General features: G+C 45.9%; 44 protein-coding genes and 1 tRNA gene (1 of these 45 cut by a window edge). 26 read left to right on the forward strand and 19 right to left on the reverse strand.

Annotated elements, in window-relative coordinates; genetic code table 11:
- Window positions 1-388: 388 nt before the first annotated feature.
- Window positions 389-1,009 carry an HAD family hydrolase gene (locus AC1DCV_RS16645; protein WP_477024188.1) on the reverse strand — a complete coding sequence of 207 codons (621 nt, stop codon included), beginning with the start codon at window positions 1,007-1,009 and terminating at the stop codon, window positions 389-391.
- 58 nt (window positions 1,010-1,067) lie between these two features.
- Between AC1DCV_RS16645 and AC1DCV_RS16650 the strand changes: the two genes are divergently transcribed.
- On the forward strand, window positions 1,068-1,532 hold the full coding sequence (locus AC1DCV_RS16650; protein ID WP_477024189.1) for a GNAT family N-acetyltransferase: 465 nt from the start codon (window positions 1,068-1,070) through the stop codon (window positions 1,530-1,532).
- 56 nt (window positions 1,533-1,588) lie between these two features.
- Here AC1DCV_RS16650 and AC1DCV_RS16655 read toward each other — a convergent pair whose 3' ends face one another.
- Window positions 1,589-2,107: a DUF4251 domain-containing protein gene (locus AC1DCV_RS16655; protein WP_477024190.1), complete on the reverse strand. Its 519-nt coding sequence runs from the start codon at window positions 2,105-2,107 to the stop codon at window positions 1,589-1,591.
- Window positions 2,108-2,238: 131 nt separating this feature from the next.
- Between AC1DCV_RS16655 and AC1DCV_RS16660 the strand changes: the two genes are divergently transcribed.
- Window positions 2,239-3,999, forward strand: a complete 1,761-nt coding sequence (locus tag AC1DCV_RS16660; protein WP_477024191.1) for an ABC transporter ATP-binding protein — start codon at window positions 2,239-2,241, stop codon at window positions 3,997-3,999.
- A 91-nt stretch (window positions 4,000-4,090) separates the two neighbouring features.
- Here the strand turns inward: AC1DCV_RS16660 and AC1DCV_RS16665 are convergent, their stop codons facing one another.
- Window positions 4,091-7,588, reverse strand: coding sequence for an SGNH/GDSL hydrolase family protein (locus AC1DCV_RS16665; protein ID WP_477024192.1), 3,498 nt, complete (start codon window positions 7,586-7,588; stop codon window positions 4,091-4,093).
- Between the two features lie 398 nt (window positions 7,589-7,986).
- On the opposite strand from AC1DCV_RS16665, the gene AC1DCV_RS16670 reads away from it, so the two are divergent.
- The 5 genes from AC1DCV_RS16670 to AC1DCV_RS16690 all read left to right on the forward strand — a co-directional run bounded on the left by AC1DCV_RS16670 (window position 7,987) and on the right by AC1DCV_RS16690 (window position 13,386).
- Window positions 7,987-8,823 (forward strand): hypothetical protein, encoded by an 837-nt coding sequence (locus AC1DCV_RS16670; RefSeq protein ID WP_477024193.1) that lies wholly within the window; start codon window positions 7,987-7,989, stop codon window positions 8,821-8,823.
- A gap of 92 nt (window positions 8,824-8,915) precedes the next feature.
- Window positions 8,916-9,815, forward strand: a complete 900-nt coding sequence (locus tag AC1DCV_RS16675) for an NAD(P)/FAD-dependent oxidoreductase (RefSeq protein ID WP_477024194.1) — start codon at window positions 8,916-8,918, stop codon at window positions 9,813-9,815.
- Window positions 9,816-9,910: 95 nt separating this feature from the next.
- Complete coding sequence (locus AC1DCV_RS16680; RefSeq protein ID WP_441576158.1) at window positions 9,911-10,222, forward strand: hypothetical protein; 312 nt, start codon at window positions 9,911-9,913, stop codon at window positions 10,220-10,222.
- 114 nt (window positions 10,223-10,336) lie between these two features.
- Complete coding sequence (locus AC1DCV_RS16685) at window positions 10,337-11,788, forward strand: M48 family metalloprotease (protein WP_477024195.1); 1,452 nt, start codon at window positions 10,337-10,339, stop codon at window positions 11,786-11,788.
- A gap of 32 nt (window positions 11,789-11,820) precedes the next feature.
- Window positions 11,821-13,386 carry a DUF6770 family protein gene (locus tag AC1DCV_RS16690; protein WP_477024196.1) on the forward strand — a complete coding sequence of 522 codons (1,566 nt, stop codon included), beginning with the start codon at window positions 11,821-11,823 and terminating at the stop codon, window positions 13,384-13,386.
- An 88-nt stretch (window positions 13,387-13,474) separates the two neighbouring features.
- On the opposite strand, the gene AC1DCV_RS16695 is transcribed toward AC1DCV_RS16690, so the two are convergent.
- The 5 genes from AC1DCV_RS16695 to AC1DCV_RS16715 form a co-directional block, all read right to left on the reverse strand.
- A complete protein-coding gene (locus AC1DCV_RS16695; protein ID WP_477024197.1) occupies window positions 13,475-14,548 on the reverse strand; it encodes an alkaline phosphatase in 1,074 nt (357 codons plus the stop codon).
- A 42-nt stretch (window positions 14,549-14,590) separates the two neighbouring features.
- A complete protein-coding gene (locus AC1DCV_RS16700) occupies window positions 14,591-16,084 on the reverse strand; it encodes a RagB/SusD family nutrient uptake outer membrane protein (RefSeq protein WP_477024198.1) in 1,494 nt (497 codons plus the stop codon).
- Window positions 16,085-16,111: 27 nt separating this feature from the next.
- Window positions 16,112-19,441: a TonB-dependent receptor gene (locus AC1DCV_RS16705; protein ID WP_477024199.1), complete on the reverse strand. Its 3,330-nt coding sequence runs from the start codon at window positions 19,439-19,441 to the stop codon at window positions 16,112-16,114.
- A 167-nt stretch (window positions 19,442-19,608) separates the two neighbouring features.
- Complete coding sequence (locus AC1DCV_RS16710; protein WP_477024200.1) at window positions 19,609-20,592, reverse strand: FecR family protein; 984 nt, start codon at window positions 20,590-20,592, stop codon at window positions 19,609-19,611.
- An 83-nt stretch (window positions 20,593-20,675) separates the two neighbouring features.
- Window positions 20,676-21,305 carry an RNA polymerase sigma factor gene (locus AC1DCV_RS16715; RefSeq protein WP_477024201.1) on the reverse strand — a complete coding sequence of 210 codons (630 nt, stop codon included), beginning with the start codon at window positions 21,303-21,305 and terminating at the stop codon, window positions 20,676-20,678.
- 339 nt (window positions 21,306-21,644) lie between these two features.
- Between AC1DCV_RS16715 and AC1DCV_RS16720 the strand changes: the two genes are divergently transcribed.
- Complete coding sequence (locus AC1DCV_RS16720) at window positions 21,645-22,049, forward strand: contact-dependent growth inhibition system immunity protein (RefSeq protein ID WP_441576150.1); 405 nt, start codon at window positions 21,645-21,647, stop codon at window positions 22,047-22,049.
- A 127-nt stretch (window positions 22,050-22,176) separates the two neighbouring features.
- On the opposite strand, the gene AC1DCV_RS16725 is transcribed toward AC1DCV_RS16720, so the two are convergent.
- Window positions 22,177-22,431 (reverse strand): hypothetical protein, encoded by a 255-nt coding sequence (locus AC1DCV_RS16725; RefSeq protein ID WP_477024202.1) that lies wholly within the window; start codon window positions 22,429-22,431, stop codon window positions 22,177-22,179.
- A gap of 65 nt (window positions 22,432-22,496) precedes the next feature.
- On the reverse strand, window positions 22,497-23,615 hold the full coding sequence (gene dinB, locus AC1DCV_RS16730) for a DNA polymerase IV (protein ID WP_477024203.1): 1,119 nt from the start codon (window positions 23,613-23,615) through the stop codon (window positions 22,497-22,499).
- Window positions 23,616-23,726: 111 nt separating this feature from the next.
- Here dinB and AC1DCV_RS16735 point away from each other — a divergent pair, with 111 nt between their 5' ends.
- Window positions 23,727-24,311, forward strand: coding sequence for a pentapeptide repeat-containing protein (locus AC1DCV_RS16735; protein WP_477024204.1), 585 nt, complete (start codon window positions 23,727-23,729; stop codon window positions 24,309-24,311).
- 52 nt (window positions 24,312-24,363) lie between these two features.
- On the opposite strand, the gene lacZ is transcribed toward AC1DCV_RS16735, so the two are convergent.
- Window positions 24,364-27,528, reverse strand: a complete 3,165-nt coding sequence (gene lacZ, locus AC1DCV_RS16740) for a beta-galactosidase, LacZ type (RefSeq protein WP_477024205.1) — start codon at window positions 27,526-27,528, stop codon at window positions 24,364-24,366.
- A gap of 350 nt (window positions 27,529-27,878) precedes the next feature.
- Between lacZ and AC1DCV_RS16745 the strand changes: the two genes are divergently transcribed.
- From AC1DCV_RS16745 to AC1DCV_RS16765, 5 genes are all read left to right on the forward strand, one after another.
- Window positions 27,879-28,760 carry a helix-turn-helix domain-containing protein gene (locus AC1DCV_RS16745; protein WP_477024206.1) on the forward strand — a complete coding sequence of 294 codons (882 nt, stop codon included), beginning with the start codon at window positions 27,879-27,881 and terminating at the stop codon, window positions 28,758-28,760.
- An 88-nt stretch (window positions 28,761-28,848) separates the two neighbouring features.
- The gene (locus AC1DCV_RS16750; RefSeq protein WP_477024207.1) at window positions 28,849-31,575 is read left to right on the forward strand and encodes a DUF1553 domain-containing protein; all 2,727 of its coding nucleotides are present in this window, start codon (window positions 28,849-28,851) and stop codon (window positions 31,573-31,575) included.
- A gap of 5 nt (window positions 31,576-31,580) precedes the next feature.
- Window positions 31,581-33,068, forward strand: a complete 1,488-nt coding sequence (locus tag AC1DCV_RS16755) for a DUF1501 domain-containing protein (RefSeq protein WP_477024208.1) — start codon at window positions 31,581-31,583, stop codon at window positions 33,066-33,068.
- A 26-nt stretch (window positions 33,069-33,094) separates the two neighbouring features.
- Window positions 33,095-34,003: a sugar phosphate isomerase/epimerase family protein gene (locus AC1DCV_RS16760; RefSeq protein WP_477024209.1), complete on the forward strand. Its 909-nt coding sequence runs from the start codon at window positions 33,095-33,097 to the stop codon at window positions 34,001-34,003.
- A complete protein-coding gene (locus tag AC1DCV_RS16765; RefSeq protein ID WP_477024210.1) occupies window positions 34,000-35,445 on the forward strand; it encodes a c-type cytochrome domain-containing protein in 1,446 nt (481 codons plus the stop codon). The genes AC1DCV_RS16760 and AC1DCV_RS16765 overlap by 4 nt, the downstream gene beginning before the upstream one ends.
- Window positions 35,446-35,496: 51 nt before the next feature.
- On the opposite strand, the gene AC1DCV_RS16770 is transcribed toward AC1DCV_RS16765, so the two are convergent.
- Window positions 35,497-36,507 (reverse strand): helix-turn-helix transcriptional regulator, encoded by a 1,011-nt coding sequence (locus AC1DCV_RS16770; RefSeq protein ID WP_477024211.1) that lies wholly within the window; start codon window positions 36,505-36,507, stop codon window positions 35,497-35,499.
- 247 nt (window positions 36,508-36,754) lie between these two features.
- On the opposite strand from AC1DCV_RS16770, the gene AC1DCV_RS16775 reads away from it, so the two are divergent.
- From AC1DCV_RS16775 to AC1DCV_RS16785, 3 genes are all read left to right on the forward strand, one after another.
- Window positions 36,755-36,872 (forward strand) — tRNA-OTHER (locus AC1DCV_RS16775).
- Between the two features lie 81 nt (window positions 36,873-36,953).
- A complete protein-coding gene (locus AC1DCV_RS16780) occupies window positions 36,954-39,176 on the forward strand; it encodes a TerD family protein (protein ID WP_477024212.1) in 2,223 nt (740 codons plus the stop codon).
- 128 nt (window positions 39,177-39,304) lie between these two features.
- A complete protein-coding gene (locus AC1DCV_RS16785) occupies window positions 39,305-40,459 on the forward strand; it encodes a BamA/TamA family outer membrane protein (protein ID WP_477024213.1) in 1,155 nt (384 codons plus the stop codon).
- Window positions 40,460-40,462: 3 nt separating this feature from the next.
- On the opposite strand, the gene xseB is transcribed toward AC1DCV_RS16785, so the two are convergent.
- Both xseB and xseA read right to left on the reverse strand, forming a co-directional pair.
- A complete protein-coding gene (xseB, locus tag AC1DCV_RS16790; protein WP_133810914.1) occupies window positions 40,463-40,678 on the reverse strand; it encodes an exodeoxyribonuclease VII small subunit in 216 nt (71 codons plus the stop codon).
- The gene (gene xseA / locus AC1DCV_RS16795) at window positions 40,656-42,095 is read right to left on the reverse strand and encodes an exodeoxyribonuclease VII large subunit (protein WP_477024214.1); all 1,440 of its coding nucleotides are present in this window, start codon (window positions 42,093-42,095) and stop codon (window positions 40,656-40,658) included. The genes xseB and xseA overlap by 23 nt, the downstream gene beginning before the upstream one ends.
- Window positions 42,096-42,271: 176 nt before the next feature.
- Here xseA and AC1DCV_RS16800 point away from each other — a divergent pair, with 176 nt between their 5' ends.
- The 5 genes from AC1DCV_RS16800 to AC1DCV_RS16820 all read left to right on the forward strand — a co-directional run bounded on the left by AC1DCV_RS16800 (window position 42,272) and on the right by AC1DCV_RS16820 (window position 50,504).
- Complete coding sequence (locus AC1DCV_RS16800; protein ID WP_477024215.1) at window positions 42,272-42,865, forward strand: RNA polymerase sigma-70 factor; 594 nt, start codon at window positions 42,272-42,274, stop codon at window positions 42,863-42,865.
- Between the two features lie 118 nt (window positions 42,866-42,983).
- Entirely contained in the window at window positions 42,984-44,045 is a 1,062-nt protein-coding gene (locus AC1DCV_RS16805; protein WP_477024216.1) for a FecR family protein, read from the forward strand.
- A gap of 196 nt (window positions 44,046-44,241) precedes the next feature.
- Window positions 44,242-47,772 carry a SusC/RagA family TonB-linked outer membrane protein gene (locus AC1DCV_RS16810; protein ID WP_477024217.1) on the forward strand — a complete coding sequence of 1,177 codons (3,531 nt, stop codon included), beginning with the start codon at window positions 44,242-44,244 and terminating at the stop codon, window positions 47,770-47,772.
- Between the two features lie 25 nt (window positions 47,773-47,797).
- A complete protein-coding gene (locus AC1DCV_RS16815; protein ID WP_477024218.1) occupies window positions 47,798-49,594 on the forward strand; it encodes a RagB/SusD family nutrient uptake outer membrane protein in 1,797 nt (598 codons plus the stop codon).
- Window positions 49,595-49,601: 7 nt separating this feature from the next.
- The gene (locus tag AC1DCV_RS16820) at window positions 49,602-50,504 is read left to right on the forward strand and encodes a metallophosphoesterase family protein (RefSeq protein WP_477024219.1); all 903 of its coding nucleotides are present in this window, start codon (window positions 49,602-49,604) and stop codon (window positions 50,502-50,504) included.
- A gap of 87 nt (window positions 50,505-50,591) precedes the next feature.
- On the opposite strand, the gene AC1DCV_RS16825 is transcribed toward AC1DCV_RS16820, so the two are convergent.
- The 3 genes from AC1DCV_RS16825 to lgt all read right to left on the reverse strand — a co-directional run bounded on the left by AC1DCV_RS16825 (window position 50,592) and on the right by lgt (window position 53,297).
- Window positions 50,592-51,443: a DUF4846 domain-containing protein gene (locus AC1DCV_RS16825; RefSeq protein WP_477024220.1), complete on the reverse strand. Its 852-nt coding sequence runs from the start codon at window positions 51,441-51,443 to the stop codon at window positions 50,592-50,594.
- Between the two features lie 74 nt (window positions 51,444-51,517).
- Window positions 51,518-52,465, reverse strand: coding sequence for a CobW family GTP-binding protein (locus AC1DCV_RS16830; protein ID WP_477024221.1), 948 nt, complete (start codon window positions 52,463-52,465; stop codon window positions 51,518-51,520).
- On the reverse strand, window positions 52,452-53,297 hold the full coding sequence (gene lgt, locus AC1DCV_RS16835) for a prolipoprotein diacylglyceryl transferase (RefSeq protein ID WP_477024222.1): 846 nt from the start codon (window positions 53,295-53,297) through the stop codon (window positions 52,452-52,454). Before lgt ends, AC1DCV_RS16830 begins: the two co-directional genes overlap by 14 nt.
- Window positions 53,298-53,390: 93 nt before the next feature.
- On the opposite strand from lgt, the gene AC1DCV_RS16840 reads away from it, so the two are divergent.
- Complete coding sequence (locus AC1DCV_RS16840) at window positions 53,391-54,233, forward strand: MBL fold metallo-hydrolase (RefSeq protein WP_477024223.1); 843 nt, start codon at window positions 53,391-53,393, stop codon at window positions 54,231-54,233.
- Here the strand turns inward: AC1DCV_RS16840 and AC1DCV_RS16845 are convergent.
- Window positions 54,154-54,720 (reverse strand): hypothetical protein, encoded by a 567-nt coding sequence (locus AC1DCV_RS16845; protein ID WP_477024224.1) that lies wholly within the window; start codon window positions 54,718-54,720, stop codon window positions 54,154-54,156. The two genes, AC1DCV_RS16840 and AC1DCV_RS16845, sit on opposite strands and share 80 nt — an antisense overlap.
- Before the next feature lie 93 nt (window positions 54,721-54,813).
- Here AC1DCV_RS16845 and AC1DCV_RS16850 point away from each other — a divergent pair, with 93 nt between their 5' ends.
- The 3 genes from AC1DCV_RS16850 to AC1DCV_RS16860 all read left to right on the forward strand — a co-directional run bounded on the left by AC1DCV_RS16850 (window position 54,814) and on the right by AC1DCV_RS16860 (window position 56,797).
- Window positions 54,814-55,278, forward strand: a complete 465-nt coding sequence (locus tag AC1DCV_RS16850; protein ID WP_477024225.1) for a PA2169 family four-helix-bundle protein — start codon at window positions 54,814-54,816, stop codon at window positions 55,276-55,278.
- 153 nt (window positions 55,279-55,431) lie between these two features.
- Window positions 55,432-56,040, forward strand: coding sequence for a Crp/Fnr family transcriptional regulator (locus tag AC1DCV_RS16855; protein ID WP_477024226.1), 609 nt, complete (start codon window positions 55,432-55,434; stop codon window positions 56,038-56,040).
- A 49-nt stretch (window positions 56,041-56,089) separates the two neighbouring features.
- Entirely contained in the window at window positions 56,090-56,797 is a 708-nt protein-coding gene (locus AC1DCV_RS16860; RefSeq protein WP_477024227.1) for an alpha/beta fold hydrolase, read from the forward strand.
- On the opposite strand, the gene AC1DCV_RS16865 is transcribed toward AC1DCV_RS16860, so the two are convergent.
- A protein-coding gene (locus AC1DCV_RS16865; RefSeq protein WP_477024228.1) for a DUF4349 domain-containing protein crosses the window boundary here: on the reverse strand, window positions 56,777-57,671 show its 3' portion. The gene runs 44 nt beyond the window's last position; the window shows 895 of its 939 coding nt (coding positions 45-939); its start codon lies beyond the right edge, outside the window — the gene reads right to left on this strand; its stop codon occupies window positions 56,777-56,779. The genes AC1DCV_RS16860 and AC1DCV_RS16865 overlap by 21 nt on opposite strands.

Genomic DNA, 57,671 nt, shown 5'->3' on the forward strand with positions numbered 1-57,671 from the left:
CTAAATGCATTTAGCCTTCTGGCCGGTGCATCATTTCTTTTATACAGGTAACCCCAATTGTTAATGAAATTTAAATTATCAACTACCGCTAAAACGTGGAACTGTGCTAAATTTGAATCATGCCAACAAAATAGAAATTAATTGTAACAAAGTAGGTAGCAAGGGTTAAAAAATTACACCAACGGTAAAAAAAGAGTACAAATTGACTATGCTTTTATTTTTTATAGATTTTAATATATTTTAAAAAGATGTAGCGAAATGTACATGAACCCTTTACCATTCATTTACATTTCGCTACATCTCTTATAAATAAAGTCATTCTCCGTCAATAATAAATGGTACATACGTCTGTAGTGGCCGCTCCCTGCGTAGTACCTTGCCTCCCCTGTTACAATGTTAGCCCGAAAGCTTCCAGCTTCCTGCGCGTGCTTTCATAATCAGTATGACAAATACCATTTATGCCCAATCCATTTGCCACATCTACAAACATGGACCGGTCTTCCAGGTACACCACTTCACCCGGTTTCACCTGCGCAATATCCAGCGCGATTTTATAGATATCGGCGTCCGGTTTACGGAAATGTACAAAGCAGGAAGAAATGTAGAAGTCTACGAAACTGCTGATATTAAAGTGCCGGATCCGGTGTTCATTCAGCTCCCGACCTTCATTATTAACGATAGCAATCTTCAGTTTATACTTTGCCTTCAGTTGTGTCACCATCTCCAGCATCTCCGGATATGGGGCCGACTGAGCAAACATAAATTCACGGAACTGCTGACGGGTAAAAGAGCGGTCTTCATAAAACACCACCCGGCTCAGGTATTCATCCAGGGTAAGTTTACCTTCCTCATACGTATCAAAGGTCAGGTGATGCCGTTCTTCCATCTCCAGCGCATCCAAACCATAAGTTTGAACAGCCAGCTTGCGGGCAGCTCTGTCCCAGCCATTGGTGAGTAGTACGCCTCCGATATCGAGGAATAAGGTGGTAATATTTGCATGGTTAGCCATCACGATAAAAATTTATTGCGTCACTAAAATAACGTTATCCTTGCATTAAAAGATCAATATGCAAATACGTCTGGCCACCCTGCAAGATATACCTTCCCTTAAAAACCTGTACCAGGGCACTATCACGCATATCAACAGCCGGCATTATAACCCGGAACAAATAAGTGCATGGGCAGCCACCGGGGAAAGAATTACTTCTCTCGAAAATAAAATACAGGAACAATACTTTTATGTAGCAGTTACCGCAGATAATGTAATTACAGGTTTTTCTTCCCTGGAAAATGATGGAGAGCTGGACATGATGTATGTGCACAAAGATTACCAGGGACAGGGTATTGCCAGGCTATTAATACAGCAGATCTATACAAAGGCAGCGGAACTGGGAGTATCAACACTGACAGCTTATGTGAGCATTACTGCCAGACCGTTCTTCGAAAAACAGGGATTTAAGGTGATCGCCACACAGCAGGTACAATTAGGAGAGGTAGCGTTAACGAATTATGAAATGGTAAAAACCATCTGATAAAAAGAAGAGCGAAGCCTCCCGGCTTCGCTCTTCTTTTTTAAACGGAAAATCCGCTATTTACTTTTCTTAACTTTTCTTTCTGTTATATAACCGTTAAAACTCATCGGGGACCTGTCATTACTGGTCACCTGCAAGGAAGCATAACCTTCGCTTGAAACGGTTAAGTTCATAGACTGCACGGATTTATTGTCTTTAGGCTTCACGGTAATAGACCATCCGTCTTTTTTACCCGGCTTGGCGGAATAATCGAAGGACTTGGTTTTAAAGTCCAGCGGCGATTTTGTGGAGCCATAATCGGCGGTATAAGCGCGGCCAAAAAACGGAAGATAACTCACAATAGAATCAGTGGACACGGTAACGTTATAATCTGGTGTGATGCTACGCATGCGGCCATTCATAGGGAAGGCATTCTGCGCCACAAATACATAATTCTGGGAATCGATCAGTGATTTAATCTGCGCTACCTTTTCTGCTTTTTTCTGTGCTTTTGTGTTCTGGGCAAAAAGACCGGTGGTGGTCATAACAGTCAACGTCAGGAGCATGAAAGTTTTTAAAACAAAGAACCTTTTCATATGGTAAGATTTTACGATTGAGGATATGCGAATATCGTACCATAACAGCGGGTTACTATTTTTGTTTACCTGCCGGCTGGCACTTTCCTGCTAAATAGTTTAATTTTAGGGCAGATGATTAAACCGGAGCCATGCCCAACCCTTATATTTCTCTACTGAAAACCGCCTGGAAGTATGCCCGGCACGAACGTAAAAAATACCTGCTGGTCTATGTATTGTTTTTCCTGGCCAATATCACCTTTTCGCTGAACCCGGTGTTATTTGGCTGGTTTATTGGCAAAATACAACAGGACTCCGCCCAGCTACCTCGATATGCCTTCCTCTATGCGGGTGCCTATTTTGCCTTAAAGCTCGTGGAATGGTGCCTCCATGGCCCCGCCAGGATCATGGAACGACAGCTGGCCTTTAACCTGAGCCGCAATTTCCTGCGTGAGCGTTACCACCAGGCTCTTCACCTTCCCGTAAAATGGCACCAGGATAACCACAGTGGTTCGGTTATTAACCGCATACGTAAAGCGTACGAATCCCTGAAAGAATTTTTCGAGCGCGGATTTATGTACCTGCATGCCGTATGTAAACTGGTTTTTTCTATGATCGCCATGTTATACTTTTCTCCTTTGTATGGTAGCATAGGTATTGTGATGGGGGTACTGTGCATGTGGCTATTGCTCCGGTTTGACCGCCCGTTCATCAAAACGCTGAATGAGATGAATGAGCGGGAGCATGTGGTATCAGCTACGTTGTTCGACAGTCTTTCCAATATCATGACGGTTATTACCCTGCGACTGGAAAAGAGCATGGAAAACGGGTTACTGGCAAAAGTGCAGCGCATCTGGCCCMCTTTCAGAAAGAATACACTGATCAACGAATGGAAATGGTTTGTGGCCGAAATGGTGATTGCACTGATTTATTGCGTCATTGCCATCGGTTATATTTTCCAACACTGGGTACCCGGTGAAGTATTCCAGGTAGCCGGACTGGTGATGTTGCTGGGTTATGTAAACCAATTCACCAGCGTATTCCAGGATGCGGCGTGGCAGTATACCGATGTAGTACAATTCAATACAGCAGTAGAAACCGCCACTAATATCAGCGACGCCTATACGTTGCACCATCGCCCGGATGCTGCACCTGAATTACCAGCCAACTGGCAGAAGATCACCATCAGTGACCTTAATTTTTCACACCTGGCAGCATATGACGATGCGCATGCGCCCCAGAGTTTACATGAACTGCATATCTTAATAGAAAAAGGAAAAAAGGTAGCATTGATTGGAGAAAGCGGTAGTGGAAAAAGTACGCTGCTGGCCATCTTACGTGGACTGTACGAACCGGAACAAAGCACGGTGTTACAGGTAGACGGAGGTCCGTTGCCGTTAGCCACCCTGAATGAAAGCGTTACACTGTTTCCACAGGAGCCGGAAATATTTGAGAATACCATCGAGTATAATGTCACACTGGGCCTACCATTTTCACAGGAAGAAGTGCTGTCGGTATGTGAAAGCGCTCATTTTTCAGAGGTAGTGGACATGCTGCCGCAGGGCCTTGCTTCGGACATACGTGAGAAAGGCGTAAACCTTTCCGGCGGACAGAAACAACGACTGGCACTGGCACGTGGCATTCTGGCTGCACGCGACAGTGAAGTAATCCTGCTCGATGAACCCACCAGCAGCGTAGATCCGAAAACGGAGGCCATGATCTACGATAAGATGTTCGAAGCATTTGCTGACAAAGCGGTGATATCGGCCATGCACCGACTGCACCTGCTCCCGCAGTTCGATTACATCTATGTGTTAAACCGGGGAAGAGTGGTAGCAGAAGGAACGTTTCATTACCTGCGCAATAACAGCGAGGCGTTCCAGGAGCTGTGGAAGCACCAGGAAAATAAATAGTGCTGGCGCCCAATATACAAGGGTATTACATACACATTAAAAAACGTTCCGGCTGCATTTAACAACCGGAACGTTTTTTAATTTTATCCTTTTACAATTTCACCAGCTTAAAACGTTGTGTGCTATTGACGACTACAAAATAAATACCTGGTCTCAGCCGGCTTATATCCAGGCGATTACCCGTTGCTTTATCCTGCAGGTATACCAACGCACCTTGCGTAGTATACATCTCCACTTTATATACTTTTCCTCCCATACCCTGTAAAAGCACATAGTCGCCGGCAGGGTTAGGATATAGTCTGATGCCGGTTACAGCCACTTCTTCCGCTTTACTCATTTTCGGAGTCGGCAGCATATAACTATCCCGGGCAATGGCAGCGGGCATACAAAGGGAATCCGGGATGTCTGCGGCCACCACTCTATCGAACAGTATACTCTGCCCAAGCGAATTGAAATGCACATCATCTCCACTGTTGTAAGCAGGAACAATAAATCCGATACTGGTAGCGAGTCCATTATAAAAATCAATGGATTTATTCCCGAAGTAAGCAATAATTGTGTCTCTCATTTGCCGCAACCGGATGGCCGCATCATATCCCAGGTTACCGCGGGGCTGTGTGGTAGTTACCCACAGCGGAACATTGGACTGTGCCGCCAGTTGTTTCAATGCCAGGTAGTTGGCTGTTTGTTTTGCCAGCGGAAAGCCACGCGCTTCATCATTGGTGGGCATATTGATAATGATGGCATCCGGATTCAGGGAAAGAGCCCTGGTAATATTATGCTGTACATCTACATAAAAAGTATTACCTAATGAAGTATAAGGTGGTGTACCATCCGGCATAATGTGTTGCGTAGTGTATCCTCCAATAGCCAGGTTAATCACCGTATCTGCGGCGTTGTGACTGGCTTTCAGATAACGTGCAAAACGGAATGTCCAGGCGCTGTCGCGGGTCGGCAAACCATCACCATATGCCGTCGAGGATCCCAATACAACAATACGCAGTGGGTTACCACAATTAGGAGAAATGTTATCTGCTTTGCCTTTTACCGCCGCACTATAGAAGTGCCTGTTGCCGGTTGCGATCATGTTCAGTCGGTAGAAATAAAACTGATTAACTGTTACCGTATTGTCGGTAAATGCATAATGCTGCAGTATAGTGGAATTACCTGACGCTCCCACATTTCCGGTGGCGGTCCATGTAAGGGAGTCTGTACTGCGTTCTACCGTAAACGTTAGCGTATTACTTTCCTGCAGCGTACTCCAGTCCAGTTTTATTTTACCTGGCAAACTGGTCAGCGCAAAAGCTGACAGGCGAAATGGCGTGTAGTAGAGCGTGTCAGGAATGCCTTTCACACCTGCACTATAAGTATGCGCATCTGAAGAATCCACCATGTTCAGCCGGTAATACTTTGGCCGTTTGGGATAAGTCGCATCCATAAGTGAATACGTCCTGTTAGCGGCACTGTTTCCTGCCGCTGTTACCTGAGTTAGCAGGCTCCAGTTCAGGGAATCGGTGCTTTGTTCTACCGCGAAATATTTGCTTTTTACTTCCCGGGCAGTCGTCCATTTCAGCTGTAGTGAGTCTTTCCATTGATTCACGGCAAATGAAGTCAATTGAAATGCAGCGGTAGAAGACGGCGCACAAAGCACTTGCGGGATTTGTTTGGCCACTACTCTGTCGAAGAGGATCTGTTGACCGGCGGAGTTGAAATGGAAACCATCGCCGGCACTATATGCAGCAGCTATCTGATTGGTAGCAGAAGTAAGGCCAGTCCAGAAGTCGATGGCCTTATCCCCGAAATAGAAGGTGATGCTGTCTTTCATTTGCTTCAGGTGACTGGCGCCGGCAGTACCAAGGTTATCCCGTGGCTGGGTGGTAGCTACCCATAATGGAATATTGGCCTGAGCCGCTACCTGCCTGAGCGAGAGGAAGTTAGCCAACTGCACAGATATAGGAAATCCGCGTCCTTCATCATCATTGGAGATGTTAATAATGATGGCATCGGGCAACAACCCAATAGCGCGGGTGATATTTTTATTTACATCTACCGAAAAAGTGGAGCCCAGCACGGTATAAGGCGGCGTGCCGGTGGCCTGTATATTTTGCGTGGTATAGCCACCCACCGCCAGATTGATAACCGTGTCGGCGGGGTTATGATTTGCTTTCAGGTACCTCGCGAAACGAAATGCCCAGGCGCTGTCGCGGCTGGGAAGTGCGTTACCCCAGGCAGTGGAAGAGCCCAGCACGACGATCCGCAACGGGTTACTGCAGTTGGCAGGAATATTTGCGGCCTGCCCTTTTAGAACTGTACTATAAGAATGCCTGCTCCCGGTAGCTTCCATATTGAGCCGGTAGAAATAAAGCTGGTTAGGGGTTGCCGTATTATCTGTATAGGTATAATTCCGTGGCGTAGTGGTATTACCCGCTGCTGTTACATTTCCGGTAGCCGTCCAGGTGAGCGAGTCTATACTACGTTCTACCGTAAACGTTAGTGTATTACTTTCCTGCAATGTGGTCCAGTCCAGTTTTATTTTACCAGGCAGACTATTCAGCATAAAACCCGACAGCCGGAACGGTGTGTAATACAGCGTATCAGGTATCCCTTTCAGGCCTGCACTATAGGTGTGACCATCCGCTGAATCCACCATATCCAACCGGTAATAGGTTGGCAGTTTGGGAAACGTTACATCCGTAAGGGTATAGGTCCTGTTTGCAGTACTGTTCCCGGCAGCCGTGACCTGGCTTAACAGGCTCCAGTTCAGGGAATCGGTGCTTCGTTCTACTCCGAAATATTTGCTTTTCACTTCCCGGGCAGTCGTCCATTTTAGCTGTAAGGAATCTTTCCATGGAGTGACAGCAAAAGATGTCAGTTGAAATAGCGGTGTGGAAGGCGTACAAAGCAACTGTGGAATTTGTTTGGCCACCACCCTGTCAAATAATATTTGTTGACCGGCGGAGTTGAAATGGAAACCATCACCGGCGCTATATGCAGTCGCTATCTGATTCGTCCCTGAGGTCAGGCCTGTCCAGAAGTCGATCGCCTTATCGCCGAAATAGGAGGTGATGCTATCTTTCATTTGCAGCAGGTGACCGGCGCCTGCAGTACCCAGATTATCGCGTGGTTGGGTGGTGGCAACCCATAGCGGAATGTTGGCCTGGGCGGCCACTTGTTTCAGTGCCAGGAAATTAGCTACCTGTACTGATAAAGGAAAGCCGCGTCCCTCATCATCATTGGAGATGTTGATAATAATGGCATCGGGCAGGAGCGCAATGGCACGGGTAATATTTTTATTTACATCTACCGTAAAAGTGGTACCCAACACAGTGTAAGGTGGTGTACCGGTGGCCTGTATATTTTGTGTGGTAAAGCCGCCCACTGCCAGGTTGATCACCGTATCGGCAGGGTGATGATTTGCTTTCAGATAACGTGCAAATCGGAACGTCCAGGCACTGTCGCGGCTGGGCACCCCATTGCCCCATGCGGTGGAAGAACCCAGCACAACGATGCGCAATGGGTTACTGCAATTTTGAGGATAACAATACTTAGCTGCAATTAGCAGTAAAGCTAACAGTACAAATTTTTTCATGGAAAAGGGATTAATTGATCCGGGTTAATTGATACTACTTGGGGTATCCGGTATAGGGACTGAATCTGATCGTTCACTCTTGGATCAAAGTAATATAAAAGTGCTGCAGAACTTGTGCAGTGCGGGATTTTCTTGCAACATGATAAAAAGGATGGTTCCAATTGCCTGTGCACTTCACGTATAACGCTCCTCTCCAGAGAATGGGCGGGCCTTATATATTAAAAATTATTACCTTTGAATGCAAACCATTATTGCACTAATTGATTTTGGAGAAAGATAATGAATGTCCAACAGCTGATATTGATGTCAACTTACTGGCTATCAACTATTCTTTTTCTCTTGTTTTCATCCTATGAACAGGTTCTCTCCCACCAGCTATTATACACTATGAAAACCATATGCAAAAAATTTCGCTGTACGACCTGAAGCGCAAAGTGAGAATCAGCCAGGAGCCGGATGAAATTATCACCGGGCTTGGATATAATCTCTCTTCCCTTACACGGAATGAGCGCTCCGAACTACTTTGCGATTTACTTGAAAACCAGGAAATATTTTTTGAGGCAGCAGAATTGCTGATTGAAGAAGGTGGCGCAGATATACACTATAAGAAAGAAGGGATTATTCCTATTATTTTTTGTGCTGTTGGAGCCAACAAGCCACAGGCAGTGCAATATGCCTTGAAGAAAGGTGCACGGCTGATTGTAGATAACGCCGATTATCTTTTTGCCATTGCATATATCTTCAAACATCACCGGCTGGCAGCGATTACGGATATGCTGCTGTTACTGATTGAACATAATATTCATTTTAATTTTGTGCTGGCCAGTCTGGATACGCCATTGCTACTCGCTACCAGGCATAATAATAACCGGGAAGTAGTGCAGTTTTTACTTTCGGAAGAAGTAAATAAATACGTGTATGACGAAGATGGGTTTACTGCTATTCATTATGTTCCGTTTGCCAAAGCTCCTAATTTATACAAGGATATGATCACTTGTATGGCAGATATACAGGTAAAGACAAAGTTTGCCACCAGTATGGAACCGGTGTTTGAGTGTGTGATCAAAGTAAGTGAACAGCAGACTTTTGAAGAATTCATTCACGAAGCACTGAATGCTTTCCTGGAAAACAGGCACCGCATGTACGATGATATTTTTGAAAAATATTATTATCGTCTTCATCTGATTGCGGAACACATCTCTCATATCCGCGCCAGTGCAGGCGATACCATGTAGCATGGCAAACTCAGTTTATCTTTGTGAGGAAAAATAAATGCAACTTTGTTGCAAAATAGTATATTTGCAGTTGACTTATATACAGACGACATATGCAATCATACGACATCATCATTACCGGAGGCAGCTACGCAGGGCTTTCTGCAGCCATGTCACTGGGCCGTTCGCTCAAACAGGTGCTGGTACTGGACAGCGGCGCACCCTGTAACCAACAAACACCACATTCCCACAATTTCCTGACACAGGATGGAGAAACACCCGCTGAGATTGCCCGTAAAGCAAGAGCACAGGTAGCACAATACTCAACGATACATTTTAAAAACGGGCTGGCCGTCAGCGCAGAAAAAACAACAGATGGATTTTTACTGACAACTGCTGCAGGAGAAACATTTGAGGCAAAACAATTATTATTTGCCACTGGCGTAAAAGATGAAATGCCTGCCATTAAAGGCTTTGCGGAATGCTGGGGCATATCCGTACTGCATTGTCCTTATTGCCATGGCTATGAAGTAAAGCAAACACCTACCGGTATACTCGCCAATGGCGAAATGGCTTTTGAATATGCCCGGCTGATCAGCAACTGGACCAACGACCTCACCCTGTTCACCAATGGCGCGGCCCAATTGTCGGAAGAACAACTGGCCAAGCTGGCTAAACATCGCATCGCCATTAATGATAAAGAGATCGCTGAAATAGTACAGGAACAGGGTCAGATAAAGCACCTGCTGTTTATAGATGGCACCATACATCCATTACGGGCGGTATACAGCCGGCCGGCTTTCAGGCAGCATTGTCCCATCCCGGAAGCCCTGGGGTGCAAGCTGACAGAAATGGGGCATCTGATAGTGGATTCTTTTCAGGCCACCAACATACCTGGTATCTATGCAGCCGGTGATGCCACCACGCCGATGCGGAGTGTAGCAGCAGCAGTAGCAGCCGGCACCATGGCCGGAGCTTCTATGAACAAAGAACTGATAACAGCCTCATTTTAACGCGGCGGGGATATTACGGCAAACTGTTGCATATATGGAAAGGTTTTGATATTTTAGACAAACAGACTATTTTATCATCACCTAAATTAACCAGAATGCTCACAACCCTCACTATTTTAGCCGTTGCATTTTTCCTCGCCCACGTTTACCTGCTGTTTACCTCATTTGGAAAAAACGGTTTTCAGAAACAAAAATACCTCTGGTCGCATATTACACTATGGATCACTGGTGGCCTGGCCTGTTTGATTGCCATCCTCTTTGCCGGCAAATCTGTTTCCAGCGTGATCGATGTTTTTGACACACCTGGCAAAGCAGCCATACTGCTCCTGATTGCACTGGCATTATCCGGTGCCGCACACAGCATCGTGAAATTATTAGTGCTGCCTAAATACCAGAAAACAGCCTGATTAACGTAAAAGCTTATACGAAAAGAGGGTGTCTCAACATTTCTTGAGGCACCCTCTTTTCTATTTCAGGTAATTCCTTATTACCTTTGCGCCGTAGTCATTATTAATACCTATATGTCAATTTACCGATCCCTAGCCGTAACAGCAGCCATACTGCTGAGTCACACTGTTGTAGCCCAAAGTCAGGCGCTGTATAATTATCAAGACCTTTCACACTTTTATTATCAACGTCAGAAAGATTCCCTGAAAAAAGCATGGAGTTGTCCATCTCTGTATAAAGAAAAAGAGACACAACGGAAGTACAAGGAAATTTGGGATGGCCGTACCGATTTCATTACTGATGCCATCGAAAATGATGGGTATGTGTATGAAAACGACATCTATAATTACCTTGATGGTGTGATCAGTCAGATTGTCCGCGCCAACCGGCAGCTGATTCCACAGAAGCCGTTTCTGATGATAGACCGTAGCACCTCCGTCAATGCATATGCCACCGGCAGCAGTATGATTGCCGTAAATATCGGGCTGCTTGCATTTGTAAAAAACCGCGAGGAACTGGCACTCGTGCTGGCCCATGAGCTGGCCCACAACATCATGATGCATCCTGAAAATGGTATGAAAAAACGGGCGGAATGGCTCACCTCTGATGAATACAAGCAATCGCTCAATGCCGTGCTGGATTCGAAGTTTGAGCGCTTAACCCGTTTGAAAAAAGTATACGAAGACTATTCCTTCGACAGGAGCAGGCATCAACGCTATCATGAAAGTGATGCAGACTCCCTGGCAGTTGTTTTACTTAAAAACAGTCATATTGAAATAGATCCTTCGTTCTTCCTTCGGCTCGACAGTGCAGATATTCAGTACCGTCAACCATTGAAAAAAAATGTTAAAGACTATTTCGCCGCCTACCACCTGAATGTGGAAGATAGCTGGCTGGTAAAACGTACCAAAGGCTTATCCGTTAAAAATTACAGCTTCAACAATAACACTGCCGGTCTCGCCGACTCACTCAAAACACATCCCGATTGCCAGGAAAGATATAACAAAACGAAAAGTCTGCAATCGGCCAACAGCGCTTTCACACCAGTACCGGCAGCATTGAAAGACAAGTCCATGAAAATGATGATCTGGAGCATCTATTGCAACGGAAATATGACCGCTTGTTTATACCGCGTATTGCTGGAAAAAGATAAGGGAAATACAGATCCCTGGTACGACTTTATGTTCAATAATGTAATGTCCGGATTATATTTTGCAGATAAAAAACTGAACCGCTTTAATGCCATCAATGTAAGGCCGAAAGAATACATCTCCAAAAACTATTACGAGCTGGAAACCATGTTCGAGCAAATGCCCAGACAAAAGCTGGAAGAATTTCATAATACTCTCCAACAGGCAGCATTCTGGAGCAACATGACACCGCCGGAACAGGGTTTCAAATCCCTTATGCAAACGCTGTTAACCGATGGCGAAGACAGTGATAAACAAAAGGCTGCCAAAGCTTTTACCACCAACTATCCCAGGAGTCTCTACTGTGAATTTGCAACACCGTTTTCGAAAAAATAGTACTGTAACATTTTATTCCATAAACAACCTACATGAAACATGTAATGCTGGCATTTACCTTATTGTTGTTAACAATAACCGGCTCGAATGCACAAACTAAAATTTTCAAAGAAGTGGGAGAAGAAATTTCTTCCAGCATGAAAACCATCAGCCAGGACGGAACCCTGGTTGGCTATCTCGTTTTTACTGAACTGGAACGCGCCGACAAAGATTCCTTTAACTACAGGATCAATATCATGGATGAAAACCTGAACGACATCGGTGTGGTTAATTTCAGGGAATTGAAACTGGATCTTCGTTCTGTAGCCTTTGAACAGGAGGTGCTTTGCTTGTCTTATATGAAAAGTAACCTGCTGGGACATGCCATCAAGAAAAGGAAAGCCATAAAGGAAGCTGTTTCCCATGGCTACATGGCGGTATTTACCCAGTTTATTGACCTTACCGGTAAAGTATTAAAAACCAATACCATCAAAGTAGGTGTGGATCTCGCTGACGAATACAGAAAAGGGCAGCTGGATATTGGCAATGGCGGCCTGAAAGAACCATTACGCGTAAGCAATGTCAGCGGAAGGGGATTTGCCTGCTTCTTCGGCGATAACCGCGGAAAATTCCTTTACATCTATGATATCACCGGTAAACAGATCTGGCAGAAGAAAATCGGTGGAGAAGAAGGAGACTACAATATGCTTGTCTCCGGCCAGGATGTATATTTCCTGTTAAAGAAAAAGGATGAAAAACAGGGAGGCGGATTCTACGTCTTTGGTTATGGTCTTCAGGACAGCACCTCCATTCCAAAATATTACCTGAAAGATAAAAAGGGTAACCCTTTGCATGTACAGTCATTTATGAATGATCCTGTAACCGGTAAACCTTTTGTTTCCGGTAAAATCATCAATCCCCGCAGGAACGGCCCCTTCCCAACACTCAAATCAATTGTCAAAGGAAATTACCTGGGCGTGTTTACCGTGAATATTGATGGCCGCAGAAAAGACAGTATTAAACCGGTATACAACTACTGGCGCGATCTGCAGAACCCTATAGCCAATTCAAAAGGCAGACTGAATGCAAATAAGTCCTTCCTCATGCCCGGACCTTCTTTTAAAGACTTCGCCGGCAACACCTATTTCACTGGTTCTGCCTTAAAACGGTCCATGAACGTAGGTCTGGTTGCTGCCGAGGTGGCTACCCTGCCGCTGATCATTGTTTCGCCTATGATGGTGGGCTTTTATGGCACCAGGAAATTCACCATCCGCGACGCCATACTGCTCAAACAAACACCGGATGGCACCTTATCGCTGGACAACACCATTCCGGTGAAGGCCAGTCGTGGTATGCCATGCAATTATTACCCACTGCTGTCCGATAATAAATCGTACTATACCGTTACTTCATCTGACGCGAAATCTACTTACCTGATCATTACAGATCCGAAAAATATCACCTTCTATAACGTAGACCAGAAGAAAGTACTGCGCACCATTTCCCGTAAAGATGGCAATATTGAAACATTTATTTTCCCTGCCAAAGAAGGACATGTGCTCGTATCTGAATACAATAGAAAAGAGAAAACCAAACGGTTCTCTATTGAATCGATCTGATAAACCGGGTTTCCATTATAAGAAAGAGGGTGTCTCCTTTGTTTGCAACAACAAGAAGACACCCTCTCTTCGTATAGTCATTTACGTACTACTTCTTCACAAAATGCAATGCCTGCATGAATCTGGCGAAGATGGTATTGTTATGATAAATCCCCGTAAAAGCGTCCGCACCTGGGCCATAGGCAAATACAGGTACCATCACACCGGTATGATCATCGGTTGAAAACTTACCACTGATCTTTCCGGTCTCCAAATCTCCCTCTGAAATAGTAAGACCGCCGGTTTCATGATCCGCGGTCACTACCACCAGCGTCTCCCCGTCTTTCTCCGCAAAATCCAGCACGGCGCCAATCGTACGATCAAAGTCTATCATCTCTTCAGTAACATATTGCAAATCATTTGCGTGGCCACCATCATCAATTTTGGAGCCTTCCACTACCAGGAAAAAACCTTTGTTGTTTTGTTTTAGCAGATCGATCGCAGTTTTGGTAGTTTGCATCAGCTGATCACCTCTTTGCGCCACCCGTTTTTCCTTTACTAATCCTACAAGCTTACCCTTTTTCACGGTGGTAATATCTTCTGTGGTGTATTTCACCTGGTAGCCCTTTTTACCGAATTCTTCCAGCAGGTTGCGTCCATCTTTGCGTTGATCAAAATGTTCTCTGCCAGCGCCGATCAATACATCTACATCCGACTTTACATAGTCTGCTGCAATTTCTGCCGACATTTCTCGCGATGGTTCATGGGTAGCAAAAGTAGCCGGGGTTGCATCCGTAATATCTGTGGTGACTACAATCCCGGTAGATAGTCCGTGCTGGTGTGCAATTTCTGTGATTGTTGGTTTGGCTCTGCGGGCAGTGTCTACACCAATTGCGCCATTATAGGTTTTTTCACCAATGGAAAAAGCAGTGGCGCCGGCCGCAGATTCTGTAATATAATCATTGGCAGAATTGGTCCGGGAAAAACCAATACACTTAAATCTTTCCAGGTTCAGCCAACCTTTGTTGGCGGTTAATCCGGCGTAGATCTGTGTGGTGCCCATCCCATCTCCTATCATGAAAATAACATTTTTGATTTTTTTAGGAGATGCAGACCTTGTTTGCGCGTGCAACGGCTGATACACCGCAGCCGCACAAACTACCAGGAGAATATATTTCTTCATGTTTTTTTTTATTGTGGTGAGATAAGATAACTGTTTCTATCATCAAAATCCAGGGTTTTGTTGAAGTACACCATGACTCAGGTTAATCTGCGATTGTGGAATAGGAAAGAGTTCGTGTATCCCTTCTTTGAACTCCGCACCTTTCTGATCGTTGTATTTTTTAGCATAGGCGTTCAGTACTTTGGCAGCTCTGTTAGTACGCACCAGGTCAAAGAAACGGAACACTTCAGTTGCATATTCCACGCGTTCTTCCTGCCAGATAGCTTGTCTTAATTTAACTTTATCGGTAGTCGTAATATCTGCCAGGATCTGTGCATTGCCTTCCCGCGCTCTTTCCCGTATGCTGTTCAGTGCCTTCAGGGCTTCCGTCGTATGTCCGTTCTCGTTAGCAGCCTCTGCATACCACAACAGGATGTGCCCGAGGCGGAATACGATCTGATCTTTAGCAGAACTTTTAGGCTGATCAGACATTTCATTTTTAAGGATCAGGTATTTCGTACACAGGTAACCGGTAGCGCTGGTACCTACAGCACCAATAGTACCATCGGGGAGGATGTCGCCGTTCTTATATACGGTGGCTTTTTTGCGTGGATCATTTGGTTCAAAGGCATCTACGAGGTCCTGGGTAGGATCGTCATATCCCCAGCCGTAAGATAAAGGGCCACGGGTTCTGCCATCGCCATCACCAGAACCGTTTTCATCATAGAAGCGCGCATCGTACTGGAAATTGATTTCAAAAATGGCTTCTGCGCCATATTCACCATCGATGGTGAAATTATGATAGTATACGGGATCCAGGCTATACTGATGTGCATCGATAATTTTCTTTGTCCAGGTTTCTGTTTCCACAAACTTGCCCTGCATCATATACGCTCTTGCAAGCAACGCCTGAGCAGCACCTTTGGTAGCACGGCCATAGTCGGTTTTTGCCTGCGTACTTTTTTCCGGCAGCACAGGTTCCGCTTCCAGCAAGTCTTTCACGATCTGATCATAAATAGCTTGTTTGGAATTACGTGGAATATTATAGTCCGGCAACGTTTCCTGTAACACCAGTGGCACACCACCAAAAATCTGTACCAGGTTGAAGTAATAGTAAGCCCGCAGAAATTTCCCTTCTCCCGAATAAATATCCCTGGTAGCCTGGTCCAAACCTTTTACGGCAGGTACTTTTTCTATGACCAGGTTAGCAGCGTGAATACCCTGGTATAAGGTAGACCATGCATTATCAAAAAACGGGTTGGTGGCGTTGGCCACAAAATATTCTACCTGTATCATATCCGGATTATCGCCGCCGTTGGCGCGCGTATCATCAGAACAAACATCTCCAAAAACCCATCTCACATAACCCGGGTAATTAGTACGGTAGTTGGATTGCAGGGCTTTGTAAGCCGCTATCAATCCTTGTCTGGCAGTAGCCGGAGTAGTAAAAAAAGTCGCCGTAGTTTGCTTGCCTTGCGGCTCTATTTCCAGCAATTTATTACAGGCAGAGAAAGTACCTGCCAATAGTATTAATAAAGTAGCGATGATGCGTTTCATATCTTTCGAAATTAACTGCTTAAAAAATTAAAAACTTACATTCAATCCAGCGGAAACCGTGCGGGGTCGCGGATAATAGGCACGGTCAATACCTACATCCAGCGGATCACCACCATTACCATCTCGCATACCTACCTCCGGATCAAAGCCATCATACTTTGTGATGGTGAGCAGGTTTTCACCGGCTACATATACCCTCACTTTGCTAAAGCCCCATTTGTGCAACAGCGTTTTCGGCAATGAATAACCTATCTGCAGATTATTCAACCGCAGGAAACTGCCACTCTCTATCCAGCGGTCAGAAGGGCGCATGTTATTGTTGGGATCGAGTACGTTTACACGCGGTTCCTTGTTGGAAGTACCTTCTCCGGTCCACGTCTTTGTTTTATCCGGCGCAAAGTAGTTGGAGATGCCGGAGCCATTGGTATTGTTTTTCCAGGCAGCATAAATCTGGTTACCACCGCGTCCATTAAGGGTAAAGGCCAGGTCTATGTTTTTATAATAGAAAGATGCAGAGAAGCCATACGTATGGGTGGCCCATGGATTACCAATATAGGTCTGGTCTTTATCATCAATAATATGATCGCCGTTCAGGTCTTTAAAACGTATATCGCCGGGAGCAGCGCCGGTTTGTTTGGCAGCATTATCAATCTCTTTCTGGTTCTGGAAAATACCGTCGGTCTGATAGCCATAAAAAGCGCCAATAGGATGTCCAACGGAAGTTTTGCTCACGTCTACCCCACTGGTGATTTCGCCGGCATAAAAGGCAGCGCCATCGTTGGTTAAGCTGGTCACTTCATTATGATTGATGGCGAAGTTGAAAGAGAGGTCGTAACCGAAATCATGTTTGCGGTTGCTGTGAAAACCTACCGTAAATTCAAATCCACGGTTCAACACGTCTCCTCCATTTACATACGGTGCTTCCGGTACGCCTACAGAGGCCAGGATAGGCAGTTGTACCAGGATGCCCGAAGTAACACGGTGGTAATAATCAGCTCCTACTGTAATGCGATTATTGAACAACGTTGCATCAATTCCCAGATCTGTTTCTTTGGTAGTTTCCCATTTGAGGTCCATGTTACCAATGCTGGAAGGTGTGGCGCCCAGGTAAATCAACTGTCCCTTGCCGGCGCCCAGCGGATACGGGATATTCACTTTCAGGGTGGATACGGTGGCGCTGGTAGACAGTGATCCTTCATTACCCAGGGTTCCCCATCCGCCACGGAGTTTCAGGTCATTGATGAATTTCACATCTTTCAAAAAAGGCTCATTGGATAATCTCCATCCCAGCGAGAAAGAAGGGAAAGTACCAAAGCGGTTGTTGGCGCCAAACTTGGAGGAACCATCGCGGCGTACATTAATCGTGGCGAGGTAGGTATTGTTATACGCATAGTTTACCCTGCCGAAGTAAGATAACATGCCCCACTTATCGCCGCCACCACCAATAGATTCACCGGAAGAAGCCAGCCCCAGGTATTGCAGGGAAGGCGACAACGTAGCATCTGCAGGCAGGTTTTGTCCGTAAGCACGGATATAGGTGTCATAGGAATACTGTGCGGTTACACCCAGCAATCCGTCTATATGATGACGACCAAAATTGCGGCTGTAGTTCAGCATATTTTCCCAGGCCCATTGCGTGCCGTTCGAAGCTTCTTCTTCCAGGCTGCTCACATCTTCTTTCTGGGAATTGCTGACAAAGTATACGGGTACGTAAGAGCGTTGACGGCCATTGCCTACCGTCACATTAAACTGCGATTTAAAATTTAATCCGGGAAGCAGGTCTGCCTGTCCATATACGGAAGCGGCCAGCTGCCATTGCTTTTCCAGGTGCTGGATATTTTCTACAGCGGCTACCGGGTTATACGTATTGGCAAAAGGAGATACACCATAACTGCCGTCTGCATTCTTTACAGGCACAGTGGGCGCCATCTGCACGGCAGTACTGATGATTCCCCTGGAATCGCTGTCGTAGTCAGATATGCTGTTACGTGTAGTATATGCATAGTTGAAATTTTCTCCGAATTTCAACCAGGATTTCAGCTGATGGGAAGAATTGAATGCCATACCCAGTTTGCTGTAGTCAGTGCCTATCACGGTTCCTTTCTGTTTCAGGTAGCTACCGCTCATGCGATATACCGAACCATCTTTTCCTCCGGACAAGGCCAGTTCATATTTACTGATAGGTGCATTTCTAAAAATTGCTTTCTGCCAGTCGGTGCCTTTACCATAGCTGTCGGGGTTGGCAAAAACCGGTGTTTGGCCGCCGGCCACCAGCGCGGCATTATAATACTTTGCATAGGTAGCTGCGTCTGTGAGGTCCAGTTTTTTATACACGCTTTGTATGCCGGTAAATGCATGTATGTCCGTTCTCATGTTACCAGCGCTACCTTTTTTGGTGGTAATCAGCACTACGCCGTTAGCACCGCGGGAGCCGTAGATAGCAGCAGCAGAAGCACTTTTCAGGATTTCTACCGACTGAATATCTTCCGGATCGAGGTTGTTGATATTCGCGAAAGGGTTACCATCTACCACATACAGCGGATCGCTGTTGTTGATGGTACCTACGCCACGTATGCGGATCATCATACCGGTACCCGGAGCGCCGGAATTATTGGAAACGCTTAATCCTGCTACCTTTCCTACCAGTGCCTGATCAAGACTCCCTACAGACCTGTTTTCCAGCTGATCACCGGATACAGATCCTATAGAACCGGTGATATCTTTTTTGGCCTGCGTACCGTAACCTACTACCAGCACTTCATTCAGTGCATTGAGGGAAGGCTTCATGATGATATGCAGTTCTTTGTTCTCCCCCTCTCCTACGCTCACTTTCAGCAGGCGTTGGGAAGTAAAGGAAATAAAACTGATTTCAACGGTATAGGTACCGGGTTCAATAGTCATGCTGAAAGTGCCGTCGTTGGCGCTGACCATGCTTTTATTCAGTTCCGGGATGCGGATACTGGCGCCGGGGAGTGGTTCATTTTTTTCATCTGTGATACGGCCGGCGATGGTGCCGGGTGTTTTCGGGATGACTATTTTCTCTTTACCGATGACCACCATATTATTGATGACTTCATAATCGTAGCCGGTGGCAGCCAGGAGTTTATGCAGTATTTCATCGAGGGCGGTTTGTTTGAAATCCGCGTCCCGGATGGTTTTCGTACTGAGTGCTGCTTTATCATAGGCAAACGATATTTTACTGGCGGCAGATAGTTCTGCCATGGCGGCTGCCAGCGTTTTATCCTTGAAATGGATCTGCAGCTTAATGTGGCTGAGTTCCTGGGCAGCGCCGGTAGCGGCCTGTAAACAGGCAGTGCCGGCCAGGATCATTCCTAAAAGAAGTGTTGAAATTCTCATAAGGTGTTTGCTTAACCCCGTAAGGTTTTTTTCCATAATTTTGAATCGTTTAAATGATGATAAACTCGTTTAAATGCAGGGATATTCATACACCTTCCCGGGAGCTGAATACCTTGCTGGTGAAGGGCGAAAGTTGTTTCAGCAACTTTCGCTTTTTTATTATTTGTTTAGTACATAGTAATGGTCTGCTCACTGATACGATAATGTGTATCTGTAATTCTGGAGATGGCCGGCATGATGGTGTTAATTTTATCTCCGGTCTTCAGCTGCAGTGAGAAACGGATCTGCCTGATCTCTTTTCGTTTGGTTTGCAGCGTGTAGCCAAAGTAGTTATACAATACCAGTGACAGTTCCTCAAAAGAGGCGCCGTCCAGGTTGATGACACCTTCCCTCCAGGTGTTGGCTATGGCCGCCGGGCGGTTACCGGTGGTAAATGTGCGTTTTGTTTTATCCCAGGTCAGTTGCTGATCGGCGTTCAGGGTAGTGAGGGCGCTGTCGCCAGACAGGATGCCAACCTTACCGGTAGCCACCTGGATATGGATATCGGGTAGCTGGGGCCAGGCATTAATATTAAAAGATGTCCCCAGTACAACGGTGCTGATTTTTTCTGTATGCACGATAAAGGGTTGAGCAGCTGTTTGTGCAATGTCGAAAAATGCTTCTCCTTCCAGTTGTACGGTTCTTGTTTTACTATCAAAGTGAGCCGGGTAATGCAGCGTACTGTTGGCATTCAGCCATACGGTGCTACCATCGGCAAGGGTTATTTTCAGTTGCTTGCCCACAGGGGTATGCGTACTGAGTAATTTTTCGGGAGCGGGTGTAGCCGGCTGGTGATCGCTGAAAAAAGAAATACTAAGGATAATCAGGACAAGAATAGCTGCCGCCGCGCTGAAGATCGCGCGATAACGGTTTATTGCCTTTACCGGGGTATATCGTGGCAGGTCGGGTACGTCCGCCGGCACCTGTTGATGGATACGGTTGAGCAGGCGGGCACGGACCTCTTCCCGGTGTACAGCATCTTTAAATGCGGGGCGCTGTCCATTACTTTCATCAAAGGAAGCATACCAGGCATCCAGCAGCCGGATATCTTCCGGGGAGCATTTGCCCTGTGCTTCTTTTTCTAATAGTTCCAGTAGTTGTTGTTTATTCACCGGTAGCTTTTAGAAACATACTCGAACAACGGGACACAATGTACCGGGTGTATTTCAAGCTTAACGTTGCGATAACATCAGGATCAGTGATGTCTTAACAATACGGCGGTAATGATCATGATTGCCTGGCTGCTTTTATCTTCTGCCAGGTTGTAATGGCGGAGGGCAAGCCGGATGCGCTTAATGGCCGCGCTGATCTGGTTTCTGACGGTTTGATCGGAAAGCGCCAGTTCTGTGGCAATTTCTTCGTTGGAGAGCATTTTTTTCCGGCTCAGGAGGAAAACGGTTTTCATTTTCTCCGGCATCTTGCTGATTTCGGTTTCAAGTAATGCTTCCAGTTCTTTTTTCATGAGTTGATCGTCCGGATGGGCGGTATAGCGAACGGCGGTTACTTCTGTGTTGGCCACATAGGCCTCTTGTACTAAACTTCTCCTGTAGCAGTCGATGATCTTTCCTTTCAGGGCGCGATGAAGCCAGGCCCTGATAGAGCCGTCTTTCTGGAGTACAGCCGGATTTTTCAGAAGTGACAAAAAAACGTCCTGTAAAATATCTTCTGCGTCCTGTGGAGTTGCCAGCCGGCGAAAGGCTACCTCATAAAGTTCCTGCCAGTATTGTTCATAAATCTCATCAAAATATGGGCGGCTTCTTTCCTTGTTATCAAGGCCGGCATTACGTTGTTCATCTGATGAGTGGTGGTCTGAATTGGAATACATCCTGCTGCTCTTAAGAAATTCAATTGGTTTCTGTAAATTGCACCTGCAAAACTCTGGCATGCAGCGTGAATTAGCGCCGGTTTACAATAATTTAATGTCAGAGTAAAATAATACAAAATGTTAAAAGGAGGAAAATTTTGTTTCTCCATCAACAATATTCATTATATTTATAGCTGTTGATCCTGGTTTCTTATAACCGCCGGCGCTGACCGGCTACCGCAACACCTGCATAAACTCCGCAGGAATCTGGCAGATGATCACCATCAAAAGAAAAAATTGCGCGTTGAAATCATCTTCATAATAATTATTTTATTAGCACGAAAAGAGAGACACATTTTTATGAATAAGAAAGATATCTGGAGATATAAATCTTTAGAGCAGTTGGAGAATAAGACTTGGGGAACGGCCACAGAACAAGATTCGGGAGTACTTCAGAAATGTCTAGCCTTAGTTAAAGTACCTGTAGTAAAATTATCTGCGAGTGAATTGCGGACGTTAATCGGACAATCATTTAATCCTACCTACCTGGTACCTTTAGCACTGGAAATATTAAAAACCGATGTACTGGTTACTGCCGGTATGTATCCCGGCGATCTGCTGAAGAACGTACTGGACGTACCTTCCACGTTTTGGGAAGAACATCCTGACCTTCACAAAAGCCTGATCGATATGATGCAGGACAGAAGTGAAGAAATAGAAACTGAAATCGACTTACCTGAGTTCTGGCGTAAAGCAGAAGCGTAATAAGAAAATTACGAATTACGAATTACGAATGTAGGAGGGAAAGCAATAATTTTTTTCTACGCTATTATCTGTATTTCATACCCATAATTCTTAATCCGTAATTCTTTCCTGGCGCATTTCTTTCAGCTTATTCACCAAAGCATCCCCACGCAGATTTTTGCAGTGATCTTCCCTTGAGGATCGGGCAGGAAATTTTGTGGAATGCCGTTAACGCCGTACAGGCGGGCAATGCTTCATTGCTCCATGCTTTAAGATCAGATACCTGTAGCCAGTTGATATGATCACTGGCCATGGCACTGAGCCGATAGTCCTTTTTGGAGTCCAGGGAAAAACCCGGGATAGTGATTTTTATGTCTATATACTCCCCATAAGCTTTTACCACATTGGGATTTTCTGCCTGCAGGGGCCGCAATTACGATCCCGGGAATCGGCTATTAAATGAAATCCTTATTCCTCAAAATCAAAAAGCGATAACTGTGCGGATTGATGGGGCTTTCCTTCGGGGATCGTTGGTTCATGAAAATTGGATAACGTGATGCCCAGCAGCCGTATGCGCTTATCTTCCGGGGAAGAAGCTGCCAGTAATTGTTTGGCAGTATCAACGATCGTATCAAAGTCACCTACCGGGAAAGGAAAAGATTGGTTACGGGTAATCTGTTTAAAATCGCTGTATTTTATTTTCAGCGTAATCGTACGGCCTTTGAGGTTATACCGTTGCAGCCGGTCGTATACTGTTTTCGCTATTTTTATTAGTTCAGCTTCCATGTCAGTAATCTCTGTCAGATCATATGGAAAAGTATCTTCTGCGCCCAATGATTTTGTTTCGCGGTGAGGTTGTACTTCCCGGTCGTCCAAACCACGCACAATGCGGTAGTAAAAACTACCCACTTTACCGAAATGCGTTTTCAGGTCCTGCTCCGACAATTTTTTCAGATCGGCTCCGGTAAAGAGCCCCATCCTTTTCATTTTATCGGCGGTAACTTTACCTACGCCATGAAATTTTTCCACCGCCAGTTGCTCCATAAACCCTTCAATCGTAGAAGGACCTATAAAAGTAAGTCCATCTGGTTTATTGAGGTCGGAAGCTATTTTCGCTACAAATTTATTGATAGATACCCCGGCAGAAGCCGTTAACTGCAGCTCATCGCGGATAGCCTGTTTGATCAGTTTTGCGATTTCGATAGCAGAGCCAATGTTTTGTTTGTCGGTAGTTACGTCCAGGTAAGCTTCATCGAGCGACAATGGTTCAATGAGATCTGTATAGCGGGAAAATATCTCCCGGATATGACGGGATACTTCCTTGTAGGCATCAAAACGGGGACGTACAAATATTAATTCGGGACAGAGTTGTTGTGCTCTTTTGGAGGGCATGGCAGAGCGTACACCAAATTTACGGGCTTCATAACTCGCAGTGGCTACTACCCCACCACGGCCCTCCGGCGAGCCACCCACTGCGATGGCTTTACCGCGGTAAAGCGGATTATCACGCTGCTCTACGGACGCATAAAATGCATCCATATCAATATGAATAATTTTTCGTTGTATGCTATTTACGCTGTTCTCCATTTCTACACCCGGAAGCGATGTAAAGATACAACGAAAAAATTTCCGGGATGCCGGTAAGAGGTATTTCTCCTGCCACCTTAATCCTTATCTTTATGCACTAAATTTTAGGCTGTGACAGATTATGATCAGGACATTTCACATGAACACAAAAAATTCGAAAACATCATCTGGGAAGGTAAAACAATTACCGGCAGAGAGTTTTATGAGTGTCAGTTTTATAAATGCAGCCTGAAGGAATGTATTTTTGTAGACTGCTCTTTTGAGAGATGTACTTTTGAAGATTGTGACTTGTCTCTCATACAGTTCAAGAAAACGGCTTTCAGCCGGGTCGTATTGCAGCATTCCAAAGCGATCGGCGTTGCCTGGCACAATGCCCGGGATCCGCTTACGGTAGACTTTCATCATAGCCGCATCAGCTACTGCAGTTTTTCAGGTAAAAACCTGAAGAAAGGCGTGTTTATTCATTGTCAGGCGGATGAAGTGGATTTTTCTGCCTGTAATTTATCGTTGGCTAATTTTACAGGAACGGATCTGGCAGGGGCACGTTTTGCCAACACCGATCTTACGCAGGCAAATTTCGTAGGGGCGCAACGATATGCGATTAATGTGCAGGAGAATAAAGTGAGGAAGGCAAAGTTTAGTTTGCCGGATGCGCTGGCATTGCTGGATGGATTGGGCGTGGAGATTGTGGAATAAAAAGCCCCGACCATATACTGCCGGGGCTCCTCCTCTGCTTTTTGCTTTCTTCTTATTTCAATGGCTTTATCCAATAACTATAAAACTGATCACTATACGGAATCCTGTATTCTTTCAGCGGCATAGACCCCCAGCTGTCAATTCCCTGCACGCCGGATTGCTGCATATCTATATGCATATAAATCGTGTTACGCGGCACCAGTTCACCGKAATGATATTGTTTTTTATCTGCTTCCGGATCCAGGTCATCCATGCTGTATGGCAGCGCGGAAAAGTTAAACAGTTTACCACCGGCATATTCAAATCTCAATCCTTTGCCCTTCTTATTGGTAAGATCTACCCAGCGAACATCAGACTTGTTGCCGCTTTCCTGCGGACGGGCATAAGGAAAGTACTGGCTGTCTACCGATTGTTGATAGATACCAACGAAAGAAGCTGTCTTTCTATCCCAATAGTTTTCCCATGGACCACGGCCATAGTAGCTGATCTGGCTGAGTTGTCTGCTTAGCTGCAAATCATTCCCTACACGCAGCAGCAACGGATATTTACCTTTGATGACGTTTAGCTGGTTCTCTACTCTTACCGCGCCATCGCCATATACATTGAACGTTTGGGTAACAGTTGCTTCCCCTTCCAGTAATTCCTTTTTGATAGTAACGATATAGCTACCTTCTGTTTTCAGGAGTGTAGCGCTTATCAGCTTTCCTTCAGCGGCCGCATTACGCCATTTGCGCAGGGAGTGATTAAAGCCTGCGCCAATATCATTGTCGGTAGGTGCACGCCAGAATGCTGGCTGAAGACTTCCTTCCAGCAACGATTCGCCCTGTAGTTCATAACTGTTTAAGGTACCTTTGTTCATATCAAAAGATAATGCAAAGCCGCTTCCTTTGATCTGTAAGGATCCAGGCGTTTCTATTGCTGTCAGCGCCGGCTGTTTACGTACTACGATGCCATCACTTTTCACGGTAGACCGCCATGTAAACTGCTCTGCTGCTATTTCGTAGCCGGCAGGAATAAATGGTTCTTTCTCTTTTAACTTATAGTGTACAGTAAGAAAATATTCCTTGTCAGTTTTCGCTTTAGATTTAAGCGGCAACGCGATACTTATCTGTTGTTGTGGTCCGACTTTAAGATCCTTGATGCTGCCACGTTCTATCGGTTTCCCATCTTCTAAAATTTCCCAGGTTAACTGATAGTTAGCCAGGTCCCGGAAGAAATAACCATTACGGATAGTAATAGAATCCCATCCATTAGATGTAGTGTGGATATGCTGATATACTTTCTTCACTTCTACTGCCATAGGCGTTAAACCGCGATGTGCAGTGACCACACCTTTTACGCAGAAATCATTGTCGCTGAAATCCTCGTTCACCGGGCCACTCAGCGGGAAATCACCGCCGTAGGCGAGGATGCGTTTACCATTTTTAACGGTATCAATGCCCTGATCTATCCACTCCCAGATGAAACCGCCCTGTAAGTAAGGATTGTTTTCAATAGCGGTCCAGTATTCCTGGAAGTTACCGAGACTGTTACCCATTATATGTGCATATTCGCTCATAATCATCGGGCGATCCGGATTGCGTTGCGAATATTTTACCAGGGAGCCGGGAGACGGATATTGTGGTACGATCATATCCGTGTTATAATCATGTTCTGCACGTTCGTATTGTACAGGTCGGGTGCTGTCCTTTGCTTTCAGCCAGTCATAGCCCTCATAGAAGTTACAGCCATTACCCGCTTCATTACCTAATGACCAGGTCACTACTGCTGCGTGGTTTTTATCTCTTTCGTACATCCGTTGTATTCTCTCCAGGTGTGGAACGCGCCATTGTTTGTCGTTGGCAAACGTATAGGCGAGATCGTAGTAACGTCCATGGGATTCAATGTTGGCTTCATCAATGACATAAAGACCATATTCATCGCACAATTGCATCCAGTAAGGATCAGGAGGATAGTGTGAATGACGTACCGCATTTACATTCAGCTGTTTCATCATTTCCATATCCTTGCGCATGTCGTCATGGGTAAGCGTATGGCCTTGCGTAGCATTATGCTCATGACGGTTCACGCCTTTCAGGAAAACACGTTTGCCATTGATGAGAAAATTGCGGTTGATGATTTCGATAGAGCGGAAGCCTACCCGCTGCGKAATTACTTCCAGTACCTGTCCGTTTTTATCTTTCAGGGTGATGTAAAGCGTGTACAGGTAAGGGACTTCGGCCGACCAGGTTTGCACTGCCGGTATTTCCTTATTGAAGGAAAGGGTGGATTTGTAGTTCCCTAATACTTTCTGTATACCACTGGTTTCTTCCTTGTAAATGCTTTTCCCGCTGGCATCCCGGAGCTCTACTGCCACCGAAAAGGTATCTGGTTTACTATGATTGGTATTTTTATCTATGCGATAATTATCTACCTCCATATCTATTTTAAAAATACCATTGGTATAGGATTTATCTAATGTAGAAGTGATCCTGAAATCGCGCACATCTATCTTTGGAGTAGCATACAGATATACTTCTCTTTCAATACCGGAGATGCGCCACATATCCTGGCATTCGAGGTATGAGCCATCACTCCAGCGGTATACCTGCAGTGCTACCAGGTTTTCGCCCGGTTTTACATATTTGGTGATGTCAAATTCTGCCGCCAGCTTACTATCTTCGCTATAGCCTACCTTCTGACCATTGACCCAGATAAAGAAAGCCGATTTCACCGCGCCGAGATGAATGAACACCTGTTTCCCGTCCCATTGCTGCGGGATATTGATTTTTTTACGGTAAGACCCMACCKGGTTGTTATCTTCCGGAATATCAAAAGGTGCATTCAGGTCTTCGCCCGTTTTAGCGCGGCCGGCAAATTCATAAGGCTGATTTACATAAATCGGCAGCCCGTAGCCATTCACTTCCCAGTTGGCCGGTACTTTAAAATTATCCCAGGCAGCATCATTAAAATCTACTTTATAGAAATCCACCGGGCGTTTCCGTGGATCCTGTACCCAATTGAATTTCCATTGGCCATTGAGAGACAGGAAGCAGGTAGATTTTTCTTTTTCGCGTTGCTCCGCCAGGGTGTTGCTTTCATAAGCAAATGCCGTAGCCCGCATTGGCATTCTGTTTACCGATACCACTTCGGGTGTTTGTAGTTCTGTAGGTAACTGTTGCGCCCACCCCTTCATACAAAAAGCGGTGAGGGCTACCAGGAGTAGTCTTTCTTTCATTGTTCAGTTAAAAGTTCAGTAACGTATAAAGAAAGGATTATTTTCTTAAAGAGATGGATAAATTTGATGAGTGCAAGATATCGGGTATGAGTGAGAAAAGGGATAGACATTTTATTATTAATAAAAATCTTTATTCATTTATATTAGCAATGCATCTTTGCTTCTGAGTAAAAGAAATGGACTTTATATAATTCAGGATAATATATTTTATAATAATGCTAATAAGCTTTATATCCCTCCGGAGAAAAAGCTGGAGCTTTGTGTTCACCTGGTATGGGAGAACACATCGATAATGCCGGTGAATAAAGAATAAATGGATTTTCTTACTTTGAGATAAAACCAGCTACGTTATGATCAGGAAGAAAGAAGGCTTTCAGGGCCAGCGTATGATAGTCATACCCCGCAATATCCTGAGTAAAAACTGTGCTAAAGAACCGGTGCTGACACCCCTGTACATTACCGATATCGGCTATTATCCAAAAGCCCTTTTCCATCACCGGAAACGGGCCCATGGTGCTGATCAGCATATATTAATTTACTGCATCGAAGGCAAAGGAAGCATTACCATAAAAAAAGAAACCTTCCTGATTCAGGCAGGCGACTGCTTCCTGCTACCCCGCAAGTGGGCGCACGAATACAGCGCGGATACCGAAGATCCATGGACTATTTACTGGGTCCATTTCCTGGGCAGCAGCGCCGCAGCGATCGTAGATACCGCCATCAAAGAGTGGAACGGCCATAAAATATTTCTGCCCCATTCCGAGGAAAGACTCGAACAGTTTGAAGGCATTTATCAGCAACTGCAACGGGGTTACCGACAGGAAAATCTCGTTTATTCCAACATGAACTTCTGGTCTTTTTTGTCGTCCTGCATATATCCCGGTATATCAAAACCCGGAAAAGCAAGACAGCATGATAATTCGATAGATCAGGTCATCGATTACATGAACAATCACCTTGATAAGATGCTCACCCTCCAACAAATGGCGAAAGCCGTAAACCTTTCACAGTCGCACTTTTCTTTCCTTTTTAAAAGTAATACCGGCTTCTCGCCCATAGAATATTTCAATCACCTGAAAGTACAGAAGGCTTGCCAGTACTTACTTTTCACGCCGTTACGCATTAAAGAAGTCGCCATGCAACTGGGTATGGGAGACCCTTATTATTTCTCCCGGATGTTTACCAAAATAATGGGCGTTTCGCCCAATCAGTACCGGGATAAGAAAGTTTAATCGTAAGATAATCCATCATAATCAGCGGATCATCTAGCAGCATTTTGTGGCAGCTAACCTATTTTTACAGAGTGTCAATCAATTGCTAATGCATCATTTCTCCACGTTGAGGGTAACAGTGGCCCTTACACTTACTGCCGGCGCAGGCATTATGTTTGCCGCCTGTCATTCCAACAAAAAAGTAGACTTCAGCACGGAAGTAAAACCGGTGCTGAACAAGCATTGTATCAGCTGCCATGGTGGGGTAAAACAAAACGGAGGATTTAGTGTACTGTTCCGGGAAGAAGCCCTGGGCATCACCAAATCCGGTAAACCGGCTATTGTTCCCGGACACCCTGAAAAAAGTGAGTTCATTCGCCGCCTTACCTGTAAAGACCCGAAAGAACGAATGCCCCAGAAAGGCCAGCCGCTCACCAATGCAGAAATAGACCTGCTCACCCGCTGGGTAAAAGAAGGCGCCGAATGGGGTGAACACTGGGCTTACATTCCACCCAAACAAGTACCCGTACCGGATATCACCATTGCCAATGGTAACAACATTGACCACTTCATACAGGAAAAGCTGAAAGCAGAAGGGCTCAAACCCGCTCCTGAAGCGGATAAAATGACCCTGCTGCGCCGGGTAAGCATGGACCTTACCGGCCTGCCACCTACCCCGGAAATGGCCAAACAGTTTGCCGACAGCAAAGATCCGAACGCATATGAAAAAATAGTCGATACCCTCCTGCAATCTCCTCATTACGGCGAAAGGTGGACGGCCATGTGGCTGGATCTCGCCCGCTATTCCGATACCAAAGGTTATGAAAGGGACGAAGGCAGGAGAATATGGCGATACCGCGACTGGCTCATAGATGCGTTCAACAACGATATGCCCTATGACAGTTTCACAATCAATCAACTGGCAGGCGACCTGCTCCCTCATCCTACCAACGATCAACTCATCGCCACAGCGTTTAACCGCAATACGATGACCAACGATGAAGGAGGTACGCAGGATGAAGAATTCCGAACCGCTGCGGTAATGGACCGGGTAAGTACTACCATGGAGGTATTCCAGGGCGTCACCATCGCCTGCGTACAGTGCCATGCCCACCCATACGACCCTTTCCACTTCGAAGATTATTATAAACTGCTGGCCTTCCTCAATAATACCCGCGATGAAGACACGCACATGGAACATCCTAAACTGCGTTTGTACGACAGCGTTAGTACCTCACAGGTGCTGGAAATCAGCAGTTGGGTCGCACAATACGGCAACAACACACAACAGCAGGATGTACAGGAATTCCTCAAAGTACTGGAACCTAAAGTACATGCCCATGACGCCGATCAATATATCAACGGCGCCCTGCTGGACACCAAATACATGGGCGTACGCCACAATGGTAGCTGCCGCCTCCCACATCAGCAACTGGATGGTAAAACACAGCTCTTCATGAACTACTGGACCGGCAGTAAGGGCGGCACCATGGAAATAAGACTCGATAGTCTCAAAGGCAAAACCCTGCTCACCCATCAACTGGCCACCACCAATGGAAGACTGGCCATCAGCATCCCATTGCCCGCTGTAACAGGCACACATGACCTCTTCCTGATATTCCGCAATGCGGCCATCAACCCGGCAGATGCCGTATGTGCAGTGGAATGGTTTGCCTTCCGCGGAGATATACCCGGCAAAGGAAAACCCGGCTACGATAAAATCAGCGCGGAAATGATGGCCCTGATCAATCAGAACCCGGACGATATTCCCGTGATGATAGAAAATCCGGCCGTTACCTCCCGCGTCACCCATGTGTTTGAACGTGGCAACTGGCTGGTAAAAGGAAAGGTTGTCACCCCGGATGTACCACATTCGCTCAATCCCTTTCCAAAAGATGCACCACGCAACCGCCTTGGACTGGCACAATGGATGACATCTACACAAAACCCACTCACCGCAAGGGTAATGGTCAACCGCTGCTGGGAACAAATCTTTGGTACGGGCATCGTAGAAACGCTGGAAGATTTCGGCTCCCAGGGCTTCTTACCTTCCCACCCGGAACTGCTCGACTACCTGGCCTATCGCTTTATGCACGATTATAAATGGCATGTAAAACCATTACTAAAAGAAATTGTACTATCAGCTGCATACAAACAAACATCTAACGCCACACCGGATTTACTGGAAAAAGATCCTGCTAACCGCCTGCTGGCGAGAGGCCCCCGATTCAGGCTTACTTCTGAAGAAGTAAGGGACCAGGCACTCAGGGTAAGCGGCCTTTTAAACCAGCAGCTACATGGACCGAGTATCATGCCTTTTCAACCAGACAACATCTGGCAAACCGTATACAACGGCGCCAGCTGGAATAAGGCTACTGATGGAAACCAATACCGTAGAGCGGTGTACGTTTATCAGAAACGCACCAGTCCCTACCCTTCCATGATTTCTTTTGACGGCAGCAGCCGGGAAGTTTGTCTGCAGCGCCGGATCCGCACCAACACGCCCTTGCAGGCACTGGTAACGCTGAATGATCCTGTTTATATGGAAACCTCCACTACCCTGGCGAAGCATATGCAGCAAAACGGCGGCAACGATATTACAGCGTGTATCCGTTGGGGTTATCAGACTGCGATGTATAAAACACTGCCCGATAATAAACTGAAAGTACTACAAACACTATATACGCAGGCGCTGCAGGAGTTCCGCAAGGACCCCAATGCTGCCATGAAACTGCTGCAAAGCAAAAACAGTGAACCGCAACAGGCCGAACTGGCTGCCCTCGCAGTAGTCGCCAATGCCATTATGAACCTGGATGAATTCCTAACTAAATCCTAAGCAGTATGACTAAACATGCAAGACTGATAAAGGAAGCCAATGATACTACGCTGCGTTATTTTACCCGGCGCCACTTTCTGAAGGATTGTGTTACAGGACTGGGTGCCGCTGCCATCGGCTCTTTCCTGGCCAGCTGTGGTACCAGCAGCAAAACACTGGTGGATCTCAGCGGCAACCCGATGACACCAAAATCACCTCATTTTCCCGGCAGGGCCAAAAGTGTGATCTATCTCCACATGGCAGGGGCACCTTCCCAACTGGAATTATTCGATTATAAACCTGCCCTGCAGAAACTACATAACCAACTATGCCCGGCTTCTTTTCTTGAAGGTAAAAAGTTTGCTTTCATCAGAGGCGTCCCTAAAATGCTCGGCCCGCAAGCTGTATTTAATCAGCATGGAGAATCGCGGGCGTGGATTTCCGATCACCTGCCACACTTCACTACCATGGCCGATGATGTGAGTTTCCTGAAAGCTGTGCAAACAGATCAGTTCAATCATGGTCCGGCACAGTTACTCATGCAAACCGGCAGCGCCAGACTGGGTCGCCCCAGTATAGGCTCCTGGGTAACGTACGGACTGGGTTCTGAAAACGACAACCTGCCCGGGTTTGTAGTACTGACTTCCGGCGGTAAAACACCGGATGCCGGTAAGAGTGTCTGGGGCAGCGGCTTTCTGCCTTCTGTGTACCAGGGCGTACAATGCAGGACCAAAGGAGAACCGGTACTGTTTCTTACCGATCCTGATGGCATGAGCAGAGACCTCCGCAAAGAATCCATCAATGCAATCAACGAAATAAATAAACAGGAATATACCGCCTTCGGCGATCCGGAAACATTGTCGCGCATTTCCCAGTACGAGCTGGCTTATAAAATGCAGATCTCCGTACCGGATGTGATGAACATCAACAAAGAACCTGATTACATCCACGAAATGTACGGTACTCAGCCAGGTAAAGAATCCTTTGCCAACAACTGTCTGCTGGCCCGCAAGCTGGTAGAAAAAGGTGTACGCTTTGTTCAATTGTATGACTGGGGCTGGGATACACATGGTACGGATGAAGGTGGGTCTATCGACTACGGCCTGCGTAACAAATGCCGGGAAATCGACCGTCCCATCACCGCACTGCTGCAGGATCTGAAGCAACGCGGATTATTAGACGAAACACTGGTGGTATGGGGCGGTGAATTTGGCCGTACTCCCATGCAGGAAAACAGAGATGGAAAAGACATGCCTTTCATGGGCCGTGATCACCACGTAGAAGCCTTCACCATGTGGATGGCCGGCGCTGGTATCAAAAAAGGATTTTCCTATGGAGAAACCGATGAAATAGGCTATTCTGCGGTGAAAGGCAAAGTGGCCATCAATGATATTCACGCAACGATCCTGCAACAGCTGGGATTCGATCATGAAAAACTCACTTACCAGTTCCAGGGACGTCCTTTCCGGTTAACAGATACCGGCGGAAAAGTAATTACACCCATATTAAGCTAAACATGGATCAACACAAACGAAACTTCTTGAAACAATCTGCTATACTGGCCTCTGCGTTATGTTTACCATCGCTGCCTAAGTTTGCCGCCGCCGCAGATGCACCTGCAAAGGAAGGCTTTAAGTTAATCATCTTAGCCACCAACTGGGGCTACAACGGTAGTATCGATGCTTTTTGCCGCGATGCAAAAAATGCCGGCTATGACGGTATGGAAATATGGTGGCCTACAGAAGCCGCAGCACAACAGGAACTATTTGCCGCGTTGGCCAAATACGAATTGCAGGTAGGATATTTATGCGCAGGCTACGACAGCGACTATACGAAACACGCGCAGCAATTTGAAACTGCACTGAAAGCAGCCACCAGCAATAGTAAAATCAAACCATTATATATTAATTGTCATTCCGGCAGGGACTATTTTTCTTTTGAGCAAAATAGTGCGCTGATAGATATGACCATTCGCATATCAAAGCAATCCGGCATACCGGTATATCATGAAACCCACCGTTCCCGGATGATGTTTGCAGCGCATGTAGCCCGGAAATTTATTGAAGCAAAGCCCGACCTGCGGTTAACGCTGGACATTTCACACTGGTGCAACGTACACGAATCATTGCTGCAGGACCAGGTGGCTACGGTAGCCAAAGCACTGGATCGCGCATCACATATACATGCACGTATTGGTCACCCGGAAGGCCCGCAGGTAAATGATCCCCGTGCCCCCGAGTGGGAAGGCGCCGTGAAAGCACATTTCGCGTGGTGGGACCAGGTAGTGCAAAAGCACCAGGCCGCCGGCAAACCGCTGACTTTCCTGACAGAATTTGGTCCGGCAGATTATCTGCCCACCCTGCCGTATACCCGTCAGCCGGTGGCTGATCAGTGGGATATCAATGTATATATGATGAAGCAGCTTAAACAACGTTATAGCAAACAATGAAATTACTGATTAGCACCGGCAGCTGGAGTATGTTTATAGGGCGCTCGCACCCTTTACTGGTCCATTTGCCCATAGGCATATTACTGATCGCTTGTATCCTGACATTGCTGGCCCGCCGGGAAAAATGGCGCCATCTTCAGTCTGCATTGCCCACCATATTGCTGGCTGCAGCCTTGTCTGCCATCGCCAGCTGTATTACCGGCTACCTGCTTTCACTGGATGGAGGATACGAAGAAAACCTATTACTAACACATAAATATCTGGGTATAGGCGTAGCCGTTATCAGCACCCTTCTGTACCTGTTGGAAAGAAAGAAAAACAAAGACCGCTTTCGTCGTTTGCAGGTACCGGCGGCACTGCTCATGATACTGCTGCTGAGTGCTGCAGGGCATTATGGCGGTAGTCTTACCCACGGTGATGACTACCTCACACAGGCCATGCCTGCCGGATTACGACAGCTCACCGGACTCAATAAATCCGTTGCTAACGTTACCGCGTATACGAATATTGGCGATGCCCGGTTGTACGAGGACCTGGTGAGACCTGTATTGGCGAATCGTTGTTATAGCTGTCATAATGAGCAGAAGCTGAAAGGCGGACTGCGACTGGAGTCAGTGGAACTGATCCGTAAAGGAGGTGAACATGGCCCGGTATTGAAAGACAGTATGCCGGAAGAAAGCGAATTATTCAAGCGACTGCTGTTACCGGAAGAAGATGACCACCGTATGCCACCAAGAGGCAAACCAGCGGTAACGCCGCAGGAGCTGGAGCTGTTGCATTGGTGGATCTCTCAGGGCGCACCTACCGGTAAAACGGTAAAGGAACTGCCCAAAACAACGCTGATGCTGGCGGTGCTGGATGGCATGCAACCTGCTACCCCATTGGATAAACAGGAGTTTATTCCGGAAGACAAAGTATCCCCTGTGAGTGCACAAAGCATTGCTGCCCTGGAGGCGAAAGGTGTAAAAGTATTGCGGGTAGCTGCTGCCAGCAATTATGTGAACGTAGATTGCATCAATGCAGCCGCTTTCAACGATCAGGATATGCAGTTGCTGTTGCCTCTGAAAGATCAGCTGGTATGGCTGAATCTGGGTGGCACCCGGGTAACGGACAGCGCGTTTCCGGTATTGGGAAAACTCCCGCACCTGGTGCGGCTGGACCTGAGAAATGTAGCCATAAAGGGAAAGGGAATGAATGCATTAAATGCCTGTACCAATTTGCGTTACCTCAATCTGGCAGGAACCGCTGTTACGGATGAGGGTTTATTGTCTCTCCAGAAAAATAAAAAACTACAACAGGTATATTTATATCAGGCAGGTGTTAAGCCGATGGCAGTTCAGCAATTGCGTCAGCATTTGCCTAAACTGAAGATAGATACTGGTGGCTATCGTTTGCCGCAATTGGTATCTGATACGATGATATATCATAAGATCAGCAGTTAGCTGTTAGCTATTGGCAGTTAGGCGAGCGATTGCAGGGAGCGACGGCAAGCCCTATTCATAGCTTTTTGCGGCCTGCACCAGTCTTTTAGCAATACGTGTGGCCAGGGATTTGGGAGACAATACTTTCATGTGTTCTCCAAATCCCATAATTTCTCTTTCCAGCTCAAAGTTCAGCACTACCTCAATGCTCACAATGGTACCCTTTTCGTTTTCCCTCAGCACCTGCTGGGAATGGTGCAGTGGCTTTGTCAGCACGTACGGCGCATGTTTCTTATCTATCTCCAGCACTACTTTATGTGCCACCTCTTTCTCTGACTTGGTGACGCCGATCAGGTTATCGAAGTATTCTTCGAAAGGAATGCCATCGTAGGCGATAAATTTCTCTTTAGGCAGTTCCTGCAGACTGATGATGCGGTCAAGCGCCATCGTTGTCAGCATGGTCGTGTGTTTGATGCGGGTGATGAGGAACCAGCGGTTGCGGTATTCTTTCAGCAGGTAAGGATAACAGATATGTTCCTTTGCTTCGCTCGCTTTAAAAGATTTGTATTCTATCAGTAATGCTTTGCGGTGCAGGGTAGCCTGATACAGTGGGTTGATATGTGCCAGGCCCAGCAACTGATGGTTATTCTCAAACTGAATACAGTTCAGGTGTGTGTCGGTTGATTTATAAAGATTATTTTCCAGCCGGGCAATCATATCGCTCATATCATCGAAGTAGCTGAAGCCATTAAATTGTTTCAGTACGGCTACTATTTCTTTCATCTTATCTACATCCCCTTCGTTAATAGGTGCATTGGTGATGCTATACGCCGGATCGCTGTAGGCATAGTACTTACGGTCCTTTACTTCTATGGGGGCATTATATCCCAGCTTATCACTGCGCATAAGCTGTATATCCGCCTGGATAGTTCGCTTGCTTACCCCCGAGCTGATGCCTTCTGCATTATATAATACATCTGCTACTTTATCTATCAGATCTTCCAGGGTCCACTTACGATAGCGGTTGCGTAAACAATCATCGATGGCTTTATACCGGATCAGGGCAAGTTTATTGATGGACATACACAGCTTTTATACAAAGAAAACAAAACACTACGCATTCTACCTGCGCACATATCATTCCCTAAAAAATAATTATCTCACAAATTAATGATTATCATCTATTTAAAATATTTTTTTAAATAAATTTTAAGTGCGCAAGTGTACTGCGCACCTACCCTTGCATCTTTGTGTCATCGGAAGCGGTCAAGAAAATGTTACTTCAACTCACTCCAAATGAAAAACATTTACGATTACCGCCGAAGATGGAAAAGCAGTAGCGCAATGGTAGCGCACCGTACTAGAAGTTTTAAAATTACCCACAGGTCAATTAAAACTTACTTCTGCAAGGGATGCGGGGGTTGCTGGTTCGAATCCAGCCTGCTTTACTATATCTAGGTCAATTGTTGCTTACTTCTCTTTTTTAGGTAAAGAGCAACAAAATTATCTGATTATTAATAACAATTATTATGAACACTTTATTACAGGTAGGTTTACGTCAGCAGGCAGTTTTTATTCCTGAAACAGCCATTCATTCCAATGAACATTATCTTACGCCTACTACCGGCTTGCTGGTAGCTAATCTCGCGAAGCTGGGCTTCGGCGTATCAGAATCATTACTGCATGCGCTGAATCAAACTACACCTGCCTATCAGGCTACCATACTGGAAACTTTCCGGGAAGTCATGGGCGTTAAAAAAAGCTGGTTGCCACTGATAAAAAACTGGGAAATCCCGGTCAATGTTACAATAGCGGATTATATAGTTACTTACTTCAACACGATATTTGAAGGGGAAGGTACCCGCCTTGGCTGCGGACATATTATTCCGGCACAAACCTTTCCGCTGGAAAGATATAACGGATGCCCTTTCTGCGGCACAGCCTTTGAGTCCGGCGCCATAGATAATTTTGGTCAGCATAGTAAAGTACGGGTGCTGGAACTGTGGTCTGAAACATCGGCCGCCGCCTACCTGCAGGACTTACTTGCTTCCAAAACGGCACTGGATGCTACCCAGATAGATAGCCTGAAAGCATTACTGTCTTTTCTCCCATTAAAGGAAGTAAAGATAGGAATGAAAGAAACCATGGTTGCCGTGGTGGATATATTAATCGCCAGAGAGGAGGCAGATAAAGCCACCGTATTATTTACTACGCCTACGGATATACTCCGTTACCTGTGGTATAAACAAACCGGCTTCCTGCAGTTAATTGCACCAAAAACAATTATAAACCGCCAAACAAAAAACAAGGTGCAATTCCACGTGGTGAAACCGGTTAAGAAAACATTTGCCATGGAAGCCCTGAAGCTGAAATACAGCCGTAAGGAAGGATTGATGGTAGCCAAATGGATGAATAACATCGACATGGACGCTGCTACCATGTGTGAAACGATGCACCCTAAACGCGGGATGTGGGTACGCTTCATCCGTGCACTGCGCCTCGCTGAGTTCAGCCAGCGTCCTGGATTTGAAAGATTACGGGTGGTGATGGATAAATTCTATCGCCAGGATTATACCGTATGGGCCGGACAGGTGAATCACTTCCGTTTACGCTACGATACAGAAAGTACGATGTACCTGTTGAAACAGCGTCCTGGCCTGTTTGCCCGCTCCCTGTTTGCCAACATGCTGTGGTTTGGACCAGCGCCAGTAACGGCTGCTTTTGCCACTATCATAGATAAAGTACCTGCCCGTTTGCTGTTTACTTTGCAGATGTACGCAGATTATTATTTTGATAAAACAATCACCCGTGCAGTGAAGCCATTGGGAGGTGTCAGCAAAAGCGTGCCTGCCAACCGACTGTTGTCCATGTACGATGATGCACAGCTGACTGCTATGCAGGATGCCGTAACAGAACTTTGCCTGCTGGCGATGACAAAACGTTTCGCCGCAGTGCCTACTACTGCCAAAAGCATCTATATCGCACCAGCGCTGTTTAAAATACCGCTCGCTATCGGCGATCGTAGTGAACAGATTCAGGACCTGCCTTCTGCGTTGATGGGTACCCGTTATAAAACAGATGGAAACAAAATCCTCCTGTTCATGCAATGGGGTACAGGGTTAGCCGCCCAGCACCTGGATATGGACCTGAGCTGCCGTATTGCATATGACGAATACTCAGATACCTGTTCTTTTGGAAGATTACAAACCACCGGATGTAAACATAGCGGAGATATCCGTTCTATTCCACACAAGGTGGGTACTGCAGAATATATTGAAATAGATATATCTGCACTGACAGAAGCCGGCGCCCGTTATGTGACCTTTACCTGTAACGCTTACAGCCAGGGTGCTATCACGCCTAACCTGGTGGTAGGATGGATGGATAGTAAATATCCAATGAAGGTGTCTCAAAAAAACGGTGTCGCTTACGATCCATCCTGTGTACAGCACATGGTGCGTATCACCAGCGGGATCACCAAGGGACTGGTATTCGGCGTACTGGATGTTGCTGCCAGAGAAATCATCTGGCTGGAAATGCCTTTCGGTGGACAAGTAGCACAACAACTGGACCTGCGTAATGTAAAAGCGATCCTGAAAAAACTGGATAGCAAGCTAAGCATCGGACAGTTGCTACTGGTAAAAGCAGCCGCACAGCAGTTGCAGGTCACCGATCAGCTGCCAGCAGATGAGACGTACACCGTTCAATGGGCCGGTAACACCGCCGCCGTGACACAATTATTTATTGATTAATTTGTTATCCCCCATAAAAACAATAGCAGCCGGGCATTTGCCCGAGCTGCTATTTGTATTAAAAGACTTTTTACGGCCCACTTCATCAATTTTCTAAAAATGGTGTTATATTCATTGCGTTGTCATATATGAATAAATACAGTCTACTACTTTTCCTGGTTGCGACCCCGGCTATACTGCAGGCCCAGCTCAAGGACAAGGCCGATACCACGGCCACTATATCCGCGCCCAGAGGATTCTTCGATAATATCATGTATTATCTGAGGCATACCAACGTAGAAAAAAAGAAGAAAAAGGTAGACCTCAGCTTTATCGGCGGCCCGGTGTATACACCGGAAACCAGCGTTGGCATCGCAGTAATGATGGCGGCACAATACAAAACAGATAAAAAAGATTCCCTGCTCCCCGTTTCCAATGCAGCTATTTACGCATCCACTGCGCTGACTGGGTTCTATGGAATCGGGATCAGTAATACCACCATTTTCCCGCACGATCGTTTCCGGCTTGCCCTGAAAGCATCCTTCAGCTCCCGCCCCAATAAGTACTGGGGCATTGGATATGAAGCAGGTAACAACAAAGATAATTACACTGAATTTGTACAACTCACCGAAAAAATGCTGGCCGATTTTGCTGTCAATTTAAACGGCAAATTGTTCGTGGGACTTTGTGCACAGATTCATAATGTACAATCCAGGAAGATAGATACTGCCGGGGGCAAACCCCTGATGCAGCCCGAAAAAATACTGGGCATAGGCGCTGGTCCCTTCATTGTATATGATACCCGCGACTTTATCCCCAATGCCTACAAAGGCATATATGTACGCCTGGGCTATCGCGTCTTTCCTTCTTTCTTTGGAAATAAGGCGGTTTTTTCGCAATATGACGTGCAATTCGACTGGTACAAAAAATTATGGAAAGGTGCCGTGCTGGCTACTGATCTGTATGGAGAAGAACGCGCCGGCGAAGTCCCCTGGAGTTTAATGGCGGAAGCCGGTGGCTCCAATCGTTTGAGGGGTTACTATGAAGGCCGCTTCCGTGACAAAAGCTACCTTGCCGGACAGATAGAACTACGCCAAAAGATCTACAACCGCAGTGGTATGGTAGCCTGGATAGGTGGCGGCAACGTATTTCACGAATTCAAGGAACTGGCACTCGATCAATCCCTTATCAGCTACGGCATCGGCTACCGCTGGGAATTTAAAAAACGCGTTAATATCCGCCTGGATTATGGTAGGGGCAAGGATCAATCAGGATTCTATTTCGGTATTAATGAGGTATTTTAAACATTACTTCTCCCCTCCTTTATTTCCTTCCATCTGTTTAATAATATTATTTACCTCCGCTTCGGTGGCGCGTAATTTCTGCTGACAGAATTCTATGAGAATAGCTGCCCGCTTTACCTTTTCGGCTAACAGATCTACGGAAACAGCTTCATTTTCTATTTCCTCCGCTATTTCCTGCAGTTCATTATAGGCAGTTTCATATGTCAGTTCCTGGCTCATGTGTAATATTTTTTGCTGTAATAGTAGCCTCCAGCGATGCATCGTGCAATACCACTTTGATATGGCTGCCCGGCTGAAGAGAAGTGGCATTACTGATGATCTGACCATCCTGGTAAACCATGGCAAATCCCCGTTTCAGGATATTGGCTGGACTCATCAGTTTAAATAAAGCTTCGTAATGACTAACCTGCCCACGTTTACTTTGTACGTACATCCGGCTGAAAGAACGAAAGTTAGCCACTATATTGTCCAGGTCATTGAGACGATTGGATACCATGATCCTTGGCCGCTGCAGCACTGCATTAGACGCGCCTATCAGCTCCCGGTGCCGGTGCAGCAGTATAGCGGACGAATGCTGCAGCACTACATTTTTGCAGCCATGCAGGTCTTCTTTATGATTCGCCAGCAAAGTTCTGCTTTGATTAATGATGGTGCTGTTCAGGGATGACAGTGCCTGGAAATGACTGGAAAACAGTTGCTGAGAGCGGATCAGGATGTTCTGTTGCATAGAGATCACCGCTTCTTCAAAATTCCTGTTATGCGCAATGATTAACTCTGCGGCCTTGGTAGGCGTTTTGGTAGCCGTATGCGCCATCATATCCGTGATGGTTTCATTCTTCTGGTGGCCAATACCAGTAATCACCGGAATGGGAAATTTAGCCACTGCCCTACCCAATATAAAAGTATCGAAAATAAGAAAGTCCGTTTGCGCACCGCCACCGCGTATGATTACCACCGCATCATACGGCACCTGGCTGTTATAAATATCTATCAGCCGTTGTTGTACCAGTTCCGCTTTTGTTTCGCCCTGCACAACGGTGAAGTAGTTGTCAATTTTAAAGGTATAGCCGAAATGGTTATGCTCCAGGGTATGCCTGAAATCCTGGTGGCCGGCGGAATTGCCGGAAGTAATCACTGCCAGCCGCTGTATTACAGACCGGAGAGGCAACTGGTTATTACGTGTAATATAGCGATCGCCCACTTTACGGACAAAATCCGCACATTCTGTGGTGAGCCGTAGCAGGGTTTGTTGCTTCTGCTGTTCCAGCAGTCCCACCGTGAAGCTGGTATCTATATCCAGCAGGGCGATCTGCAGGCCGTGTACCTGGTGATAGCTCACCGATACCCGGATCAATACGTGGATATCATTTTTAAACTGTTGTCCCGTTACAATCTCAAATTCTTTTATCCTCACAGCACCGTTGCCCCAGGCTACCGCAGATACTTTGGCCACGATGCCTCCCGCATTTTCATCTTTCTCTACCAGGTCAAAATAATGATAGCCTTTTTGCTGGTAGAAGGAATGATTGGTGACGTCAGCCACCACCCAGTAGGTTTGCTCAGCAAACACGCTGTGAAGCGCCTGCTGAATCTTGCTGGTGAGTGCGGAGAGCTTTATAGATGGAGATTCGTTCATTACTACCGGTAAAGATAAGTAAAACGTTTATTTCCTATGCGGAACGGAATATACCGGGAATCTAAAAAATGTATATTATATTGCTGCCAGTTGAACAATAAAAAAGGTCGCCGAACAACCAAATCCATAACAAACACTTAATAACAGACTTATTCCGTTTTATATATTTTTGCGCCATGAGAGAAAATGAGCAGATAAAATCGCTTTTTCAAAGGGTCTGCTATGATGATAGTATTCAGGCGTACAATGAACTATACATCGCGTTATGCACCCGGCTTATCCATTTTTCTGCATCCATTGTTTCCTCATTTCATCTGGCAGAAGAAATTGTGTCTGATGTATTTCTTTCATTATGGCAAAAGCGTAATGATTTACTGCATGTACATAACCCGGTAGTATACCTGTATGTAAGCACCAAAAATCTTTCTCTCAATACTCTCCAGCAGCAGAAAAGACACCAGCATCATTCGCTGGATGACTTAAACACCGATATGCTGTCCATTGCGCCGGAAGCAGAAAGCGGGATGGTATCTGCCGAAGTATCACAAAAAATAGAAAGAGCGATTCGTAGTCTGCCGGCCCGTTGCCAGCTGATATTCCGTTTAATCAAACAAGACCGTCTCAGCTACCGCGAAGTAGCGGAACTACTGAATATTTCCACTAAAACAGTGGACGCCCAATTGACGATCGCCGTCAAAAAAATATCCCAGGCCATCCGTTTTGACCTGTCGGATGAAACCGCCCAAACTTATCTCCGGCTGGATTCTTAACTTTTTTTAATTTTCTTTAGGGAACTTTCATGTGTTTATTTGTCCTTCTTATAGTAGCAAGGACAAATGTTACTATTCACCAAAAAAATGAGGTCCTCATTTGTCCTTAACTGAAACTATGGATCAGGAAAAATTGTACACGTTACTGGCCCGCGAACTGGCCGGCATACTTACGGAAGACGAAGCAGCTACCTTACAGCAGTTGCTGCAGCAGTATCCCGATGCCAGTTATATCCGGGAAGTATTTGCACAGAACTGGACACCCGCCGGCAAGCAATACAGCGGGCAACAGGTGCAACAGATGCTGGAAAAGCATCATTTGCGCATGCAGTCATTACCAGCTACTACCCCAGTGGAAGTACCGGTACAACGCTCCATGTGGAAACTTTACAGCGGCATTGCCGCCGGCATCCTCGTGATGCTCGCTATGGGCGGGTACTGGTGGTATGCTTCTTCCAAAACAAAAATACCTGCACCACTGGCACAAATGGTAACAGAAAAACGGATGCGCTCACAGGTGTTGTTGCCTGATGGCTCCCGGGTATGGCTGAATGCAGGCAGTAAACTGGACTATCCAAAACAATTTGCCGCACATGCACCCAGAGAAGTGACCCTGGAAGGAGAAGCTTTTTTTGTCATCACCGCAGATGCAGAAAGACCTTTCCGGGTACATACCAAAACCTTTCATATCCGGGTATTGGGTACCTCTTTTAATGTAAGGGCGTATCCACAGGAAGACAGTGCCGTTACTTCCCTGGTACAGGGGGCAGTAGAAGTGGTGCTTGAAAATGCTGATAACCAGGTAGTGTCACTCAAACCAAATGAAAAACTCACCGTGCCGGTGCAGATAGCCGCTCCTGTGGTAAATAATACCCTGACTGCACCCACACCGATAGTCATATATAAGAGTAAACTCAGCCCCGTACAGGACAGTATCCTTACGGAAACGGCCTGGGTTCAGAATAAACTGGCCTTTAAACACCTGCAATTGGAAAAAGTAGCCGCTATGCTGGAAGAATGGTATGGCGTTGAAATTGATTTTAAGGACAATAGTAAAAAACAACTTTATTTCAGCGGCGTATTTGAAACAGAAAGCCTTGAACAGGTACTGAACGCGCTGGAGACCACCTTATCGTTCACCTGGCATAAAGATGCTGTCGGTAAAATATGGATTCAGTAAAAGGTATGTTCACGAAATTATTGCTGACACACAAAACAACACAGTAAACAAACAGTAAACGAATCGTCTTAACACGTAAGCTTTAACCGAAAAAAAAACGGGAAATGTTCGCACCATTCCCCGTGTAAATATCGGTTAACAGCATTGTATTGGGTAAACTTTCCATCAACAATTAATTAACCAACAAAACAAATGTATGAAAAAAAGTACAGTGGACAATTGGCTTCCGCCTAAGCGGAAGTTGTATAAACTGTTGATTTTTATGAAGCTTTCTATGCTGCTGATCACCGTTGCCTGTTTACACGTAAGTGCAAAGGTGCATTCTCAATCCACCATCACCGTGAAGCTCAACCAGGTACAGCTGGAGAAAGCGCTCACATTACTGGAAAAAAACAGCCATTACAGGTTTGTTTACAATGATGACAACCTCCCGTCGAATCACAAAATATCGTTGGATGTGAAAGACTGGAGCATAGATATGGTATTGGATAAAATACTGGACAATACATCGTTGCATTTCAGGAAAATGTCCGACAACCTGATCGTAATTGCGCCCGCATCCGTGGTTAGCAAGGATAATGTGGTAAAAGGACACGTGGTAAACCCTACCGGTGAAGTGTTACCGGGTGTAAGCGTGCGTTTAAAGAATACCAGCATTGGAACTGTTACTAATGATAAAGGTGACTTTGAATTAAAAGTGCCTGAAAATGCCATACTCGTGGTGACCTACGTGGGCTTTGACCAGCAGGAAGTATCGCTCAACGGCCGGGAAACCCTCACCATTACCATGGAGCCATCCAGGAATTCTATGGAAGAAGTGATTGTGGTAGGTTATGGTACCCAGAAGAAAATAAATGTGACCGGTGCGATAGACCAGATTTCCGGAAAACAGCTGGCTGCAAGACCTATCGCCAACGTGATGCAGGGGTTGCAGGGCCTGAGCCCAGGGCTGAACATCAGTTACTCCGGTGGCCGCCCCGGACAGGTTCCCAATATTAATATCCGCGGTATCGCCACTATTGCAAGCTCCAACGGGATGGTAGCACCGTTGATTATTATAGATGGTATCACCGCCTCCACGGATGATATGATGCGACTCAATCCAACAGACATTGCGTCTATCTCCGTTTTGCGCGATGCCGCCTCGGCAGCCATCTACGGTGCCAGGGCTTCTTTCGGCGTGATCCTGATTACCACCAAACAGGGTGCAACCGGAGGCAAACAATCTGTGAGCTACAGCAACTACTTTGCGATGGCCCGCCGGACAACAATGCCGGAACCGGTAACAGATCCTTATATTTATTCCCGCGTACTCGAAACAGCTACCAATAATACGCCCTGGGATTATGTCAATTTCTCTGATGAATATTATAAATGGGCCAAAGAAAGATCTGACAATCCTTCCCTGCCTGATACCCGGATTGATCCAAGCGACCCTACAAAATGGGCGTATATGGGTAGTAATAACTGGAATAATTACTTCTTCAGCCGAAATAATTTCTCCCAGAATCACAGTATCACGCTGAGCGGTAGCGGAGAAACAGCTAAGAAAGTACCGATCAGTTATCTGCTGTCTGCCGATTACACCAAAGAAAACGGTTTAAATAAACTGGCAAAAGATGATTGGGGACGTACAGGCATGCGCGCCAAAATTAATGTTAAACCGGTCAGCTGGCTACAGATAGACAATAACCTGAGCGTCTATCAAACAAAAGCCGATGCCCCTTCCTATAATATTACAGATGTATATTACCTGCAACCCACACAGGTGGCAGTAAACCCTGACGGTACCTGGGCTAATACCGGAGCTGGCCGCCTGGCTGCCCAGCTGGTTGATGGCGGACGCAATACCACCACCCGTTTCGGATTTCAGGATGTGATCAGAGGGGTAGCTTCCTTCCTCAACAACGACCTGCAGATTACTGGTGATGCAAGTTTCAAAAGGGAATTATGGAAATACCACGTAGATCAGAACTATTATAAAATTGGTTATGGCCCCAAAGACATCCGTCAGGAAGGTGGCAGTGCTGTAACCGAAAACAACGCTTACATCAGGCAGGATGTTTTTGACTTCTACACCAATTACCATAAAGCCATCGCAAAAAATCACACCATTACCTTGTTGGCTGGGTTTACCCAGGAAAGCTTTGAAGCACAGACAATCAATGCCAATAAAAAAGATATCATATCTCCGGCGCTGCCCTATTTGTCGCTTACAAGCGGTGTCGCCTCCGTGAGTGGTAACTATGATTCCTATGCTATCAGAAGTCTTTTCGGGAGAATTAATTACACTTTCAAGGATCGTTATATCATTGAAGCTAACGGCCGGTATGATGCCTCGTCCCGCTTTCCACCAACCAACCGGGTGGGGTTATTCCCTTCTGTATCTGCCGCCTGGGTAGCCAGTGAGGAAAAGTTCATTAAATCAGTTCCCGCGATATCAGTCCTTAAATTCAGAGGCTCTTATGGCAGTTTAGGTAACCAGAATGTTTCCAACTTCGGGTATCAATTTAATCTACCGACTGGCAAGTCTCCTTACCTGATAGACGGTAATATCAATCAAACGGTGGTCACCGGAGCCCCTGCCCTGAAAGTGGATCCATCTACCTACACCTGGGAAATGGTAACTACCACCAACGTGGGTACAGATTTCGGTATCCTGGACAACAAATTCCAGGGATCATTTGACTACTTTGTACGTAATACAACCGGCATGCTCGCTCCTGGTCAGGAATTACCCGGGGTATTAGGCTCCGCTGCACCTCAGAAAAATGCGGCAGACTTATCTACCCGTGGATGGGAACTGATGCTGGCTTATCGCACTAATTTCAATGTAGCTTCCAAGCCACTGAACTTTGGATTGAAGGTTACCTTATCTGACGATAAAACTAAAATCACCCGCTATAAGAATGACCAAAGATTATTCAGCAGCAAATTCTACGAAGGTCAAACCATGGGTGAAATATGGGGTTTAACCAGCGACGGTTATTTCAAGAATAAAGACGACGTAAAAAAGCTGGATGAATCTGGCATCGTCCCATGGGGTGCTCTGGAAGTAGTAGAAGGATGGCCTAAATACAAAGACCTTGATGGAAATGGTAAAATAGAGCAGGGTATTTCTGCCAAAGATCCAAAAGACCTGAAAGTAATAGGTAACACGAGCCCCCATTACCGTTATGGTATTAACCTGGATATGAACTGGAACGGTTTCGACCTCTCGGTGTTTATGCAGGGCATCGCTAAGATGGATTACTATCCGCACCATTACCTCTTCTGGGGGCCGATGCAGCAACCTTATGCGAATGTTTATCCATGGAACCTGGATTTCTACCGCGCTACCGCAGATAACGAAGCAACCCGCGCACAACACAGCGCATCTTATATCAAGGCAGGACTGGCTGATGCCAACACCAACTCGTACTACCCGGTCATGCAGGCATGGCTGGCAGATAACAATAACGGCAAAGGACTGGATATTCCTCAAACCAAATACATGCTGAATGCAGCTTACCTGCGTATCAAAAATTTGACAATCGGCTATACCTTACCGGCATCACTTACCAAACGTTATCATATTAATCGTTTACGTGTATATGCCTCCGGAGAAAATATCTTTGAGTTTTCTTCCATCAAGAAATACGTAGATCCCGAAGCCATTATAGATGGCTATGGATGGGCTTATCCTTACCAACGCAAATATGCAATAGGATTAAATCTTGATCTGTAATACCGGATACTTTAAACATTACAACATGAAAAAACTTACCAGTTATATTATTCTTGGAACACTGTTTTTAAGTGCTTCCTGTAAAAAAGATTTTCTGAACCGGTATCCGCAGGATCAAATAGCGACTGAGCTGTTTTTCAAATCGGAAACAGATCTATCACTGTATATGAACGGACAACTCAACCTGGCGAGTACCTGGCAGTATCTGGGCGACCAAAGCAGTGATAACGCAGCATCTACCGCCTTGCTGGAATTAAAAAACATGATGACCGGCAATCCCAGCTCCCAAACCATTACCAGTGGCTGGGACTGGGGCACCCTCCGCAATCTCAATTTCTTCCTCGACAATTATAGTGGGGCCGATGTCACCCAGGAAGTAAAAGATCATTATGCTGGTCTGGCCAAATACTACCGGGCCATGTTTTATTTCGGTAAAATCAGCCGCTTCTCCGATGTTCCATGGTATGGTAAAACCCTGCTGCCGGAAAATCCGGACCTGTATAAAGGCCGTGATCCACGCACCCTGGTAGTAGATAGTATCATGGCCGATCTGTCGTTTGCCGCTCAGCATGTGCGCGAAAAGGTACCTTCCGGCACTCCGAACTTATGGGCTGTAAAGATGCTATATGCACGCATCGCCCTTTATGAGGGAACTTTTCGTAAATATCATCCGGAATTAAATCTTCAGGCCACTGCCGCCCGTTTCCTGGATACTGCGCGCATACAAGCGCAGGCTATTATGAGCTCCGGCAAATTTAGCATCTATAACACCGGCAATCCCTCAAGCGACTATGCTACTGTATTTGCCAGTCAGGACCTGCTAAGAGTCAACGAAGTCATATTAGCCAATCCTTACGACTATGTAAAAGGTAACAACAGTAATATTAACGGCTATCTGTTCGGTGATTATGAACAGTCTCCGTCACGGGACCTGGTGCAGACTTACCTGATGAAAGATGGCTCGCGTTTTACAGACATCCCTGGTTACGATAAATTCCAGTTTACACAGGAGTTTCAAAACAGAGATCCCCGTATGGCCCAAACACTGGCCGCACCCGGATTTATCCGAGCAGGTGATAAAACACCTTATATTCAGCGATTGAATAAAAACTTTACCGGGTATCACCAGGTGAAAGGCTATTTCAATACCACAGATAATGCCATTTCCGGCAGCATGGACTTCCCGGTATATCGTTATGCCGAAGCCCTGCTCGTTTATGCAGAAGCCAAAGCTGAACAGGGAATCCTTACACAGGGCGATCTGGACCAATCTGTTAACCTGTTGCGTGCCCGCGCCGGTATACCTGCCATGAATCTCGCTACCAGCAATGCTGCTCCTGACCCTGTGCAGGCGGCTAAGTTTCCCGACGTGAGTGGTATAATGAAGGGCGTGATCCTGGAAATACGTCGTGAAAGACGAGTAGAATTTGCCATGGAAGGCTACCGCTACGATGACCTGATGAGGTGGCACGCCGGAAAAACCATGGAAAAAATACCAGAGGGCATGTACTTCCCCGGACTGGGCAAATTTGATATGACTGGTGATGGACTGGAAGATATTATCCTGATTGATAAAAGCGCGGATATCCCCTCAGAAGATAAAAAAGAGAAAAACTCCCTGGGCGTTCCTCTCATCTATTACAAAGCAGGTAATATAGGAGATGACGTAACAGTATACCTGAAAAATGGCACAGCTGGCGGAAACATAGTAACAGAAACGACTAAACGCACTTTCCAGGAACCTAAATATTACTATCGCCCGATACCGTATACACAGGTGGCACTGAATCCAAACCTGAAACAAATATTTGACTGGCAATAAACAATTTATGAATAGAAGAGACATTCTGAAACACACAGGGCTGATGGCAGCCGGTACCCTACTGGGACCGGCCGCCTTAAAAGCCGCCACCAATAATAACGGCAAACGTAAGCCGGTATTAACGGTAGCGCATATAACGGATGTGCATATACGCGAAGACCTTGATGCGCCCGCACGATTCAAAAAATGCCTGGAACATGTTAAAGGCAAACAGGTAGACTTCTTCCTCAACGGTGGCGATTCCATCTTTGACGCCTCTTACGATAATGTAAAAAGAGAAAGGGTCACACAGCTCTGGCAGATCTGGGACGATTGTATCAGCAGCTTAAAAGCTTTCGAAATTTTCAGCTGCATCGGCAACCACGATATCTGGTGGAAAGCCCCCTCCAAAGAGGACGCCATGTATGGGAAAGACTATGTGGTAAAACGTTTAAAAATACCTCATCGCTATTATAGTTTCACCCGTAAAGGCTGGCACTTTATTATCCTGGATGGCAACAACGATAAGGTATCCCTCGATGAAGAACAGTATCAGTGGCTGGAAAAAGACCTGGAACAAGTTCCTGCAGGCACGCCTACCCTGGTGATGTCGCATTACCCGATACTAGGCGTTACGCCCATACTGGTAGGCGGTGGTCATGCCGATCATCAACGTCTGAAATCATTGTTTTTCAAACACCGCGACAAAGTAAAAGTATGCCTGAGTGGTCATAATCACCTCGCGGACAATGCTGTTTATAATGGCGTAAGGTATTGCTGCAATGGTGCTATGAGCGGATTTTGGTGGGGTAAGGGAGATAAGGAATCTGCAGGTGAAGGCTATTATCTTGAAACACCTCCAGGTTATGCTATCCTGAAATTATATGCAGATGGCGAAGTCGAAAATGAATATATAGCACATACAGAATAAATGGATGTTAGCCCCAAAAACAAGCAACAGCGCATGAATAATGCGCTGTTGTTGTATATATAGAAACCCCCTTGTGAATTCCAGTATCTACGGAAACCTCGTCAGTTCAGTCGCATCAAATACCCATTCCGGCGTGAGCAGTTTACCCGAAAAACCAGCCGTGTACCACGGTGATGCTGCACCCGGATTTTTCAACACATGAATATTCTGTGCAGGCATATAACTCTGTGCCAGCAGGAAAACCCGCTCTCCCCCCGCATTCTCTGCCACATCCATCACCATTACTGCATGACCAGGTGCACCGCCCCTGATAAACACATCTCCGGGGAGTAATTTGCGTGTATCCTTTACCGGTATTAACTCCTTACTGAGCGACATGGTACCGGCCCAGGAAAAAACCGTTTCCAGGTATTGTGTAAAACAAGCCTGTCCACTGGAAGGGGCAGCCTGTCTTACTTTCCGGAGGTGGTTATCTTTAAGCACGAACCGATCTCCTTTCATCCAGTCGCTATAATTCATCTTCGTTCCATCGGTCGCGTTAAAACTGATTTTCCCGAAAGATTTTTGGGCATATAAATATTCCGCGTATAAACGCATGACTGCATCGGCGCATTGCTGAAGGTCTTTGTTACCCACAGAAATATCCAGCACAGCATATTGCGCCTGCTGATTGCCTTTTAACTGGCCATTGTAGAGATATACTTTGTTATCCTGCTTCAGCAACATAGTGCGTAGCCAGGCGCCAAAAGTACCCGCTGATTGCGGCAGGCGCTTGTAGCCCGCAGGAAGGGGGATGTCGGCAACTGACTTCGTAGCTGCGCTGGCGTGGTTAGCTTCCGTTGTTTTGCCCATACATTCATTCCCCTGCATCGGTTTATTGATAAAAATGGCAAACAGGAACAACCAAATGGGCGTTGACGAAGTCAGGGCGATTGTCATACAATGAATTTTATGGAAGATGCAGGAATAAATAATTTCCATAAAAATATTTTCCGGCTGCGATCATTCCCCGGTTATCGGATCACCGCTCTCAGTGCAGGCGCCAATATCCGCTGTATGGTGGCCGTTTTTAACTCTTTCCCGATAAACACCAACGTTGACGAGGGAGGCTCCTCTCCCCACTCTCCTGCCGGCAGTATATGCAGGTACTTCCCGGTAGATTGCACCAGCATCCGCTCCCGACTATCTTTCACCTGTATATACCCTTTAATACGATATAACTGGTCCGGGTATACGTTACAATGAAAATCAAGCACATATACGAGCATATTCAGATCAAAAGCCTCCGGAGATTCAAACAATACGGTATTGACTTTATGCGGGGATTTTACCAGCGGAACTGGTTCACGCGGAACCAGTGGCTTCTCCGGGAACTGCAGATCCTGTAACGAAATAGTGCCATTGTGAGTGGTGGTGATGAAAGCCAGCGGGTTCATTTGCTCCAGCTGCTGCGATAAATAAATCAGTTGCGGTACTGCCACGTGTTTTATTTTATTGATGATGATCACATCTGCGCAGGAGATTTGTTTACCGGTTTCCGGGACCTGTTGCAGGCGTTCAAATACATTCTCTGCGTCCACAATGCAGATGGTGCTGACCAGGGTATAATGCCGTTTCACATCAGGGATATGGAACATGCCGATAATATTGCCAACATCGGCAATGCCGGTAGTTTCGATGAACACGTGATCCGGGTGCTGTTCGTTACGCAATATGCCACCCAGTACATCAAGCAGGTCATTGTCGAGCGAGCAACAGATACAGCCGCTGGTAAGTTCATATAGCTGATCTATTTTTTCTTCAATTAATCCGGCATCGATGTTCACTTTTCCAAACTCATTTTCTATGACAATATTCCGGTAACCGGTAAACTGCGACAGCAGACTATTCAAAATAGTAGTTTTGCCCGCCCCCAGGAACCCGGTTAAAATGTATACCTTAATCTGCTTATCTCCCTTCATATCTCTTTTTATAAAAATTAAAAAAATAAATGCCCAGCATAATCAGCGGGATACTCAGGAGCTGTCCCATATTCAATAAATGCCCTTTTTCAAATGCCACCTGGTTTTCCTTTACAAACTCAATGATAAAACGGGCGGTAAATACCAGTATCAGCAAACAACCAAACAGGCGCCCGGGTTTTGTGATGGGGATCTGCTGTTTATACCCGTACCACAGGGCGCCGAAGATGAGGGCATAACAAATCGCCTCATACAACTGGGCAGGATGACGCGGCAGCGCATCTACCCGTGTAAATACCACCGCCCAGGGAAGCCGGGAAGGTATACCGATGATTTCAGAGTTGAAAAAGTTGCCGATGCGGATAAAACATCCTGCCAGCGGCACTACCAGGGCCAAACGATCCAGCAGCCAGATCAAAGGAACCCGGTAACGAAAGCTGAACAACAACGCCGCCACCAGGATACCGATGGCCGCGCCATGGCTGGCCAGTCCCTGGTAACCGGTGAATTCGAAATGACCACCTGTAAAGGTAAAAGGCAGGAATATCTCCCAAAGATGATATTTGTAATAGGCAAAATCATAAAAGAAACAATGCCCCAGGCGTGCACCTATCAATGTACCAGCCATTATATAAATCAGCAGCCGGTCTAATGTTTCCCGGGTACGGTGCTCCTGCCGGAATACATGCCATAACACTATATAAGCCCCCACAAAGGCCAGTATAAAGCCTATACTGTAATACCGTAAGGCAAAACCGCCGATGCGGAAAATTTCCGGTGATATACCCCATTCTATCAATAGCATAGTAATAAAGGCAGTGAAATGTGCCAACGCAAATATACCTTAAAAAACAATATGCAACATAGTTGCATTTACAAATAACAGCCACTTCAAATCTCAACATGAAATTCTACCTTTGTCGGCATGTCACTATTTATTACATCATTGAATTCGGGAAGTAACGGCAACTGTTATTACATTGGTAATGACAGCGAAGCGGTACTGGTGGATGCAGGCATCTCCTGCAGGGAAACGGAAAAGAGAATGGCCCGCCTGGGGCTGACAATGACGAAAGTAAAAGCGATATTTATTTCACATGAACACATAGATCATATCCGCGGTGTAACGGTATTGGCAAAAAAATACCGACTCCCGGTATACATCACCCAAAGCACCCTTACGCACGGGGGACTCACCCTGGATGAACAACTGGTAATGTCATTCAACCCCTACGAACCGGTGCAGATAGGTTCACTGGCAGTAACTGCTTTTCCCAAACATCATGACGCCTCCGAACCACATAGCTTCATAGTGACTGGTAACGCGGTTACCATCGGGATATTTACGGACATCGGAGCTCCCTGCGAACACGTGATCCGTCATTTCCAGCAATGCCATGCGGCCTTCCTGGAAGCCAATTACGATACTGAAATGCTGGACAAGGGCAGATATCCTTACTACCTGAAAAAGCGCATCAGCGGTGGTAAAGGACATTTATCCAATGCACAGGCGCTGGAAATATTTAATAATTACCGCCCGGCTTTTATGAGCCATTTGTTGTTGTCCCACCTTTCCAGGGATAATAATAGCCCCGAACTGGTACAGGATCTTTTCAACCAGCATGCAAATGGAACGGAAATCGTGGTAGCTTCCCGTTACCAGGAAACAGCGGTGTACCGGATTATTCCTACAGGCTCTGGGGACATCCCTGTAATAAAGCCACTATCAGCACCCACAGCGGAAGTGCTACCAGGAAGATTATTTTAATGGCAGACCTCTTTTTACCAAAGAACAATCCACCCAGCAGAAATAAATAGAAAAGTAGTACCGGCACTACTACCGGGCTTAACATAAACGCAGCAAATAATAAGTTATCCAATTGCTCTCCGGGGTGAATGGGGTCATAAGTACGCTTCCAGAAAATCGGGCTAAGGTGATGTTCTGCCACATAGTGATTAAACACTTCTACACAATGGAAGGTAATTGCGGTACAGGTAGTTTCATTTGCAATCACATATACCCCGCTATCCCGTTCTCCAATGATATAATTCCGGTAAAAATACCATTCATGGAAATAAATACTATCTGATGGCGTGCCCGGGCATTTTGTCCACTGTAGCTCCGCACGATAGGCACTTGTACCGTCATACTCCATCTTATTCCCCCCTGGCGTAGGTTTCAGCCAGGATGAGAGTCCTCCTGCGTAAGCAGACTGTAACAGGAAACAACTCATTGACAACAACAGCAAACGCATACTTTACTCCGATTTTATGACAAAGGCTGAAAATAGTTAAATCTGTTGGCATGTTTTATGGCACCTACCTGATACACTAAAAAAAACTTAACCATGGAAACTATAACAACAGCTGCTACCAATGAGGTACTGAATGACCTGATAGCCATTAACAATGACCGTATTGAAGGCTATGAAAAAGCTTTGAAAGAAGCTAAACCGGAAGATGCTGACCTGAAAGCGCTTTTCACAGACATGATCGCTGAAAGTCACCAGCTCCGCAATGCACTGGGTAATGAAGTACAGGCTACCGGTGGTACCATGGAAAACAGCACTACCACCAGTGGTAAAGTATATCGTGCATGGATGGATGTAAAAGCGGTGTTTACAGGCCACGACCGTCATACCGTACTGTCTAACTGCGAAGCAGGCGAAGACGCCGCACAACGGGCTTATAAAGATGCGTTGGATCATGAAAATCTGCCAGCTTATATCCGGGAGTTATTAGCTCAGCAAAAAGATGAACTGAAACGTTCACATGATAAAGTAAAAGCATTAAGAGATCAGGCGAAGAAATAGCGATTTAGCTTTTAGCCATTAGCCATTAGCTTTTAGAAAAAATGCAGCGGAGATAAACATATATATTATGTTGTCCGCTGCATTTTTTCTAAAAGCTAATGGCTAATGGCTAAAAGCTAAAAAAAGCTATCTTGCAATCAAACAAATGCCCGCATGAAATACGAATTACCAGCTGTGTACCATCGTCTCATGAAAAAATATCCGGTTGTTACGGAGGCAGAATGGCAGCTACTGGATTCCATTGCCACCGTAAAGCACATCAAAAAAGGAGATTCATTTTTGCGCTATGGAAAAGTAGCCCGTTATTCAGCTTTTGTTATATCAGGGATGTTTAAATTTTCGATCCTGGATGAAGAAGGAAACGAGAAAATCGTAAAATTCGGTTTCATTGATGACTTTCTGGCCAACTGTGAAAGCTACAATAAGAAAGCTCCTTCCGCTGTAAGCATCATTGCCGTGGAAGACGCTGTGATATTGAGAATAAATATCAAAAAGCTGCAGCCCCTCTATGATCTGCATATGAATCTGTTGCATGTAAACCTGCAACTATACCAGGAATTATTGGAACAACAATCTGAACACCAATATATTCTCTCTTTAAAAAGCCCGCTGCAACGTTATAAGTTCCTCCTGGAACGCCGCCCTTTTATCATACAAAAAATATCGCTGACCAATATTGCCCGCTATCTCTATACCAGCCGCGAAGCCTTAAGCAGAGCGCGTTTATACCTGCTGGATCAGACCCGCAACTTTTGTGACTGAGATCACGATCTTACGCTGAGTTGTGCAATAGCTTTGTATCAAAAACACCATGAAACAAAGCATGATTTTATTGCATGGGCTTTTTGGCGGATTAAGTAACTGGGAGGGCGTTGTTACACACTTTGAATCACGTTTCGATATTCACATTCCACCATTGCCTATTTATGATCAGCATGGAGATGATAACCTGGATTACCTGGTTAAGTTCCTGGCTGGTTATATTCAAACTGCTCAACTGGAAAACGTTATCCTGGTAGGCAATTCGCTGGGAGGCCATGTAGCCATCCTATACACACACCAGTATCCGGAAAAAGTAGCCAGGTTAGTTCTTACCGGCAGTTCCGGGCTCTATGAAAATACCAGTATGGGTAGTTATCCTAAGCGAAGTAATTATGCTTATATAAAAGAGCGCGTAGCCTATACTTTCTACGATCCGGCTACTGCTACTGATGCACTGGTAGCCGAAGTATTTGCCACTACCACCAATGCCCGAAAATGTTTTCACATTATAAAAATGGCCAAGTCGGCCCAGCGTAATTATGTAGCGGCTATTCTGCCGGATATCCCTACATCTGTTTTACTGATATGGGGAGAAGAAGATAAAATTACTCCGCCGGACGTGGCCCTGGAATTCAAGCGCTATCTGCCGAATGCAGAACTGGTCATGCTTTCCAAATGCGGCCATGCTCCTATGATGGAACTACCGGCGGAGTTTAATGCTATATTGGAATCTTTCTTAACTTCTACGCAGGATTAATTTCCGGTAGCCGATCCAGCCTAACAAAAAGGCCAGCAGGAAAGGCCATATCTGCACAAAAAACAGGAGAATGTTGCGGAGTACTTCTGCACCATTTTTAACCGCTGTCAGCAACTCAGTACCAAACCCTGCACGGCTGATCTGTGCGGGGTTGAGCACGATCTGTACGTCTGTCACCTGTGGCTGATATAACTGTATCGTGAGCGTAGAATAAGCTACATCATCTAAAATCGCAAGGTTATTTATTCTGCGATCTATTACTGCATCATCTTTCTGATCCTGGTAGGCGACGGCATTTTGGGATGCTTCTTCGCTCGCAGGCGACACCGTTGTGTTTACATTTACAGTAGCGGATGGCGCACGTTTCGCGGCGATTTTCTCGCGTCTTTCGGCGACTTTTTCTTCTTTTGCCGTTTTCACTTCATGTTGCTCATTCTTCATTGCGTTGGCCAGGTATTTCAACGTCATGTCCTGGTCTTTGATGACACGATGTTCTATAAAACTGGCGATCGCGGTGAGTGACTGGTCTACAGAGTCCAGGCGCTCTACAGGTACTTTTAAAGTAAGATTAGCAGTGGGTGTATACAGCTGAATACTTTTAATAGAATCTGTACTGTAAGGCAACTGGTATTGCTGCACCGACTCATTTTGCAAACTACTTTCTACTACTACCCCACCTAAGCTGGTAACCAGCCGTTCCAATTTTGAAGTGGCTTCAAACACGCTGGGGACACGGCATCGCGCATCTGCCGACTTTACTCTTTTACGGGATGGGGAATTAATACTGGTGATGTCGTTGGAAAAAGTGGTGGAGTCAGCAGTAGCTGCGTAAGCTTTTTCTTCCGGAGACATATGGTGGGCACTGCAGGCACAC

It is taken from the genome of Chitinophaga sp. 10T418 (assembly GCF_056394125.1).

Bases quoted from the DNA above. Each gene is read 5' to 3' on its own strand.
- AC1DCV_RS16645 (WP_477024188.1), bottom strand. From the start codon at position 1,009: ATGGCTAACCATGCAAATATTACCACCTTATTCCTCGATATCGGAGGC.
- AC1DCV_RS16650 (WP_477024189.1), top strand. From the start codon at position 1,068: ATGCAAATACGTCTGGCCACCCTGCAAGATATACCTTCCCTTAAAAAC.
- AC1DCV_RS16655 (WP_477024190.1), bottom strand. From the start codon at position 2,107: ATGAAAAGGTTCTTTGTTTTAAAAACTTTCATGCTCCTGACGTTGACT.
- AC1DCV_RS16665 (WP_477024192.1), bottom strand. From the start codon at position 7,588: ATGAAAAAATTTGTACTGTTAGCTTTACTGCTAATTGCAGCTAAGTAT.
- AC1DCV_RS16670 (WP_477024193.1), top strand. From the start codon at position 7,987: ATGCAAAAAATTTCGCTGTACGACCTGAAGCGCAAAGTGAGAATCAGC.
- AC1DCV_RS16675 (WP_477024194.1), top strand. From the start codon at position 8,916: ATGCAATCATACGACATCATCATTACCGGAGGCAGCTACGCAGGGCTT.
- AC1DCV_RS16680 (WP_441576158.1), top strand. From the start codon at position 9,911: ATGCTCACAACCCTCACTATTTTAGCCGTTGCATTTTTCCTCGCCCAC.
- AC1DCV_RS16685 (WP_477024195.1), top strand. From the start codon at position 10,337: ATGTCAATTTACCGATCCCTAGCCGTAACAGCAGCCATACTGCTGAGT.
- AC1DCV_RS16690 (WP_477024196.1), top strand. From the start codon at position 11,821: ATGAAACATGTAATGCTGGCATTTACCTTATTGTTGTTAACAATAACC.
- AC1DCV_RS16695 (WP_477024197.1), bottom strand. From the start codon at position 14,548: ATGAAGAAATATATTCTCCTGGTAGTTTGTGCGGCTGCGGTGTATCAG.
- AC1DCV_RS16700 (WP_477024198.1), bottom strand. From the start codon at position 16,084: ATGAAACGCATCATCGCTACTTTATTAATACTATTGGCAGGTACTTTC.
- AC1DCV_RS16705 (WP_477024199.1), bottom strand. From the start codon at position 19,441: ATGAGAATTTCAACACTTCTTTTAGGAATGATCCTGGCCGGCACTGCC.
- AC1DCV_RS16715 (WP_477024201.1), bottom strand. From the start codon at position 21,305: ATGTATTCCAATTCAGACCACCACTCATCAGATGAACAACGTAATGCC.
- AC1DCV_RS16720 (WP_441576150.1), top strand. From the start codon at position 21,645: ATGAATAAGAAAGATATCTGGAGATATAAATCTTTAGAGCAGTTGGAG.
- dinB (WP_477024203.1), bottom strand. From the start codon at position 23,615: ATGGAGAACAGCGTAAATAGCATACAACGAAAAATTATTCATATTGAT.
- AC1DCV_RS16745 (WP_477024206.1), top strand. From the start codon at position 27,879: ATGATCAGGAAGAAAGAAGGCTTTCAGGGCCAGCGTATGATAGTCATA.
- AC1DCV_RS16750 (WP_477024207.1), top strand. From the start codon at position 28,849: ATGCATCATTTCTCCACGTTGAGGGTAACAGTGGCCCTTACACTTACT.
- AC1DCV_RS16755 (WP_477024208.1), top strand. From the start codon at position 31,581: ATGACTAAACATGCAAGACTGATAAAGGAAGCCAATGATACTACGCTG.
- AC1DCV_RS16765 (WP_477024210.1), top strand. From the start codon at position 34,000: ATGAAATTACTGATTAGCACCGGCAGCTGGAGTATGTTTATAGGGCGC.
- AC1DCV_RS16770 (WP_477024211.1), bottom strand. From the start codon at position 36,507: ATGTCCATCAATAAACTTGCCCTGATCCGGTATAAAGCCATCGATGAT.
- AC1DCV_RS16780 (WP_477024212.1), top strand. From the start codon at position 36,954: ATGAACACTTTATTACAGGTAGGTTTACGTCAGCAGGCAGTTTTTATT.
- AC1DCV_RS16785 (WP_477024213.1), top strand. From the start codon at position 39,305: ATGAATAAATACAGTCTACTACTTTTCCTGGTTGCGACCCCGGCTATA.
- xseB (WP_133810914.1), bottom strand. From the start codon at position 40,678: ATGAGCCAGGAACTGACATATGAAACTGCCTATAATGAACTGCAGGAA.
- xseA (WP_477024214.1), bottom strand. From the start codon at position 42,095: ATGAACGAATCTCCATCTATAAAGCTCTCCGCACTCACCAGCAAGATT.
- AC1DCV_RS16800 (WP_477024215.1), top strand. From the start codon at position 42,272: ATGAGAGAAAATGAGCAGATAAAATCGCTTTTTCAAAGGGTCTGCTAT.
- AC1DCV_RS16805 (WP_477024216.1), top strand. From the start codon at position 42,984: ATGGATCAGGAAAAATTGTACACGTTACTGGCCCGCGAACTGGCCGGC.
- AC1DCV_RS16810 (WP_477024217.1), top strand. From the start codon at position 44,242: ATGAAAAAAAGTACAGTGGACAATTGGCTTCCGCCTAAGCGGAAGTTG.
- AC1DCV_RS16815 (WP_477024218.1), top strand. From the start codon at position 47,798: ATGAAAAAACTTACCAGTTATATTATTCTTGGAACACTGTTTTTAAGT.
- AC1DCV_RS16820 (WP_477024219.1), top strand. From the start codon at position 49,602: ATGAATAGAAGAGACATTCTGAAACACACAGGGCTGATGGCAGCCGGT.
- AC1DCV_RS16825 (WP_477024220.1), bottom strand. From the start codon at position 51,443: ATGACAATCGCCCTGACTTCGTCAACGCCCATTTGGTTGTTCCTGTTT.
- AC1DCV_RS16830 (WP_477024221.1), bottom strand. From the start codon at position 52,465: ATGAAGGGAGATAAGCAGATTAAGGTATACATTTTAACCGGGTTCCTG.
- AC1DCV_RS16840 (WP_477024223.1), top strand. From the start codon at position 53,391: ATGTCACTATTTATTACATCATTGAATTCGGGAAGTAACGGCAACTGT.
- AC1DCV_RS16845 (WP_477024224.1), bottom strand. From the start codon at position 54,720: ATGCGTTTGCTGTTGTTGTCAATGAGTTGTTTCCTGTTACAGTCTGCT.
- AC1DCV_RS16850 (WP_477024225.1), top strand. From the start codon at position 54,814: ATGGAAACTATAACAACAGCTGCTACCAATGAGGTACTGAATGACCTG.
- AC1DCV_RS16855 (WP_477024226.1), top strand. From the start codon at position 55,432: ATGAAATACGAATTACCAGCTGTGTACCATCGTCTCATGAAAAAATAT.
- AC1DCV_RS16860 (WP_477024227.1), top strand. From the start codon at position 56,090: ATGAAACAAAGCATGATTTTATTGCATGGGCTTTTTGGCGGATTAAGT.